The organism is Acinetobacter sp. ANC 4204, from assembly GCF_002135205.1.
Taxonomy (GTDB): Bacteria; Pseudomonadota; Gammaproteobacteria; order Pseudomonadales; family Moraxellaceae; genus Acinetobacter.
On sequence record NZ_NEFZ01000005.1, the window covers coordinates 57,672 to 115,342 of the forward strand.

Below are 57,671 nucleotides of genomic sequence, written 5' to 3' on the forward strand. Positions count from 1 at the left end.
CACTCTATCTTTATATTTTTTACAGTATAGAGAGCGAACACTAGGATCATATACGACGAAACAGACAAGTGATCCTATCTTTCTGCCATTCTTCATGACGCAATAAAAAACCGAGCGTATATGCTCGGCTTTTTATCACAATGATGCATGTCAGTATTAAATTTGACTGACCAAATAGGACACCATCCCAGCTAAAAAGAGCATCGGGGTATAACGATAAACCATAACCACTTTTTGTTCTAATGCTGTAATCTGTACTTGATCGAGTGTGAGTACGGTTGCTTTTAACGCAGACCAAAAGCTCAAAACTGCCCATGTACTGAACAGACTGATTGCAAAGAAGCCTACCATAATTTGACTGCTGCCTTCAGTCGATTGCCAAAGACTTAAAACACCTTGAGCAACAGGAAGCATACTCAAAATCAAAAGAACAGATTTGAGCATCGACCAATGGAATTGGCTAACGTCATCCAACAAGGTTAATGCTTTCATTCTATTCTCCTCAGGCAAATCAGTTGCCATTAAGAACATTATGCAAGGATTTAAATAAATAAAAAGCCTATTTTTATCCATAATTTACATTATTTGTAATCAATAAATATGGGAATAATTCTTATTATAAATCTCAACCATTATTATTATATTTAATATTTTAAAATCAAAATCTTAGATATTAATTTTAAATTAATATGTATTATCATTACAGTGTCTATTGGCATAAGCTATGCACTGTAATGATATATTCAATTAAAGCCAATATATAATAATTCTCAATTAAGGTTGATACTGAATATCAGCATTGGTTTCTTCACCACCTTGTTGTCCATCCGCACCAAAAGAATATAAATCAAATGGTCGTCCATCGCTCCCAGGTGCAACATATTGAATGTCATTGTCCCAACTGTCTTTGGGATATCCACCTTTCACATAACCGCCTGGCAACCAATTTTTTGCAGACTCAGGCTTATTCACCAAAGCGTCAAGTCCACCCTCTTGCATCGAAGGATATTTACCATTGTCCAATTTATATTGATCCAATGCCGCAGCAACCCCTTTAAGCGTAATAACGGTGGTATCCACTTTGGCTTTTTCACCGCGTCCCATCACATTGGGAACAATTAAGGCTGCCAACACACCTAAAATAACAATCACCACCATAACTTCAATTAAAGTAAAACCTGAAGCTTGGCGTCTATAGATTTTTGATTGCATGTGAATTTTCTCTTCCATCTTATATTTTTAAAATTAAATCATATTGTTCATGTTGACGATCGGTAGCATCACGGCAATCACAATCACCAAGACAATGCTTGCCATCAAAACCAACATCAGTGGCTCAAGTAAAGCCAGCAAGGTCGATATCAGCGTTGTCACTTCCCGGTCTTGCATGGTCGATGCGCGCTCTAACATCCGATCCAATTCACCCGACGTTTCACCACTTTTAATCATTTGTACCATCATCGGTGGGAAATAACCACTACGCTCCAACTGGGTCGCCAGGTTTCCACCTTCGGTCACTTTTTCTGCGGCATGATTGACTGCATCGCGAATCACCCAGTTATTACTCACTGCCGCGCCAATTTTTAACGCATCCACCAAGGGCACACCTGACTGGGTCAAAATCGACAAGGTGCTGGCAAAGCGTGCGGCATTTATACCACGCGAAAGTTTACCGAATAATGGCAATTTGAGCGTTAAGCGATCAAAGGCATAATGCCCTGCTGTGGTTCTTAAAAATCGCAATAATAAGCCGATGCCCAGTACACTGCCCACCAATAGAAACGGCCATGCCACTCGAATAAAATCACTGGCTTTCATCAAAGCCACAGTAATCCATGGTAAGGCATCTTTGCTTTGGTCAAAGGTTTTGACAATGTCTGGCACCACATAAGTCATGAGTCCCATCACAATGGCAAAAGACATCAGCATTAAAATAATCGGGTAAATCATCGCGCCTTGGATTTTCTTTTGCATCGCAAAGCGGTTTTCAGTGTAGTCTGCCAGCTGATCTAAAATTAAGTCCAAATGTCCTGAACGCTCGCCAGCGGCAATCGTGGCAATGTACAACTCTGGAAAACGCCCCGACTGCTGTAAACCTTGTGCTAATGAATGACCTTCCAATACTTTAGAACGGACTGACATCAACAGGTTTTGTACGTGTGCTTTTTCTGACTGCTTTCCGACCGCACGAATGGCTTCTTCCAAAGGAATGGCCGCAGCGACAAGGACAGAAAGTTGACGTGTCAATAAAGCCAAATCATAAGCGGTAATTTGTTTTTGAAACCATGTTTTGCTGCTGTGCTTATCTTTTTGTTCAACAGGATCAACCGAGACTGGAATCAGCGCTTTATCACGAAGTTGTTGCCGAATTTGACGCGCTGAATCCCCTTCGAGCACGCCTTTTTGCTGCTTTCCTGCGGCATCGAGTGCGGTAAATTGATATGCTGGCATGATTACGCTTTCTAATTGTCCATTTAGTTATTTGGTGCTGTTGCATGTCAGCATCAAAATCATTCATATTCTAAGTTATAAATTATGTCATCACTCTAACACAACTCATTCATCACACAATCACAATTTCATCAGGACATTTTGAGCTTTTTATGCCAGAGAATACACTTTCCACCACACCGAGCTACCGTATTCGTGTGGCTGTTCCTGTTTATCTATATGACTGTTTTGACTATAGTTTAACGGCTGAACAATACCAACAAGCTGAAGTCGGTGCACGTGTGGCTGTCTCATTTGGTCGCCAAAATGTGGTCGGTGTCATTGTTGAAAAACTCACTGATGAAAAACCACTCGATTTAGGCTTTAAACTCAAAGCCATAACTGAGTTGCTCGATGACAGCGCTATTTTAGATGCTAAAGTTTTAAGTTTATTGACATGGGCAGCACAATATTATCAATTTCCGATTGGTGAAGTGATGCATGCCGCGTTACCTAGCTTTTTACGCCAAGGTAAGCCTTATAACCTATTGGCACGGATGTGGAAGCTGATTGATGACCATGCCGAAGACAAATTAAAGCGTTCTGAAAAACAACAAGATGCCTATAAAATTTTAAAACTACATCCCACAGGAACTTCTGAAAACATTTTAAATTTGGCTGGTGTAGAAACAGCAACCTTAAAAGCCTTAGAAAAAAAGCAAATCACCCAGTGCATCCTTGAAGCTCAAGACTTTAAACCGCAAGCCATGACACTGGCACAAATGCCTCTCACCCCCAATGAGGACCAAAAGCATGCCATTCAGCGTATTTTAAAAGTACGAAACAGCTATCAAGCGTTCTTACTCGATGGCTTAACGGGTAGTGGTAAAACTGAAGTCTATTTGCAAGTCATGCAAGAGGTTTTAAAACAAGGCAAACAAGTCTTGGTTTTAGTGCCTGAAATTGGTCTCACCCCACAAACAGTGAGTCGTTTTCAATCTCGTTTTCACTGTCATATTGCGCTACTACATTCAGGTTTGAATGATTCTAAGCGCCTGCAAGCTTGGCAAAGCGCACAAACAGGTAAAGCCTCAATTGTGATTGGCACACGTTCTGCTATCTATACGCCCCTTCCACATCTGGGTTTGATTGTCTTAGATGAAGAGCACGACTTATCATTCAAGCAGCAAGAGGGCTTCCGCTACCACGCTCGTGATGTGGCCTTATACCGTGCACACTTAGAAAACTGTCCAATTATCCTTGGTTCTGCAACGCCAAGTATCGACAGTTATGCACTGGTCGAACAAAGTAAAATGATCCGCTTGGAACTGAACCAGCGGGCTGGTGCAGCAGTCATGCCAAAAATGCATGTGATTGATCTGAAAGTGGCACAAAAGCAAAATGGTATCAGCCAACAACTGATTCATGAAATACAGAAGCGTTTAGACAAAAAAGAACAGGTCTTGGTTTTTTTAAACCGTCGAGGCTATGCGCCCGTGTTAATCTGCGAGAGTTGTGGCTGGCAATCAAAATGCCCACATTGTGATGCCAATTTCACCGTACATCGACAGCCTTATCAGCATCTCCACTGTCACCACTGTGGCACCATCCACCGTATGCCTGAGCACTGCCCACAGTGTCAACATAATGAACTGAAACCGATTGGTTTAGGTACCGCAAAAGTTGAAGAAAACCTACAAGCGTTATTTCCCAATTTTGACGTGATTCGGGTTGATCGCGACTCCACCAGTCGAGTCGGTAGTTGGCAAAAGATTTATAATAAAATTCAAAAAAGCGAACCGATTATTTTACTCGGCACACAGATGTTAGCCAAAGGACATCACTTTCCTTATGTGACTTTGGTGGCGATTTTAGACATCGACTCAGGCTTACTCAGTGTTGACTTTCGTGCCACAGAACGTACCGCACAGCTCATCATCCAAGTTGCGGGACGCGCTGGACGTGGTGAGAAAAAAGGCGAAGTCTATTTACAAACTTTACGTCCAGATCACCCTTTGCTGAATACCCTTTTGGAATCGGGCTATCGTAGCTTTGCCAAGCAAACACTGAAAGAGCGTAAAGCTGCATGGATGCCACCTTATCGCTATGCAGCTTTATTGCGCTGTGAGTCTAAACAACAAGAACTGAACCAAAGTTTTTTACAAGAACATGCACAAGCCCTGCGCCAAGCCTCAGAAAACACTATTGATATTTGGGGACCTATTCCTGCACCAATGGAACGTAAAGCTGGGCGCTATCAGGCGCATATGGTACTGCTCTCAAAAGACCGTGCACGTATGCACTTCTATATTCGTCAGTGGTGGCAAAATGTCTGGCACAACAAGCCGCATGGCATGAAATTAAGTCTCGATATTGACCCACAAGAGTTAAGTTAAGACCGTAGGTGAATAAGGCTTAGACCTGAGTCGCATTCTCCCTTAAACTTTAAACATAAAGAAAAAAATTTAGGACAGGGCAATGTCTCTACTGCTTCAAATCACCCTCTTTTTGGCTGCGGCACTGATGATCGTTCCGCTGGCCAAACGGCTCGGGATTGCCACCGTACTCGGCTATTTATTTACAGGTATTTTACTTGGCCCCAGTGTTTTAAATGTCGTCCATGACCCTGAGGATATTCATAAACTCGCTGAATACGGTGTGATTTTCTTGATGTTCATTATTGGACTGGAACTCCGACCACAACGTTTATGGGAAATGCGTAAATCCATATTCGTGATGGGGAGCTTACAAGTCGCTGTCTGCGGAATTCTACTCGCTTGTATCGTCTTTTTTGCCTTGCAACAACAGATTGCAGCCAGTGTTGTGATTGGTTTTGCCCTCGCTCTTTCCTCGACAGCCTTCGTTCTGCAACTTCTGAGCGAAAAACAACAACTCAACACCACGTTTGGTCAACAGTCCTTTTCCATTTTACTCTTTCAAGATATTGCTGCAATTCCGCTGATTGCAGTTATTCCCCTTCTTGCGGGAACAAGCTCAACCCATCATGGCATTGCCTACTTTGCCGCTATTGTTGCTACCTTTACAGGCTTATTCTTATTTAGTCGTTATCTCATGCGTCCATTTTTTCGCTTTGTGGCCAAAAGTGGCGCGCATGAACTGATTACCGCAGTCGGCTTATTTATTGTCTTAGGCGTGGTCGCGCTGATGGATGTCTTAGGTATCAGTACCACCTTGGGCGCATTTTTAACGGGAGTGTTACTTGCTGACTCTGAATTCCGCCATGAACTGGAAGCCAGTATTGCACCATTTAAAGGTCTACTTCTCGGTCTGTTTTTCATGACCGTCGGGATGAGTACCCAAGTTTCGCTCCTGTGGGAAACCCCAAGTCTGATTATTGGCGGTGCGTTATTGCTGATGTTGGTCAAACTGCTGGCATTAACGGCCATAGCTCGCTACTTCGAGTTTTCATGGCGCAACAGTTTGATGCTGGCAACCTGTTTGGCACAAGGCGGTGAATTTGCTTTTGTAGTGCTCAATGTGGCCATGAGTGAACATGTGATTACACAGGCCATTTTAGAGCCGATCAACCTGATCGTGACCTTGTCGATGATTCTGACGCCTATTCTATACTGGCTAATGAGTTCTTGGGTGGTACCGCTATTTGAAAAAGAAACTACTCCCGTCTATGACGACATTCCCGATCAACACAACCCAATGATTATTGCGGGTTTCGGGCGTGTTGGACAAATTGTAGCGCGACTGGTGCACTTACAACACCAGACTTTTACAGCCATTGATAGCAATATCGACAAGGTTGATTTTGTCAGAAACTACGGTGGTAAACTCTACTATGGAGATGCCACTCAACCCGATATCCTGCGTGCCGCAGGGATCGAACATGCCAAAGTTTTTGTGTTAGCCATTGATGATATTGAGGACTCAATGAATGTGGCACGCCATATTCGACTCAACTACCCTGACCTAAACTTACTGGTGCGGGCACGAGACCGACATCATGTGCACTTGCTGCGTGATCTAGGGGTCGAACATATTTGGCGTGAAACCTATTTATCATCCTTGGGGATGGCTTATTTTGCGCTGCGCAATCTCGGAATTGCTGAAGCTGATGCTTATAAGAGCATCGAATTATTCCGCGATTATGATGAAAAACTGCTCGCACAGCAGCAAAGCATTTATAACGATGAGCAGAAAGTGTATGAAACACATCGTAACGCTTTAGCCGAATTAGAACATCTGTTTGAAAGTGATACCCAATTGCGCCAAAGCCCTGTGGGGGTTGACCTACAACGTGAGTTACAACATGACCGAATAGATGTGACACGGGATGAAGTAAAATGACTTGTGTTTTACAATATCGTCACCATTAAGACAGGATATTGGAGAAATTTATGTCTGATTTGCGTCAACGCTTTTATATTGAAGATAGTCCTGTTCGTGGTGAAGTGGTTCATCTTGAAGAAACCCTACAAACCATCTTGGCACAGCGTGATTATGCCCCAGCAATCCAAATACTGTTAGGCGAAATGCTCAGTGCCACGGCATTGCTTGCCAGCACCCTAAAAATTAAAGGCCGTATTAGTTTACAAATTCAGGCGTCAGGTAGCTTTAAATGGGCTATGGCGGAATGCAATCACCTCGGTGAAGTACGTGCTTTGGCGGATTATGAAGCTGACCCACGTTTTAACAGCGCTGAAAGTAGCAGTACCGTGTTGAGCACACTCGTCAGCCCAGTGCTGTTTATTAATATTGAACCTGAGTTTGGTGAGCGCTATCAAGGAATTGTGGCTTTAGATAAGCCAAATCTCGCAGGTTGCTTAATGCAGTATTATGACCTATCTGCACAAATTCCAACACGTATCGTCTTAGCCAGCTCAGCTCAGCGTTCAGGCGGATTACTCATTCAACTGTTACCGCGAAATAGTGAAGAAGAACAAGAACGTGTTGACCAAGACCTTTGGCCACGTCTGACCATGTTGACGGAGACACTTAAAGCAGAAGAGTTGACTGAGTTAGACACCAGCGAAATTCTTTACCGTCTTTATAACGAAGAAGACGTTCGTTTACCCGAAGTTGAAGCATTGAAATTCGGTTGTACCTGCTCAAAAGAACGTTGTGCTCATGCGCTTGAGCAAATTGGTGTAGAAGCTGTACGTGAAACACTAGAACATCAGAACCCCATTACCATGGACTGTCAGTTCTGTAACACACAATACAGCTTTAGTGCAGAAGAAGCGCTCGGCTTGTTTGGTGAGCACTTAAGCTAAGTCTTTCTCCTAGACATAAGAAAAGAGTAGCATCGCTGCTCTTTTTTTATGTCTTAAGTTTCATAAAAGTCATATTTTTCACATAAACCATCACTCTTATTCATAGATATTTTACTGGTCATTCCATTTAAATTTCGTTATAAATAAAACCATAATTTTTTTATGCCTTTTTTATATTTATTTTTCCTCGGGGCTTGGTTGTTATGAAACGATCTGTTTATCTTTTGGCACTCACCAGTAGCTTGGCTTTCTCCTGTTTTGCAGCGTCCGACCCATTACTTGGAAAATGGAAAACTATTGATGATAAGACGGGCTACTCGCTTGCAGATGTTGAAATTCAAAAAGATAAAAATAATCTCTATAGAGCTATCATCCTGAGTACACGTGAAATTCCAGGAGCAACCAAAATAGAAAATTGCACAAAATGTGATGGTGTGAATAAAAACCAGCCGATCATCGGGATGACGACTTTAAGCCATCTCAAAGCAGATGAGACGCAAGGCAACACGTATATTCAAGGTCAACTGCTCGACCCGCTCTCAGGTTTACGCTATGACGCTCAGGCACGACTCAGTAATAATGGTAAGCACTTACGGATTCGAGGAACTTCGACCGAAAATGGCGGTAGACGCAACATCATCTGGGTCAAATATTAAGTATCCCTCATCAATCAAAGCCCCTTTCATTGAGGGCTTTTTTCTTGTCATGTTTTGAAACAATAAGGAACATATCTTTACTGTAGAAATCGACTAAAAGGCTGAATAATGATTAAAACTTAATCAATTTATAAATTCTTACTTATGCCGAAGAACCATTATGAAATACTCGGTTTAACGCGAGATGCGACAGCCGATCAAATTAAAAAAGCCTACCGTAAATTGGCGCGTAAGTACCATCCTGATGTCAGCAAAGAAGCCGATGCTGAAACACGTATGCAAGAACTCAACGTAGCTTATGACACCTTGAGTGATGAAACAAAAAAAGCGGAATACGACTTTGAGCTTGACCATCCGCAAGGTGCTCACCAATTTAATCAAAATACAGGCTTTGGTGGCTTTGAGGGTGCCTTTCGGAATGCACAGGGTGGTCAACAGGCACATGATTTTTCGGGCTTTGAAGACTTATTTGGTCGTTTTGGATCAGGCTTTGGTGGATCAAATTATCAATATCAACGCCAAAATCGCACACCCCATAAAGGTGAAGACCAACATGCACGTTTAGATGTAGATTTGGATGTAGGCTTCCACGGCACCACCCAAACCATTACCTTACAGATCCCTACTTTAAATGCTTATGGCGAGGCCGAAATTCAGCGTAAAACGCTGGAAGTTAAAATTCCTAAAGGCATGAAAGAAGGACAACAGATTCGTTTAAGTGGTCAAGGACAGTCGGGTATTCAGGGGGGTGAAAATGGCGACCTCTATATCGAAATTTACTACAAAGACACAGACACCACACGTGTTGAAGGGGTCGACGTCTATCACCAATTCAACATTAGCCCGTGGGAAGCCGCTTTAGGACTGAGCACAACTGCCACCCTGCCAAATGGCCGCACACTACAAATCCAAATTCCTAAAAACGCGAAAAATGGGCAACAACTACGTTTAAAAGATCAGGGGATTCCAGCCAAAACCGCTGGGCATTTATATTTAATTTTAAATATTGTTCAACCTCCTGCGCAAAGTGAGCAAGAGCAACAGGCTTACCAAGCCTTTGCTGAAGCCTTTCCTCACTTCAAGCCGCGTCAGTCTTAAGGAGAAAATTATGACGACTATTCATTATCGTGAAATTATTTTAGACGGATGTCGACACGCTGAAATTGTTGATGAACAACATAGCTTTGATTTAAAGCATTTTGCTGAAGCTTGCGGACAAAGTCCGGAGTGGGTTTTACAGCTGTTGGAATATGACATTCTGCCTAACCGACCCGATAACCGTATTCACCAGTTTTTTGGTGATGATGTCTCACGTGCACGGCGAGCCTATCGCTTACAACGTGACTTTGATGCCAGCTTTACTGCTGTTGCAATGATGCTGGATTTAATTGATGAGGTTCAAAAACTCCGTCGTGAAGTGAAACACTTACACCTCACCGACCCAGTTAAACCAACTCAGCACTAGTTCTATAAAGAAAGATTGGCGCATGCCTTTCTTTCTTTTTTTTATGCTAAAAGAGGATTTGACGGCAACCATGAAACTTAAAGTTTGTAATAAAAAGACCAAGCACATGTTTCCTGAATACCGAGACATGATTCAACAGCTTAGAGAAGACAATCCACATTTTTCTAAAATGTTTGATGACCATGAAGCGCTGGACAAGGAAATTTGTTTACTCGAACAAGATCCTGTTCGGATTCATCGTGGAGAGATTGAGCCCCTCAAACGCAAAAAGTTGTTCATTAAAGATCAACTTTATCGCATTTTAAAAGGAGCTCAACTCAAAACCTCTTAAATTTAAATGCTCTGCAACGCCCACATATCCGACTAATAAATTGAACAAGGATAGCGTTTGCCTCAAGAGCGTCAGGTTACAGCGCATTCGCTTTAACTGTCGATACAGAAAATCACCCAATTATTTTAATTTGGTGATTTTCTCTAAATCTTTAATCGTGCCTTTCACGGTTTGTTTAATCGGCTCATAATCCATAAACCAAAACAGGTTCATATGTTGATCCGCATGTTGTTGAGCCAGCATATCAATAACACTCTTTTCCCCGCGACCGACCAAATGCCGTCGATAGAAATAATAAAGCAACGTCATGGTGGTCATAAGCATAATGCCGAGCATAATCCAAAACCCTGTAGGTGACTTCAGCCCAGGAATAAACTCAAAATTCATTCCATATACCCCAGTCAATAAGGTCAGTGGTGCAAAAATAGCAGTGATAATCGCCAAAATACGCATGTTTTCATTGGTTTGATTAGCAATCGCTGAGAAATGCAGATCAATAGCGGCCTGTACCGCACTTCTCAAACGAATCGTGTGCTTTTGAATACGTTCAATATGACTGGTCAAATCGTCCACACGCACCAACATGATGTCTTGTTTTTCACTGCGCTTTTTCCCTTTCAAGTGCGAATAATTATCCACAATTTCATCGCGCAATTCCTGTAAAGTTTCGATCTGTTCTTCACACAAATTTTCCACCTGCTGAAAAGCCATATTCTCCTGCAATAATTGATGCCATCTGGTAAAACGACGATGCCCTTGCAAAAGCTCCTGCTGCCAAAACTCGACCCGTCGCGTGAGCGGAACTCGCAAGTCCAAATAACCATCGACCATATGGTTTAATAAACGCAGTGCTAAATCTAATGGAGTCGATGGGAGTTTTCGTGGCTTATTATGTTCTTCAATCGGACGCCCCAAAACAGTTTCAATCCGTTGAATATAACTTTCAACTTCTTTATTGCCCTGCTCTCTAACTGTAATCAGAACTTGTGGCGTGAGCATAAAACTAATGGGTGTCGTCGCCAAACCAAATACGCGCTCATGCTTTTCAACAGCCTGTGCATCAATCTTGATTTGGTCATCAGGTGTAATCAGCTTTCGGAAGATCAATAAATCATAGTCTTCCAACGTGTCGAATGCACAAGGATGTTCTAAATTTAAAATATCACGTAGGTGGTATTCATTTACCCATATCCCTGTTGCCGCGTAAATGTCTTGTTGCCAATGTTCAGCGCGATTTATTACGTCTTCACGGCTACACTCCACCCAGATAAATTCGGCTTCCTGCTCTGCAATCGGTTGTTTCTGCACATAGGTATGCTGTGCAGTAGGATGTTGATAGAAATAATAGCTTTGCATATCTCATTTATTATTGTCTGTCTTAGCCAGCATGATGCCATAAAAAAAGCCCTGAGCAAGCCAAAGTTTAATTTGGCAAAGCTCAGGGCTTTTCAATATCACTCAACTCACATAGAACATACTCTGTGAATTGTCAGAACTTAAACTTGTTCGATGTCTTTCATCGTCAATTTGATACGACCACGGTTGTCTACGTCCGCAACTTGTACCTTAATTTCTTGACCTTCTTTCAACACGTCTGCCACGTTCGCAATGCGCTCGTTTGAGATTTGTGAAATATGAAGTAGACCATCAGTACCTGGAAGAATGTTAACAAAGGCACCGAATTCAACGATACGAATAACTTTACCAGTGTAAATTGTACCTGGTTCAATCTCAGCAGTCAGTGCTTGGATTTTTGCAACAGCAGCAGAAGCGGCTGCTTTAGTTTCACCAAATACACGTACTGTACCATTGTCTTCGATATCAATCGCTGCCTTGGTTTCTTCTGTAATGGCACGGATGGTTGCACCACCTTTACCAATCACGTCACGAATCTTGTCAGGGTTGATGTTGATGACTTGGAATGTCGGCGCATGCATTGAAATTTCAGGACGCGCACGTGAAATCACTTGGTTCATTTCATTGAGGATGTGCATACGACCCGCATACGCTTGGTTCAATGCAACTTCCATGATCTCTTCAGTGATACCTTCGATCTTGATGTCCATTTGAAGTGCAGTAATACCGTTCGCAGAACCAGCTACTTTAAAGTCCATGTCACCTAAGTGATCTTCATCACCTAAAATGTCAGAAAGAACTGCGAAGCGCTCGCCTTCTTTGACTAAGCCCATTGCAATACCTGCAACTGGTGCTTTTAATGGAACACCCGCATCCATAAGTGATAATGAAGCACCACATACAGAAGCCATAGAAGATGAACCATTCGATTCAGTGATGTCAGATACGATACGAATCACGTACGGGAAGCGATCAGCCGCAGGAAGAACCGCTTGTACACCACGACGTGCTAAACGACCATGACCAATTTCACGGCGTTTAGGACCAGATTCACGACCTGTTTCACCTACAGAGTATGCAGGGAAGTTGTAGTGCAACATGAAGTTGTCAGTTTTAGTCCCTGCAAGTGTATCTACCATTAAGGCATCACGTGTGTTACCTAAAGTCGTGGTTACCAATGCCTGAGTTTCACCACGTGTGAACAATGCAGAACCGTGAGCACGATCTAACACGCCAACTTGAACGTCAATTGCACGTACAGTTTTCGTGTCACGACCATCAATACGTGGCTTACCAGACAAGATGTTGTCACGTACTGTACGGTATTTTAAGTCTTCAAATAATTCGTCAACTTCAGTAGCAATACCAGTTTCATCTTCTTCAGGAACAAACTGAGCAACAGCTTCAGCGTGAAGCGCATCTAATGCTGCATAACGGTCTTGCTTAACAGCAATTGTGTATGCTTCAGAGATTTTCGCTTCGAATGCTTCTTTCAATTTACCAAGAAGTTCTTCGTTTTTAACTGGCGCAACCCAAGTAGATTCAACTGCGCCCGCAGCTGCAGCAAACTCTTTAATTGCTTGAATTGCAATTTGCATTTCGTCATGACCGAAAAGTACAGCGCCTAACATTTGGTCTTCAGAAAGCTCTTTCGCTTCAGATTCAACCATCAATACAGCAGCTTCAGTACCTGCAACCACAAGGTCAAGATCAGATTCTTTAAGCTGTTCTAAGGTTGGGTTAAGGATGTATTCACCATTGATTAAACCAACACGTGCGCCTGCGATTGGGCCTGCAAATGGAACACCAGCAATAGACATCGCAGCTGAAGCACCCAACATTGCAGCGATATCGCCTTCCATGGTTTTGTCCGAAGAAATAACAGTCGCTGTTACTTGGATTTCGTTGTAGAAACCTTCTGGGAACAATGGACGGATTGGACGGTCAATAAGACGTGAAATTAAAGTTTCAGCTTCAGACTGACGACCTTCACGCTTGCCATAACCACCTGGGATACGACCTGCAGCATATTGTTTTTCTTGGTAGTTAACAGTCAATGGGAAGAAGTCTTGACCTGCTTTTGCTTTTGGTTGAGCAACGATTGCAACAAGAACCTGTACACCACCCATCGTGATCACTACAGTGTTTGCTTGACGAGCAACACGACCAGTTTCTAAAACAACCGTGTGTTGACCATATTGGAATTCTTTACGAATAATATTAAACATAGACATGTATTGTTTTTTCCTAGTTCTTTTGAACAGTTATTTATCTAGTGGAGACCCCTAAGGTTTGGCATTCACATTACTTTTTTCAAGTAACGGTGGAAATGACAAAGCTTAGAAGCCGACCTCACCAGAAATTAAAAACATGATTTTAAGACACAAAGAAGGAGCGAAACATTCGCCCCTTCCCCATTACCTCGCGAAAGCGAGGTAGACTTTCTTTTTCAGCGATAAAGCATTCAAGATGCGATAGCCCGAAAATAAAAGTTTAATCGAATTAACGACGTAAACCTAAAGCAGCAATCAAGTCGCTGTAACGAGTAGCGTCTTTACCTTTAAGGTAGTCAAGAAGCTTACGACGTTGGTTAACCATACGGATTAAACCGCGACGGCTATGGTGGTCGTGTTTGTGCTCTTTGAAGTGACCTTGTAAGTCATTGATTTGAGCAGTTAAAAGAGCTACTTGAACCTCTGGTGAACCAGTGTCGTTTTCAGCGCGAGCAAATTTAGCAATGATCTCTGCGCGATCTGCGTTTGTTAAAGCCATTCGATTTCTCCGAGATGCTTATAAGTTACATTTGATACAAATCAAATTGATTCTTCAAAACCAATTTGACTGCCGTGCATCACTACAGCAAGTTCGATATTTTAAGGGATATGGCGCTATATTGCAAAAATGTTTTAAGTTCACAGTCAATTCAGCAACTGACTGCTTTGTACAAATCATGCACACTAGTGACAATGAGGATTTTCAATTGCAGACTCAAGTCAAATAAAAAACAAAGAATAGTGAGAAATTTGTGAAATTTTTATCCGCCAATACCTGTTATGTTCCCCAAGACCTCAACCACGTGATTCGTTCTAAGGATGAGGTCTCTGCTACTTTGGGTGGCATGAATGACGTACAAATTCAAAGCATTTGGGCCAGTGTAGAGTCCCTATATAAAACAGGAAACTACCCTTTTATCAGCCTCTGCTTACGTCGTCAGGGACAAATATTGTTAAATCGTAGCATCGGTTATGCCCAAGGCAACTCACCCGATGGTTTAGCGGCAGATGCAAAAATTGGCACACCCGATACACCAGTTTGCTTATTTTCTGCCTCTAAAATCGTCACAGCCATGTTGATTCATCTGTTGAATGAACAGGGCCAACTTAATTTACTGGATCCAATTAGCCACTATATCCCTGAATATGCGGTAAATGGCAAACAGCGTGCTACCATTTTTCATTTGCTGGCACATCGTGGTGGCATTCCTCGTATAGACAGTCAAGTCACACCCGAACTGCTATTTGATAAACATCAAATTTTAGAACAGCTTTATGCGGCACGACCTGTTTCAGCTTCGGGCACACACTTGGCTTATCATGCAGTTACCGCTGGCTATATTTTAGGAGAAATTATCGAGCGGGTCACAGGTCAGACGGCTCGTGAATTTCTAGCCCAAAATATCGAAAAGCCTATGGGACTAGATTATTTCAACTATGGTTTAAAACCTGAGTATCGAGCAGATGTCGCTTTAAACTATGCCACAGGTCTACATCCACGTTTAGGCACAGACCATTATCTTAATCGAGTACTGGGCGGTGGTTTACAGTTGGCGGTCGATGTGACCAATGATGCGCGCTTTATGGACACGATTTGCCCAGCGGGCAACATTTATACCAGTGCCGAACAAGCTGGTCGTTTCTTTGAAATGCTCTTGAGTGGTGGTGAATACCAAGGCAAACAAATCATGAGTAGCCAAACTGTATTACGCTCGACATTGGCTACATCAGGAGTCAGTTTAGATCGGACATTATTAGTCCCGATGCGTTATGCCTTAGGCCCAATGTTAGGCAGTAATCCTATTGGGTTATTTGGACCAATGACGGGGCAAGCCTTTGGACATTTAGGCTTTTCCAATATTCTTTGCTGGGCCGACCCAGAGCGTGATATTAGCGTGTCACTGTTAACGACAGGCAAATCAGTCGTCGGGACTCACTTACCCGCTTTAGCAAAAATGCTTTATCAGATCTCAAAGCATTGTCCAAAAATTTTAAAGAGTCAGCGTCGCTTATTGTTTGCTACAGATCAGACCGAAAAAGATTTCATTTAAATATAAAAAAAAGCCCAAGTAGAACTTGGGCTTTTTTGCGCTGTAGTTTCTTCTATTTTTGTTCTTGTTGTTTTGTTTATCATTATAATTATGCGCTTTTCCGCGTTTTTTATTAAACATTCCATGTTTAATCAATCACGTCCTTATGTGACATATTTTGCCACATACCACATGAGAAAGAAGTCGTATTTTTCGCATCTCTATGTAAGCGATTGCTTACAAAAAATCCTCAATTCATCCATATTTATTCAAAACATGTAGAGGAAAAATCCACTTATAAATTTAAATAAATATTAAAAACAAAATATTAGATCAAAAAACTATCTTTTCAAGCTCTTCCCCTATCTCCTTTAAAAAACATATACTCACACAAGTACGCACAATATTTTTCTCAGTTGCAATGATGGGTCAAATCTCTCTGGATAAATGAATAAACAATTTTTGTCACAATCTGCCAATCCAGCAGACATAAAAAAGCCTTGTAGTCTCTCCCAAAACTACAAGGCTTAGCGGCTGTAAGTTTCCTCTTTCACTTACTTCACTGTAAGTTCGCTGTCTACTGACGTTATTATTATCTTTTTGCGATTATACTCAACATTCCGTGTTGAGCTCTTTATGTGAAGCCATCTTCTCAAAAACCTCAGTAAAGCTCTATGCGCAAATCTCCTGAATCAATGTAAGCCATTTCGTACAAAGCCCTTGTTTGTTTATTAAAACTTCACAATTGAATTTGTTGGTTAATTTTTCTTGATAGACCACTCTGCCGTGTCGTTCGTGTCACGATTGAGTGCACAAATGCATCACTATTCGCTAGTACGCTCACTACTTTTTTCGCACGTGTAATTGCAGTATAAATCAACTCTTTACTGAGTAATTTTTCAGCCTGCTGATCTAAAACCACCGCAGTATGAGTAAACTCAGAGCCTTGCGATTTGTGAATGGTCAGCGCAAAAGCTGTTTCTATATTTTGGGGTAATCGTGTCGCCATAACCCATTTATCCAGACTGGGGAAATAGACCTCAAACTGTAACTTACCTTGTTGAATACGCTCTAAGCACAGGCCAATGTCTCCGTTCGACAAGCCCAGTTGATAGTCGTTATAGGTCATCATTACTGGACGACCCAAGTACCATTCGCCTTGTTTGATTTGTTTTGATTGTTCCAATAAACGTTGCTCGATTTGCAAATTCAGCTGTTTTAAGCCGAAATGCCCATGACGTATCGCAGCAAGAATTCGATAATCATCAAAACATTGAACTACTTTGGATACGAGAGACTCATTAGGATTTTGCTGATATTGCTTTAAAGCTTCGATATAGCCCTGAAAGCCGAGCATCAACAGATCATAATAATGTTGTAACTGCTCTGCAGATAAAGCCTGCTCAGGCAAAAATTCGAGTTGTAGACAATCAACCTTGACCTGATCCAACTCAACAGCCTTCAACGTCGTGGCATATACCACTTGCTGTTGAAAGTTGTGCAATACGGTCTGTTTTTCGGCAGGATGCATCATTAAGTCAAAACACGATTGCTGTTGAATAAATTGTGCCAACTTTCCAATCCGTGCATCTGATTTGAAACGGCGACTATTGACCAAATTGACTCTATTCTCAGCCAAAGCTGGAACGTGTTGTAAATCGGCAAGTACAGAACCGACATCGACCGAAGCCAACTGATCGGCATCTCCCAATAAAATCAAACGGGCTTGGTTCGGCATGGCTGCAAATAGCATCTGCGCCAAATTTAAATCCAACATGGAGGCTTCATCAACGACAATCACATCATAAGGCAAGGGTTGTCTGCTATGAAAACGCGGCTGTTGCGTGTTTCCTAAGCCCAAGAGTCGATGCAATGTCACAGGATTTAAAAGCCTCAAATCTGGGGTAACTAGGTTTTGTAACTTTTCATCCTGAAAAGAGTTTTGCAGCGCTTCTTTCATCCGCTGCGCTGCCTTACCTGTAGGTGCAGCCATCGCAATACGAATATCAGGCAGACTTTGCTTAAGCACCGCAATAATCCGCGCCAAGGTATAGGTTTTCCCTGTGCCTGGGCCACCTGTAATGATCGCGAGCGCCTGCTCGGCCACCATCGCCAAAGCCTGTTTTTGATAGGGATCTTCAAGTAAATCGGCATAAGCTGAAAGATCAACTTGCGTTAAATTTTGCAGTTTTAACCGTGCTACTTGCTCGGCCAAGGACTGCTCTAAAGCCCAATAACGATACAAATATAATTGCCCATGATCATAGACAAACGGCGCTTTTTGTTGCTGTGCCTGCTGTTCATCTATCATCAGATCATCTAAGACAGTGATGGCTTCACTTGCAACCGAGATACAACTCTCACCGCGTAGCATGGCTTCAAGGACCTGTTGAATCACTGCACTTCGGGCTTCGGTGGGGCCTGTTTTACTTAGCGGTGACTGCTGAATAAACTGACTCCAACGCGTTAACCATGTATCTATCTCGACAGCCTGATCAATAGTGGCTTTACACACATTTTCCACACGGTTATCCTCAAAGTTATCCACAGCTTAATTGTTTGTTTATGGGTGACTAATTTCACTTAATTCAGAAGTTTTGCCTACATGATTTTCAGTAGAAGTATCCTCAGCAAAATAACCCAAGATGGCATCTAGTCTTAAAATAAACTCTGGGCTAGCATGCCAACTTAATACGCCTTGATTGGGCTGCCCATTCATTCCTCTCAAATAGAGATAACTCGCCTGACCCAGATGTTCTTCAATGTCATAGTCCAGCAAATTCACTGTTAAATAACGATGCAAAGCCACCAAATATAAGCCCGCCTGCAACCAATAACTGGCATGTGACATATTCAATTGGATTGCGTCATAACTATAGCTCTGCTGATCTGCCCCTAAAAAATTACTTTTATAATCGGCAATGTGATAACGCTGACCATCAAAATAAACCAAATCAATCGAACCCGTCAGGTAACGAGCAGAGTTGGCTTCATTTAAGTCGAGCAGATCAATGCCGTATTCTTGAAACAATGCCTGTATGCGTTTAATCGCCAACACATGATCGGACAAGGACAAATAAAAAGGAAATTCAGCCAAGTGCTCATCGGCTTTGAGTTGCTTCAACTGAAAACCTGCATGCAAAGGCGTTTCGAGCACATCTGCTAACCACTCTTGCATCCACAGCACCAATTGAGTTTCATCATCCTGCCCAAATTCGTGTTGATATTTGCCCAATAACTCTTGCCACAGTAAGGGGCTATCATTTTTAAAACGACGATGAATTTCCAGTCCCCAGTCACGTGAGTCCTGAAAGTCAATATGCTCGAAAATTTCGTGCAGGAAAGTTCCCGCAGTCGTCCCCATTGGAAACTGCCGTTTAATCCACGCCAAAGGCTGACTCAGTTCCACATCCTCAAGTACAGGATGATTGATCTCATCATCCGCACTGCCAACTTTCTCGCTCAAAACCGCCAAGGCATCCATTGCCTCTTTACGACTCAAATGCTGTGCCAACGCGCTAAAACTGGTTTTGGAACGTGGATAAAAACGCTGTTCAGGAAAGGCCAAAGCTTGCAACTGAATCACCTCTTGCTGCTCCGCTGGCTGTATACGGATCGGCTTTTCAGTCAGCAACACCTCATCACCACTGGCAGGATGCTCAAACAGATTACCTGCTTGGCCCCGCCAAAATGCCAATGCCGTATTTGATTTATATTCCTGATCTTGCATTAAGGCATATACGCGATGGCTGGCACGGGTCAGTGCAACGTACCATAAGCGATGCTGTTCTGCTTCGGCTCGTTCATTGTGTTGAGCAATCGCGGCGGGATCTAACAGATTGGCATCATTTACCGCAACGATGCGCTGTAACTCGCTCTGACCTGTATTCGGATTGATCTGTTCTAGCATTGAAAAATTTAAGGTTTTATTCATTTCCTTAAAGTCTTTGTCGGCACCCAGCAAGAACACAATTTTAAACTCTAGACCTTTGGACTGATGAATGGTCATCAACTCTACACCTGTGGCATTGGAGAGTTTACGTTCCAACTCCCACTCACGTTCCGCAGGTAAATGTAACTGTTTGAGATACCAATGATACAGTTTCTGCGCGCCTTGAAACTGCTCACTATGCTGACTCAATAACTCAGTCAAATGCCGTAGATTGACCACAGTCCGTTCGTTGTCTCGGCTTTGGTAGGCCACCAAGTTTTTCCACACCTTAAACAGGTTTAAAGCGTACTGCCATGCACTTAAAAAGCCTTTATTGATCCACATGTCACGGATATCATCAAAATCCGCCATAAACTGGCTCAGACCGTTGGCTTGCTTTTCCAGTTCCAGTAACTGTTTTAAATCAATTGCCAATAACCTGCTCAAAAGCGCACGGCGAACTTTGGCTTCATCAAAAGGATGCATCATTGCGGTCAATAGCGCACCGACATCTTTTGCGACCTGACTTTCAAACACACTGCGTTTAGACGGACGGTTGACCAAAATTCCCAAACGCTCTAGTTCAAACTGAACTTTGTCCAAGCCATCATGGTTTTTCGACAACACCGCGATATCATTTGCACCCATAAACTGTGGCGGATCATCTGCCACATACAATTGCTGTTGAATGCCTTGGTTGATTAAATCACGGATTTTCCATGCCACTTGTTGAGCTTCATATTTTTTATCTTCAAGTAACAGCCAACGCAGCGGTACATGGTTTTCACCCTGTGCATCGACCAAAGCGGGATGGGGACGAGTCCCTGCTTCTACAGGCTGATAATAGACCTGCTCACCAAAGTCCTGTTGGCGTTGGAATAAAGCATCCACCACCTGTACTAGTTCTTGCACAGAGCGATGATTATATTTCAAACTATACTGCCGACCTTGCTTTGCCAAAACATCTAAACGCGCTTTGTTATAGGTCAGCATGTCCCCTCCACGAAAGCCATAAATGGCTTGTTTCGGGTCACCAACCATAATCATACAGCCTTGATGATAACGCTCGGCATCACGCCAAATCCGCGCTAGCATATCATCTTGGTCTTGGTTGGTGTCTTGAAACTCATCCACTAAAATAAGTGGATAGCGTGCCTGTACAAACTGGGCAAAGCGCCTGCCCTGCTCGCCCTGTAAAGCTTCTGACAAGGTCCGAATTTGTTGGGCAAAGGTCGTTTCACTCTTTTGCTGCAACACTTGCGGTAAACGCTTTTTCACCTCAGAGCTTAAGTGATATTTCAAATACGCATCCAGCACATCCAAATTAAGCTCTAGCTCTGTCAACGCCTCTAAGAAACTGCGCACCTGTCGCCACACTGGATGCTGTTCAAACTGTTCCAACACATCTACGGCACATTTGTTTAAGACTTTTTTCGTCGCGAGGTCGGTCAAGTGTTTTAAGGTTTTTTCAAAATGTGGCGCAAATAAAGCATAAGCACGTTGCTCTTTCAGTGCGGTCAAAAAAGCAGGTAAATCCTGACATAAAATACGTTGCATCAAAGCATCGGTGCGCCACTTTTTCCCAAGCACTGCATGGTACTGCCCCTCAGGGGCATAATAGTCTTTCAATCCTTCAATCTGCACCACATCCAGCGCAGTAAATTGATCAATGGCCTGCTCAAATTGCGTCAAATCAAGTACAGGTTTTTCCACCTGTTGAAACTGTGCTGATGCAAAGTTCAAACTATTTTCAACAATCGGCACATAAGCCTGTTCGGTTTTTAATTTTTGTTTTAACAGTAAATAATTCACCACAGGCTGTGGCTGCGCCTGAATCCACTCACGTAATACATCATGAATGAGCTGTTGAGTATAACTCTGCGCATCATCGGTGATATCCGCACGCTCAATCTTGCCACTTTCAAAAGAAAACTCACGCAGTAGCTTTTGACTAAAACTGTCCAATGTCCCGACAAATAACTCATCTAACTGGTCAATCACTAACTTCAAACGCTCTTGAGCGAAACCAACCCGTTGGGCATAGTCTGTCAGTACTTTGATAAAAAGCGGATCTTGCTCTGCGTAAATTTTGGCCTGTATTTCTCGCTCGGTTAGACTTTGACAACCTTCAAAATAACGTAAGGTTTCAATCAAGCGTGCCCGAACACGACTTTTCAGCTCCGCAGCGGCAGCACGGGTGAAAGTGGTTGCAATCACCTGATTCGGCAAATAGGCCCCGAGAAAAATGCGTACCATTAAACTGGATAAAGTAAAAGTCTTGCCTGTGCCTGCTGAAGCTTCAATCCAATGCAAGCCCTGAAAGCTCATATCGGCAATGGGTTGATAAGACATGTTCGATGGAGTGACCTGAGACTGGGCTGTCATGACTTAGTCCTCAAGGCTTTGCTGATGCAAAAAAATCGGATGATATAGCTCATAAGAAAACTGCTCACAGGCATGGGCAAGTAATGCTTTGGCATCCTGCTCTTGTAAAATAAACTGCCAGTCGCGATGTGCTTTATTGGCTTCATTTTCAGTCATTGAAAAACCACTAAAGCGACCATCTTCTTCCCAAACTTTATAAATGGCATCCATATCAGCAATCACCATCTGCTCCTGATCATTCGGTTGCCATTCATGCATTTTATCTTTTTCTGCAATTTTCAACAGCAAGGCCGCAGGTAAAACCAAAGGCTGAGTTTGTGCATAATCCCATGCTTTCAACCAAGGCTTGAGCCATTCACGCGCCTGATTTGAACTCACACCAGTACATAAAATGGTTCGGTCACTAAACACCACGATGCGTTGATATTGCTGTCCGCCCTCACCTAAGTTCACATAAGCCAACCACAATAAATACTCCAACCAAACTTTGGCACGGCGCTTTGCTCTGGCACTAGACGCTTCTAGACTGACCCATTTTTCAGCACTGTATTTGGCTAAGGTAATATTGATCTGTAAATGTTCATTCACCTTCCAGACTTGTTGGGTCGTGGCTGTGGTCTCAGGTGCATAGCGTTGTAAACGTGTCAGCAAGCGCTGCTGCTCAAGCACGCTCATTTGCCAGACCCCATCTTGCACTTTACCAATCGGCAGCTGATCCATCAGAAGATTGGCATCTGCTTCTGCTTCATGTTGTTGTAAAAAATGGCGAATGGCATAACGTCCTAAACCATCGAGCAGTAACGGTTCTTGCGTTGCAGGAATCTCTTCTGGTTTTAAGTTTTCCACGCCTAAAGTCTTGAGATACAGCCGTGCAGGAAAAGTGATGTCCTGAATCCACTGCTGACTGTCAAGAACTTGAATGTCTTGCTCTAATTTTGGATACGGCGTGTTGACCCAACTGCTGCGTTGCCCTGATGCATGTTGTAGTTGTCTCGCGACCTGAAACCATTGATCTTGAAAACGGATACTGTGCTCAGACTCAAAACCACGTGGATCAAAAGGCAATAAAGGATGAACATGATACAGCGATGCCAACGGTGCAGGCACAGTCACACCATGCTGATCAACCGTTGCATTGACACTCTTGGTCTGTGTGTCAGGCTGCACAATAAAGGCCATATGCTGAATCAGTTCTTGCAATACTGTAGACGGATCACGGACTTCACCATCGTTGATATCAAAGCCATTATAAAATAACCATACGTTCTCTTGTGCCAACAACAACGCATCTAGAAAAGCCCCTTGATCATCTTCCAAACGGGAACGATCCCCCAGTTGTGGCTTCAGTAAATCCATCAGGTCAAAAGGCAAATGCGCACTGCGGTTGGGAAACTTGCCACTGTCTAAGCCCAACATCACAATCAGCTTATACGGCACAGGTCGAATCTGACCAATTTGACTAAATGTGATCTGCCCCGTGGGTTCGGCATAGTCCAATTGCGCTTCTAAGGTCTTTTGGATTTCTTCTAATACATAAGGCAAAGGTAAACTTAAACTGCGCAGTGCATGATGATCGTGTTCGTCATAGAAACTCGCCAAGGTCAGCATACGTTCTTGTTTTTTGACCATCTTATACACTGCAGCCAAAGACTCGACACCCGCAGCTTCAAACTCGCGAATATCCTCCATCAAACGATTCAGCCAAGTTTCTGCAGTCGTCCGCTGTCCTGTTTCATGCGCAATCATCCACTCGGAACGGTGTTTAAAATCCTGATAAATTTCAATCAAAACACCAATCAGCTCAAAATCACTCGACTGTACTTGGGCATAGCTCAAGGTCTCATGAAACAGCACATGTTCTGGTACAGCGACGCCTAAAGCCAAACGATCTAAAGCAAACTTCAGACTATAACGATAGTCTTCATCCCCTTCGGCCAAACTGCGTTTTAAATGTTCAGCATCCAATCCACGCTTAAAGCCTGCGTTGATCAACAGCTCAGTCATCCGCTCAATCATATTCATGTCTAAGCCATAACGTTGCTGCGTTGCATTTAAACTGAGCCAATCGGCAAAGTCCTCAATACTGAAACGCCCCCGCACCAAGACCATCCGTCCCAGCACAGCACGCCATGCATTTAAAGCATCAAGTTGAGTCACACCTGCCAGCTTAATTGGTAAATAAATACTGTCTTTACTCAGTTGATGGCCCTTTTGCAAAGCCTCACGCTCATGCGGTGGCGGCGCAAAAACACTGCGAATAAACGGCTCTAGCTCAGTCAAACTCGGCGTCAACACCAAAATATCGCTTGGACGTCGCGGTGCTTCAGCCGTACCCTGAGCCAACCAATGCGTCAGTTGATCTTTGAGGACTTCAAGCTGTCTGAGGCTGGAATGACAAACATGAATCTGTATCGAATCATCCTGTTCAGCCAAGACATACTCATGCTGCGTAGGCTCTACCAAATACAGGACATCAGACTGAATTTTACCAAGTAAAGTTTCTGGGTATTCATCCACAAAGACATCGGCCCATACCCCATCTTCACCTGAAGAAAGACTTGAAAGTAAAGAGAAATGGTCCCGTGCCTGTTTACCAAATCGGGTCAGTAAAGGATGACGAGACTCTCGAGTTTCTGCATTAAAATTGAGGGTAAACTCATCAAAAAACTGCTGAATCTCTGCATCATTGGCATTTGGATTTTTTTCAATAAAACGCTGCTTCACCCGCGCGTCATAACGCGCTTTCCAGTTAGGATCGACACTGTCCGCCCAGTATTCTTGCGATGGGTTATAGTGAAAAATAAAGATATCAAGGTATTGCCCCAAGCGGTGCAAAAACTCCAATTGCTTTGGCGGTAAATCTAGAACAGTAAACACCACCAACTGCGCAGGTAACTTTTTCAGCGCAGCTTCTCGGGTCTCTACTTGATCGAGTAAGTCCCAAAATGCCGTATCAATACGCTGAATTTGTTCAAAGTCGGCATGGAACACCACCTGCCAGAGCCAACGTTGCCAAGCCTCTAGCTCATGCGCTTGATTGAGTTGAAAAGCACTGAGTTCTTGCTGAGTTTTAAAGAACATCTGCTCCAAATCAAGCGGTTGATTCTTACCCCACGCTTGTAACCAATTGGTCTGACAACGGCAGCTTTGCGCTGGACAACCTTTGGTGCAATGCCCTCGATAATCCATATAAAAACTAAACAGCCGTGAAACCTGCTCCGCCACCCAATACAGCATGCTTTGTTTTTTGAGCTGTTTATCAATGCCTTGTTGCAAACGGTCAGCACTGGCATAAATCCGCTGAATAATAGGATACAACGGATGGGCAACCTCTAAAGGATTCAGCTCAGCCTGTATAAATTCTTTTAAGGCTTGGAAGGCGCGCCATTTAATAATCAATCGCGGAATATTGGCTTTACGGACCTCATCTTTTTGATCGAGCAAAACCCACTGATAAGCCGACCACTGAAAACCACGGATACGATGATGAAACTGTGTGTTGGCACTGATGCCCTGCTGTTCCGCCAACTTTTGCGTTAGCCACGCCTCAACCGCAGGTGAAGGGACAATAAAGTGCTGTGCTTGCAGTACTTGAAAGGCATTTTTGGCCGGTTTAAAGACGGTTTTTTGCATGGCTTGCAACAGAACATCAATACGCTGGCTTTGTATTACGTGTATTGCCATGTTTCCCCTCAAATGACCATCTTATGAAAAATCTACAAAAGCACACAGATTATTGACTATACTTCTGGTTCTGTCTATGTCACTTTGATGACATATTTCTATTTAAAATTTGCTTTAAAATAGACACTTTAAGCAAAACTAGAATCAATGTGAATCAGGATATTTTAGGGTTTAAAAGATGAAATTAGAGCACATTCCAGAAAAAATTGATCCCGCTTTAAATTTAGAACAAATTCGCGAAGAATGTTTAGAACTGGTTAAAAAACGGGCTTATGTTTCCGCAGGTGCAGCGGTCATTCCTGTTCCTTTTCTCGATGTGGTGATTGATGTCGGGATTTTGTCACAACTAATCCCAGAAATTAATGCCCGCTTTGGCCTAACCCCTGAGCAAGTCAGTGTTTACGACCCAGAAACCAAGCAAATACATTGGTCAGAACTGCGTAAACGTGGCGTGGAATTTTCTGGACTGGTGGTCGCACGTACAGCCGTGAAAAAATCCATCAATAACATGGCAGCCAAATTCATTACCAAACAAGTCACCAAATTTATTCCCCTTGGTGGACAGATGATTGCAGCAAGTTTGGGCTACTTTGTGATGAAAAAAATTGCAGAAACCCATGTCGAGGAATCGTATAAGTTGGCTAAAGGTATTCAACTAAAACAGGCCGTTGAACAAGGTGTTCCTGTTGCAGCGCCAGTGACCCAAATTCCTTTGGGTTAATAATTAGAGCTGAATTATTCTCTATATAAAGATGGTCAAATCACCGTCATGCCAGTCCATTAGAAACCTGACTGGCATTTCTTTTTAAACCCTAAATTCTTTCCATACGCGACAATATCATTCACAACCTGCTCAGCCTTGAATAAGCCAAATAACCTTCCTCTGGGTCTCTTACTTAATCTGTGGTTTCTCGATCTGCTTTGAGCTGTTTTAAAATTGCCCTTAAAACCTCAATTCGTGCCTGCTGCTTATCATTGGTAGAAATGATATACCAAGGGGCACAGCGCGTATCGGTATGTGCGAACATATCTGCAGCCGCTTTTAAATAGTCATCCCACTTGTCGCGATTGCGCCAATCTTCTTCCGTAATTTTAAAGCGTTTATGCGGAGTACTTTCACGGGCTTTAAAACGCGCCACTTGCTCATCTTTATCAATCGCCAACCAAAACTTTATCAGCACCGTTTGACTATTCACCAAATTTTTTTCAAAACGATTAATTTCCGCATAGGCCCGTTGCCACTCCACCTCGGTTGCGAAACCCTCGACTCGTTCAACTAGAACACGCCCATACCACGTCCGATCAAAAATGGTAATGTCATCCGACTGCAACTTACTCCAAAAACGCCACAAATATGGACGACGTAACTCATATTTTTCAGGTGCGCCAATGGTATGAATTTCATATTCCCGTGGGTCGAGCTTTTTCACAATGCGCTTAATCGCTCCCCCTTTACCCGCAGCATCCATCCCTTCAAAAGCAATCACCACTTTACGGTCATCACAGCGGATGGCATCAGCCACTTGTTTGGTCAATTTCTTTAACTCTGCTTTATAGCTGTCCGCCTCCGCGGTCACAGGGGCAAACTGCGTCAAACTTTCTGGTACAGCGGCTTGCTGCCACTTTAATGCCGCCTTTTTCTCGTGTTCTGGACAGTGACATAACGCCGTTAAAATGGCTTGTGCAAAATTGTGATTACGCACATCTTCATCTTCACCATCAATGATTTGCCAGTCGTCAGTGAAGCGCATACGTAGTTTTTGCAAAGTGTCGTATTGTTTTTTATTACGCCAGTCTAACCCATGCAACTTATGCCAATGCACTTCACTCGGGTCCATGTCATCTAGACGTTTTTGCAGAGACTTCCACGACAAATCGAACCAGACTTTTAACACATCTACATTGTTGTTTTTTAAGTCCTGCTCAAAAGCCCGCATATTGCTGATGTATTCGTCAAACAAAGTGTCGTCTAAAGGCTTGGAAGCATGCATGGCCGTAGCCAACAAGTCTCCATACCAGTTACCAAACCACACCATAATTTGTCCCTCAGCAGGTACAAATCGGGTATAAGGCTGCCAAAACGGTTGTTTTAGATTAAACAAATGTGGAGTATCTGCTTTGACATATAAAAACCGTGGATCGACCCATTCACGCAGTTGCTTCACCGCTTCGCCCTTGCCCGCAAGCTCGATTCCACTAACCAAAATCACTAAACTTTTTGCATTACTCTGATCACGGGTATTCATCAACGCATATTGCGCTTCAATTAAATCCAATGAAAGTTGTTCTTCATTCAGCTCTGTATTGACTGTTATTTCTGTGTTCATAACCCCGCCTTTCTTGTATTTAATCAGATCACTAGACCCCAAAAGATCATGCTATACATGGTTTTCAAAGCTACCTTTTGACTACTTCTACAGCAAACTGACTGCAAATAGATAGTTTTTTTGTCACTTTGTCATAGCGAGTTCGATCATCACACACTAAGATTTAACTATCTTAAAATAGAACTGAGACAGCAAATGTCCAAACTCGCCGCCCTCGATGAACTTTTAGAACAGTATTACCAGTTACATTATCATCAAGATTCGGTGCTCTTCCAACGTTTGCAGGATGTACAAAGTTGGCAAAAAAAGCGAATGCAGCGCACTCACAACAAAGCTTTCGCAGAAAAGCAAAATCTGTTGATGGCCGAGTATTTTATCAACCGTTTATATGGTGGCCCAGATTTTGATGCTTTGGCGGGACAAATTGCACGTTTAAATCGCTATGCACACAAAGCTGAAAAATTGATTCCTGAAAATGCTATTAAAACAGGTACATCGGGCGTTGAATTGGCGATTTTGGCCGTACGACTAGACGAACAAGTGGCGATACAGCTTCTCAAGGAACATCATCCTAACGAGCCTTTAAGCGACGACTTAATGCGCCAAGCCTATTTAAAACTGGAACAAGGCGAAGATCGTCTCAAACAATTGTATTTACTCGACCAACTCGGTAAAAACCTCGATAAATACATGCGCTCTTTTATGGTCTATACCGCTTTTAAGATGTGTAAAGGCACCGCCAATAAATACAACTTCAATATCATGTATGATTTTATGCAAGATGGCTTTTTGGCCATGAAACCGCTAAAGTCGGCGGAGAAATTTGTGAAAGACTTTACTGCGGTGGAACGTCAAATTATTGACAAAGTACATTCGGGTCATCTATACCCATTTCAGTAAATTTCAGATTATTCCTTGATAAAAATAAGGCAGTGGCTGCATAGCTCTGCTGTTTTTCTGTATATTATTCAGCACAATTGCATGATGGTTACTGTACAACGTCTTAGAATCTGTCATCATGCATGCACTGCAACATTTACCCTATTGCTATGTTAGGAGTGACTCCCATGTCGAATGAAAATCAAACGCCTACCGCTAATCCAGAGTCGGCACAAAACACAGACAAAGTGAGTCCATTTTTAACTGAACCATTACCCCAAGGCACAGCACAAGGTCAGCAAAAATCATTACAACAACAGTTGACTGATACCCCAGTGACGGGTTCTGTACCCAAATACAATCTTCCTCGCGGTGCTAACACAGGCAACGTCGGTAGTACCACACACTTTGGTTACCAAACGGTCAGCAGTGAAGACAAAGCTCAAAAAGTGGCTGAAGTTTTCCACTCAGTTGCGAGCAAATACGACATTATGAATGACTTGATGTCATTTGGTATTCACCGTCTGTGGAAACGCTTTGCGATCAATATGTCTGGGGTACGTCGTGGTCAACGCGTGCTAGATATTGCTGGCGGGACAGGTGACTTGGCTAAAGTATTTAGTCGTGAAGTCGGTCCTACTGGTCATGTGGTACTTTCAGACATTAACGAATCTATGCTTAATGTTGGCCGTGACCGCCTGATTGATGCTGGCTGTACCAATGTTGATTTCGTATTAGCCAATGCTGAAACCCTAGAGCCATTTGAAGACAACAGCTTCGACCTACTCACCATCTCATTTGGTCTACGTAATGTGACCGATAAAGATGCGGCACTTGCTGCGATGTATCGCGTGCTTAAGCCCGGTGGTCGTTTATTGGTCTTAGAGTTTTCTAAACCTGTATTTGAGCCATTTTCAAAACTGTACGACCTATACTCGTTCACCGCACTGCCGATCATGGGCAAAATCATCGCCAATGACTCAGAAAGCTATAAATATTTAGCCGAGTCGATTCGTATGCACCCAGACCAACGCACGCTCAAAGGCATGATGGAAAATGCAGGCTTCCAAAACTGTGACTATCACAACCTGACAGGTGGTATTGTTGCTGTACACCGTGGTTTTAAACTTTAAAATTAAACGCTTAAGGGCAAATTATGTGGTCGATTCTGGCACTCGGTGCAGTTGAACGATTAATTCATCATGTGATTAATTTGGATGCGATCACTCGCATCCAGCTCAATGAACTACAAGGCAAGATGTTACGTGTGGTGATCGCATCCCCGCAACTGTCTGTAGATGTGTTCTTTGACCACACTAAAGTGCGCTTAGAACCTACCGTTACGGGGCATAGTGAAACAGCATCCATTTTTGAGCAACGCCCTTTTGATCAAGCTCAGTCTCACACCCCAGCAACCGCGACTTTAACGGTGGCCAATGTGGTTGAGCTATTCAAGCTTTTACTGGCGGATGATGTTGGCAATATCCCGCTCCAAGGCGATTATCACCTTCTGCAAGATATTCAACGGATTATGCAACAAGCTGAGCCAGACTTGGCTGCGCATCTAAGCCCGTGGCTTGGCCCAAGTTTGGCGCATGAACTGGCCAAAATCCAACTGGCACCGAAGCACATCAAACAAACCTTACAAAGTCATTTGTTTTTTGCTGAAGATGCCTTAAAAGAAGACAGTGGTCTATTTGCCCCGCGTTGGCAAATGGATGATCTACACCAAGACACCCGTATTCTGAATCAAAACTTAGATCGTGCCGAAGCCAAAATTCAACAGCTTCAAGCACAGATTGACACTCAAGACTCAACTCAAAACTAGGTATTTGCATATATGATTCCGCACGTTTCACGTTTACTCGAACTTTGGCGCATTGCCGCGCACTATAGACTCGACACGTTGTTTCCTGCGGAAGAATTGCCTGAAAAAGCACGTCATGCACTAGGGCTAATTCGTATGCATCCAGCGGCATGGTCCAGCCGTGAACGCAAAAACCCCTTGAAACTGAAACTCGCTTTAGAGGAAATGGGACCACTGGCGATTAAAATGGGACAACTCCTGTCTACTCGTCGTGACCTGATTCCACCTGAAGTGCTACAACAACTGGTTCTACTCCAAGACCGTGTCAAACCGTTTGGTTCTGATGTGGCGAAAATGCGTATTCAAGAATCACTGAAAGCCGATGTAAATACGCTGTTTGCACGCTTCGACGAACAACCATTGGCAGCCGCCTCGATTGCTCAAGTCCATACGGCGGCTTTACATGATGGTCGCGAAGTGGTGGTGAAAGTCACCCGTCCCGATATTCGTAGTCAAATTTTACATGACTTTGAAATTTTAGAATGGCTGGGCAATTTCCTGGAAAAACGCCTAGAAGCCGCGCGTGCACTGCACTTATCTGAAATTATTCAGGACTATCGTCAAGTCATTTTAAATGAACTGGATTTGACCTTAGAAGCCGACAACACCCGTCGTATGCGCCATTACTTTACAGGCTCAAGCATGATGTATGTGCCTGAAGTCTATATGGACAGCAAAGACGTGATGGTGGCTGAACGCATTACGGGCGTTCCCATTTCAGACATTGAAACCTTTGAAAAGCTGGGCATGGATCGTAAAGATCTGGCGGAAAAAGGCTTAACCATTTTCTTTACCCAAGTCTTCCGTGACAACTTTTTCCATGCCGACATGCATCCGGGCAATGTCTTCGTTGAAACCCTCAACCCAAGCCAACCACGTTATATTGCGTTGGACTGTGCCATTATGGGAGAGTTGTCGAAGCACGACCAAATGACTGTGGCACGTATGCTGCTTGCAGTCATGAACAGCGACTTTATGCAACTGATTCAAATCGTGCATCAAGCTGGTTGGATTCCACCGGGCACAGACCAAGATGCTCTAGCACGTGAAATGCGTCGCACGGTCGGGCCAATGGTGTCCAAACCCATGCATGAATTGGACTTCGCAGGCATTTTGATTCAAGTGATGGATATCGCACGTCGTTTCCATTTGGAAATTCCACCACAGTTGATGCTATTGCTTAAAACCCTCGTGCATGTTGAGGGTTTAGGCACAGACCTTTACCCTGAGCTGGACATTTGGAGTTTAGCAAAGCCAATCCTGACCGATTGGATCAAAGCACAAATGAATCCACAGAAGAACCTAAAAGAGCTGGGACAAAAAATTCCGGACTTACTTTTAGGGGCGCAAGACTTCCCAACGCTGTTGGTCGATAGCTTAAATGGTCTTAAAAACCAATCGGCTTGGCATGCTAAACAGCTCAATGAATTACAAAGTATGCGCTTGCAAATGGAGCATCAGCAAAAACGGAGCTGGATTTTTGGTAGTCTCATGGCCATTTTGCTGTCGATTGCGATTATCTCGCCATGGTTTATTTCAGTGATCTTAATTGTACTCACTGGCTTACTGGCGGTGTGGCGTGTGTTTAAATAAACGCGTTCTGCTGTATTAAAAGCCTGAGTCTCTCAGGCTTTTTTATGTTTAACGTTTTAGTAGGAAGTGACCTCCAAGTCATTATTGGATCACTTTTGCCAATGCGCTCGTCCTCTCGTCAGTTAAAATGACAATATATATTGTCTCTTTGAATAATCACGATGACTCAAATCCTGCATAAACACCCTCCCGCTTTAAGCATTCGTGCAGGCAAATTAGCACGTCAACTCATTCAAAGCGAAGGCTTACAAGCTGAACAGGTCGATATTGTACCCGGTGCCGCAGGCGGGCCCAAAGGCATCGGAATTCAAGGTTTAGACCAAGCCATTTTTGGTGAGTTCTTTGCCCGTGCACCACAAAGACGGACACTGATTGGTTCGTCTATTGGTAGTTGGCGCTTTGCCAGCATCTTAGCGCACGGTGCAAAAGCAGGTACCGAACGCTTAGGCGAACTCTATACCAACCTGTATTTTGAAAAAAAAATGCAACGCCAAGAAGTCAGTGATATTTGCCGTGGCATGCTGCTCGACTTGGTGCAAGGTAAAGAAGAGGAACTAGTAGATCATCCAGACTACCACCTTGCAGTCCTCTCGATTAAAGCACAGCACATCTTCCAAAGTGACCAAGTTCTACCGCTCTTGGCCTCTGTCGCAGGGATCATCGGTGCAACCGCTGTTGCACGGAAACATAGCCGCCACTTTATGCAACGGGTGATTAGCCAGCCCAACATTGGCAAACAATTTAAAGTAGAAGATGATTTCCTCACTCATTATCACAGTCTCACCGCTGCAAATGTTCTGCCTTGGCTGATTGCCTCAGCCTCTATTCCAGGCGTGATGGCCGCGATTCGCGATATTCCAGATGCACCCCAAGGCAGTTATCGCGATGGTGGTCTGATTGACTATCACATTGATCTGCCTTTTGAGAGTCAAGGCATTGTGCTTTATCCACACTTTACGGACAGCATTACGCCGGGCTGGTTTGATAAACTGTTTAAACGTCGCGCCAATCCTGAAAATCAAGCCCGTACCCTGCTCCTATCTCCATCCCAAGACTATTTACAAAGCTTACCTTTAGGGCGCCTGCCCGATCGTAAAGATTTCACCCTCAAAGGGCTCGACCAAAAACAGCGCATTCAAATGTGGAACCAATGTATTTCTGAAAGTCAGCGCTTAGGCGATGAGTTCTTGGAAATGGTGGAAAAACAGCATTTTGCACAGGTCATACAAGATTTATAAACAAAATTTGCGCATTAATGTAATCTTGTTTAATCTGACCAAATAAAGAAAAATCGAGATTACATTTTTTTTATGCTAACAATAATTTTAAGTGAACAAGAAAAGTATGATCAAGCCATTGAATTAAAAAACGAATCGTGCAGAAGAAATGTTATTGCAAGCTCGTTAGAGGATTGCATTCAAATCAATATCGACCAATTAAAAAAAATCTGATGATATTCGTTATGAACTCATTTTTAGACAATGGTTAAATTATTCGATCTATGATCTCTAATCACTCCCCCCACTTCGCCATCATCGGTGCAGGAACCGCAGGATTAGCCACTGCGATTCTACTGGCTCGGCAAAATATTCAAGTCAGTATTTTAGAAAAAGCCTCAGAACTTGAACCTGTCGGCGCAGGACTGTTACTCCAGCCCTCTGGTTTAGCTGTTTTTGAGCATTTAGGTCTCTTAGATGAAGTTTTAAGACTGGGTGCAAAAGTCACAGGACTCAAAGGTCAGTTACCGAGTGGAACTTTACTGGTCAATAGTCATTATCAACAAGCGCATTCTGATTTTTATGGCGTCGGTATCCACCGAGCAACGTTATGCCATGTTTTAGAAAATAAATGCTGTGAATATTCTGAATTCATTACTTGGCAGATGAATACCGACATTCAAACATTAGAAGAAAAAACAAATCATATCCAAGTTTTGGGTACAAAAGATGGCGAAGCATTTGATCAAGCTTTTGATGCTGTGATCATTGCCAATGGTGCACGTAGCCTTTTAAGACCAAAAAAATGGGTAAAGGTTGATCAAGCTTATCCTTGGGGAGCCAAATGGACGATTGTTCCTGAATGCCTTGAATTAGATACAGAAATTTTACATCAGTTTCATGACCGCTCTAAAATGATGCTGGGAATCTTACCAACAGGCACAGTGCCACATGAACCCAAGCAAAGACTGTCGAGTGTGTTTTGGAGTCTTCCAAGCCATCAGTTGAATAATTTTCTACACAACTCACAAGCGCACTCAGACTGGTTAAACCAAGTGTCTAAGCGTTGGAAACCTGCTGCGGATTGGTTAGAACAAGTCATTGCCCAGCCTGAACAAAAATCGCAATGGTTGACGGCAAATTATCGTGATGTGGTACTGTCTAAGTTTGGTGAGGGTCGTATTGGTGTCATGGGTGATGCCGCACATGCAATGAGTCCACAACTGGGACAAGGTGCAAATATGGCCCTTTTAGATGCATGGGCTTTGGGGCAAGCGGTTCAAAGCGCAAGAAAAAATGAGAACATTGATTATGTTCAACTCTGGCAAACGTATCATCAACACCGTCAAAATTCGACGACGTTCTATCAATTTTTAAGTCGTTTACTCACACCACTTTACCAATCTGAGCTATGGTGGGCAGGGGGTTTACGAGATTTAAGCTTTGCTTGGATGTATCGAATCCCCTATTTCCGTAAAGAAATGGCGGTGACGATTTCAGGTTTAAAATTAGGCATGTTCAGTCAAATGAACTATCAGGATATTGCAAAACAAAACAATCATTCTGTGTAAAATGCGATGACAATCATCGTCATCCGCTTTGGATGGGTGACGATAGATGAATTTCTAAAATATATCAATTAAGCCACGGTGAGATAACTGTAGAAAGTTTCTCCTCTATTCTGTTTAAATCACGTAGACTATAGCGCGCTACGTTGACATCGTAACACTCTCAATATTTATTCGCTTGGTGAAATCTTATGAACAATTTGCAATGGCTCGATGAAGTAAAATTTAACGAACAAGGTTTAGTCCCTGCCATTGCACAGCATCATCAAACGGGTCGTGTGCTGATGGTGGCATGGATGAACCGTGAAGCTTTGGCTTTGACGGCCGAGAAAAACCAAGCTGTGTATTTCTCTCGTTCACGCAACAAGTTATGGCACAAAGGCGAAGAATCTGGACATTTTCAGACCGTACATGAAATTCGTCTCGACTGCGATGCCGATGTGATCATGCTACAAATTGAACAGCACGGCGGGATTTCCTGTCACACAGGTCGCGAATCATGCTTCTACCGCAAACTCACACCAAATGGCTGGGAAATTGTGGATGTACAGCTCAAAGACCCGAACGCGATTTATGGTGAAAAATCGACCAATCCACATACATTGGCAATGAATGCCTCAACGGCGCAGTCTGAACAAGTTGAAGTTTTGTCCTACCTCGGTCAAATGATGGCTGAGCGTAAAGCAGCAGATCCAGATTCGTCTTATGTGGCAAAGCTGTACCACAAAGGTCTCAACAAAATTTTAGAAAAAGTTGGTGAAGAAGCCATTGAGACAGTAATTGCCGCGAAAGATTTTAAGTCTGAAGCCAATGAAGATCATAAAAATGATTTGATCTATGAGGTGGCAGACCTTTGGTTCCATACGATTGTGGTTTTAGGTTATTTCGACTTAGACCCTCAAGTGGTTCTCAATGAATTGGCACGTCGTCAAGGGCTTTCTGGTTTGCTTGAAAAAGCCAACCGTAACCACTAAGTTTATTGCCTGTGTCGAATATCATCAAACCGAGCGCGACTTATGAGCAAGCCATTGCCATTGATAACGCACGTCTGGGCAAATCGTTTAAAGTGATTGCCTATGCAGGCACAGGTAAAACCACTACCCTGCAAATGATTAGCGATGCCATGCCACAAAGACGTGGCATGTATTTGGCATTCAACAAAGCCATTGCCAGCGAAGCGCAAACGAAGTTTCATGGCAATGTCGACTGCCGAACTTTCCACTCGCTTGCTTTTCGCAGTGTTCCACGTGGAGTGACCGACAAACTTCGTCTACCTCGCTTAAGTCCGAGTTTTATCGCAAAAGAATACCGTCTTGAACCGATTACCTTAAGACGGATGATGGGCGGACGTTATGAAAAATATGTGTTGATGCCATCCCGTTTGGCCAGCCTTGTGGCCAATGCCGTGAGTCACTTCTGTTCAACCAGTTCTCAGTACCCAGCACCGCGTCATTTACAAGCACCGAGCTGGTTGCATCCCGATGACATCGACTCACTACAAAAGCACCTCTACCCTGCCATTGAACGTCGTTGGTTAGAATCCATCGACCCTCATCATCAAGCGGGGATTGGTCACGACATTTATTTAAAACTGTGGGCACTGTCTGAACCGAATATCCCAAGTGACTATGTGTTATTTGATGAAGCCCAAGATGCCGATCCGCTAATGTTGGGCATCTTACTGAAACAGCGCAATACGCAAGTGATTTATGTCGGTGATGCCCACCAACAAATTTATGCATGGCGTGGCGCAGTCAATGCCATGCAACAACTGCCTTTGCCTGAATCGCGCCTCACCACCTCGTTCCGTTTTGGTGAAGAGATTGCATTACATGCCAATGCTATTTTAGGTGCCTTAAATGAAACTGTACCGCTCATGGGCAACCCTCAGCTCAACTCTAAAGTGGTCAACAAACCCCATACCAAAATGCGCGATGCGATTTTATGTCGCACCAATGCCCGCGCTATGGAACTGTTACTCTCAGGATTGGTTCATGGCGATAAAGTCAGCCTACAAGCCGACCATGTCAAACTGAACCGCTTTGTCGATGCCGCAGCGATGCTGAAACAAGGTAAACGCGTCACCGATGTGCCTGAACTGGCATGGTTTAATTCTTGGCACGATGTACATGAATACTGCGAAACCAATGACGGCAGTGACATCAAGCCTTTAGTGAAATTGGTAGATGATCATGGCACCGATCCACTCAAAAAAGCCCTTGCGAAGATTACACCGATTGAACAAGCGGATTATATTATTTCCACCGCCCACAAAGCCAAAGGCTTAGAGTGGAACCGCGTTCACATCGAAGATGATTACCAATTTAAGGTCAACGACAAAGACCATAAAATTAGTGATGAAGAGTTAAGACTGCTTTACGTGGCTTGTACACGTGCTAAAGTAAGTCTAAATATTCATCACATTTACGACCTGATGCAACAGCTGAAAAAACAGATGCCAAGCTCATTGCGTAAAGTAGCTGGATAATCGAATGTAAAAATAGCAACCAGGTCTGCGGGTGTTCTATGAAAATTCAATCCATTCACCTGAAACACATCCTACATTTTGCTGACCTCAAAGTCGATTTTTCTTATCACGACAAAGCTGTCACTTTAATTTTAGGTGATCAAGCCTCAGGCAAAACCTCTATTCTGCGTTTTAGTTATCAGGCTCTGACTTGGTTTGCAGCCCGCTATAAAGATTTACGCTCTGCGGGGGTGGTGATGTTAGATCACGACATTATGCTGAACCGCCTACAGTCCAAAATTGATATTCAAGTTGCTATACCCGCTGAATTGTATGCTCTCAAACCTACAATAGCCGATGCTGCACCCGAACCTTATACATGGCAACTCTACAAAACCTTAAACCAACAAGGGATTGGCATCAGTCGAGTGGAAACCTTGGAACTCGAACAACTGGTCAATCTATATCAGCAGGCAACCCTACAAGATCCACTGCAAGGTTTACCGTTGATTGCGTATTATCCTGCGGAACGTTTTGTCAATGAGATGAATATTCTCAGCAAGAACAATCCCCTGATTTTCCAACATGCACATGCCTATGAAATTTCAGCTATTCCCTATACCACCTTTGCTCGTTTCTTTGAATGGTTTCGTGAAATCAGCGATATCGAAAATGCGCAAACTGCGCAGTTTTTACAAACGATACTGCATCAGCCCAAAAGTATGCCACCCGATATTCCTCTAAGCTATCAACTCACTCAGGCTCAAGCGCACATTCAGTCACCCAGCCTACAGGCGCTCAAGCAGGCTTTAGCAACCGTGCTGCCTGAGATTGAAGATATGTATCTGCAATATCATCCCAAATTACAACTGATGGTGCGCTATCAGGGCAACAGCATGCTCTATCAACAGCTTTCCAATAGTATCCGCAACTGGGTGGCACTCATTGGCGATATTGTGCGACGTTTATGCTTACTCAACCCTGAAAGCCTGTTCCCATGCTTAGAAGGTGACGGTGTGCTATTGATTGACGCGATTGATCATCAACTGGATCAAAATATGACACAAGTCATTTTAAAACGTTTAAATCAGGCTTTTCCTCGACTGCAAATTATCGCTTCAGGTAACCGAAGTGAGCTGCTGGAACAAGCCAACGAGTTTCAGTGCCTCAAATTGGAAAATAAACAATTAAGTCCGATCCAGCTCGATGCACTGCAACATCAGTTCGATGCCATTTACCAAAACCTTGCCAATCATGAAGCGACCAATGGAACCATCGAACCGATTGCGGCTGAACCTCAAGATTTAAATGTGGCTGAATTATTCACACAAATACAGCAGCAACTCTCTCTCGAACAGCAACAGCATTTGATTGCTTTACTCAGTGCTGAAGATGATGCCTCATCTACTAATCCATTATCTTAGCCGGCTTCATCAGTATCACCATTTCAACTCTAAAAACAGGCAACCAATGGTCGCTTTTTTACATTTCTTGCACTGAGAAAGTACCTCCTAGCCACCAAGAAACGACCATCATGCGTATAATGTTTTGCGTCAGCGCAAAAAAGATTGATGTTGTTTTAGTCATGTTATATGATCGGTTTTACTTGCAAATTTCTAACTGAAATCGGATTTTGCTATAACGCTTCATGAGTTGCGCAACACAACTTCATTATTTTTAAATTTCACATTGGCTTTCAAGATTGAAACTCTTGGGCTGCTCTTTGCAGTCCTGTAATCCTTGAAAGATGAGATTCACCAATAGGTTTTGACCTATTCACGACAATGGAAACGAGTGTGCTACCGATTATTATATTGTTACCGTTAATACTTGGCACAACCCTTGTCTCATTACTGAAGCAGAGCTCACGTAGGCTAACCGCCTTCGCAGCTGTTGGGGTCAGTATGACAAGTTTAGGCTTATTACTGACCCAAGCACGAGACGTGTTTAATGGCGCTGTCATTACGCAGTCGTGGTCGTGGTTGCCGCAGCTTGGCATTAACTTCAGTTTCCGTCTAGACGCTTTAGGCCTCCTCTTTGCCTTACTCATCAGCGGCATCGGAACCCTCATTTATATTTATGCCTATTTTTATTTAGGCCCCAAAAATTCTCTCAATAAACTCTATCTACTGCTCATGTTGTTCATGGCAGCCATGCTTGGAATTTCACTCTCCAATAATTTAATTTTACTCCTCGTTTTTTGGGAACTGACCAGTATCTCCTCTTTTCTGTTGGTCGGTTATTGGAGCAATTACGATGCGGCGCAACGTGGCTCACGAATGGCCTTGACCATTACGGGTATGGGCGGACTGGCCATGCTGGGTGGTTTCATCTTGCTCGGCCAAATCACTGGCACCTATGAGATTGATCAAATCTTGACAATGACCACACAGATTCAAGGTCATGCTTTATTTGTACCGACGCTGCTGCTGATTTTACTTGGTGCTTTTACCAAAAGTGCGCAATTTCCATTCCATTTTTGGTTACCCAACGCGATGGCAGCCCCGACCCCCGTGTCTGCTTATTTACACTCAGCAACTATGGTCAAAGCGGGGCTTTTCTTGGTGGCACGACTGTTACCGATTTTTGCAGGTGCGGCACTGTTCCATAATTTGGTCACGTTTATTGGCCTGTTTACCCTGTGTATGGCTGCATTTTTTGCCATCTTTAAAGAAGACCTGAAAGGTTTATTGGCCTATTCAACCATCAGCCACCTCGGCCTGATCATGTGTCTGTTGGGGATTGGATCACCATTGGCTGTCGCTGCGGCGATTTTTCATATTATTAACCATGCCACCTTTAAAGCAGCGCTGTTCATGATTGCGGGCATTATTGATCATGAGTCAGGCACACGTGACTTGCGTAAGCTTAGTGGGTTATGGCAACTGTTGCCTTATACCGCTACGCTAACCATGGTCACTGCCGCGTCGATGGCTGGCGTGCCCTTGACCAATGGTTTCTTATCTAAGGAAATGTTCTTTACTGAGCTGCTCAGCAACCTGTCTGGCCCTGTGCTCATCTGCTCTGCGATTGTCGCGACACTGGCGGGGATTTTTGCGGTAGCTTACTCTGTACGTTTAGTTCACGGCGTTTTTTTCGATGGTCCTGTAGGCCAACAAGTCCCAAACAAAGATGCACATGAGCCACCGTTTGGCATGCGTGCACCAGCCACTTTACTGGCGATTCTATGTATTTTAGTCGGCTTATTCCCTGCCCTAATGGTTGAAAACATCGTTAACAGTACAGCACGCGCCAGTACCCAAATGATGAATTTTGAAGGCACACATCTTGCCCTATGGCATGGTTTTAACCTGCCATTGTTGATGAGTGCTATTGCCTTGGTCGGCGGTCTAATTTTCTATTTCAGTCTGGCGAAAGGCGGCAAAATTCGAGAAATTGATCTTGATCCATATTTAGGTCGTCTGCAAGGTCGAGTGGCTTTTGACTTATTCCTAAAGTCACTCCTGCTCAACTCACGCAAATTTAAACGATTGACTGAAAACGGTAAATTACAGAGCTATCTGCTCTGGATTGTACTATTTAGCATTGTTTTAGTAGCCATTCCATTCTTGGGCCAAGGCATTAGCACAGGTACACGTGAACTCGCCCATGCTCCAGCCTTAGCGATCGTACTTTGGCTACTGTTATTCTCTTCATGCTGGATGATGCTTTGGTTTCACCATGAACGCATTAAAGCGGTATTGATCAGTGGCGCGATTGGTTTAGTCGTGACCATGATTTTTGTCTGCTTCTCTGCACCAGATTTAGCTCTGACACAAATCACCGTCGATGTGGTCACTACCGTATTGCTATTGATGAGTTTATCGCTTTTACCGCAACTCACACCGTATGAATCAAGTGTCTCACGTCGTTGGCGCGATGCTCTCATTGCGATTGGTGGCGGACTTGGCATTGCATGGATTACATGGCTCATTTTAACCCGTGATCACAACTCCATTTCATGGTTCTTCATGCAACAGTCGATTCCACTAGGCGGTGGAACCAACGTCGTCAATGTCATTTTAGTTGACTTCCGTGGTTTCGATACCTTTGGTGAAATTACAGTCCTCGGTATTGCAGGCATCGGTGCACTGTGTTTAATGGATGGTATGCGTGCTCACGGTACCACCATGACCCAAGGTCTCAGCTACCGTTTCAATCCATCGCCACTCATGCTTCGCATTAGCGCATCGTGGATTTTACCGATTGCCTTGGTGGTCAGTCTGTATATCTTCTTACGCGGGCATAACCTGCCGGGCGGTGGGTTTATCGCGGGTTTAATTACCGCTTTGGCCTTGATTATTCAGTACATGGCACTCGGTCAAGACCATGCGGAACAGCTGCTCAAAGCCAAATCAGGTCGTTTGTATGAAATCTGGATTGGTACAGGTTTAGTTATCGCAGGCTTAACAGGCTTAGGTGCATGGTTTTGGGGACGCCCATTCCTCACCAGCGCACACTTTTATGTGTCGCCACCAATTTTAGGCGAAATGCATCTTGCAACCGCAGCACTATTCGATGTCGGTGTTTATATTACGGTTGTAGGCGCGACCATGTTGCTCATTTCTGTTTTAGGTGACTCTCGTCACTCCAGCATGTCTGGTCCAGTCGTACCAAAGGGGGATTAATATGATTAGTTTAGAATTGTTACTTGCCTCCGCTATTGGTCTATTGACTGCAACAGGTATTTATCTGATTTTACGTGCTCGTACCTTTCCTGTGGTGCTTGGGCTTGCCATGATTGGCTATGCCGTCAATTTATTTTTATTTGCTATGGGCCGACTCCAAATCAATGCGCCTGCGGTACTCACCGAAGCCAGCAAAGCAACCGATCCCCTTCCACAAGCTTTGGTGTTAACCGCAATTGTGATTGGCTTTGCCACCACTGCTTTTATTGTACAACTGGCCTTACGCAGTCGCTATGAAACAGGAACCGACCACGTTGACTCTAAAGAAGAAATACCACAAATTGACCCACGTGAGGATGAGCCATAATGAATGACTTCATCCACTTTTGGACCGAACACACCCCAATTTTTAGTATTCTAATCCCTGCCCTTACCGCTTTTGTGTTGGTGTTATTGGGTAATCCGGGATCAGGTTCTTTAGCACAAGACTGGCGACAACCTTGGCGTCGGGGTATCAGTTATACTTCAGGTTTGCTCGGTTTATTCACCGCAGTCAACTATCTGATCTTTGCAAGCTCAGGGCAAATCAGCGTTTACAACCTGAGTGAATGGGCAGCGCCATTTGGTATTGTTTTGGTCCTCGATCAATTGTCTGCACTCATGTTGGTCTTAACCTATGCTTTGGCAGTTCCTGTAATGTGGTTTGCCAGTAAAGAATGGGATGAGCGTGGACGTTACTTTCATGCCATGTGTCATTTCCTGCTGATGGGTCTCACAGGCGCTTTCCTGACAGGCGACTTATTTAACCTGTTCGTGTTCTTTGAAATTTTGTTGATGGCCTCTTATGTCTTGTTACTGCATGGTCAAGGCAAAGCGCGTTTTCAACTGGGCATTCACTACGTCACCATTAACCTGTTGGCATCAGCCCTATTTCTGATTGGCCTTGGCATGATTTACGGCAGTGTCGGCAGCCTCAATATGGCGGATGTTGCACGTTTGATGCCATTATTAGAAGGCGATCAACACCGTATCGCGGTTGCAGGTGGGCTGTTGTTGTTTACAGTCTTTGGCATTAAAGCAGCCATGCTACCTGTCGGATTTTGGTTACCCAAAACCTATGCGGTGGCAACGACGCCTGTGGCGGCTCTGTTCACCATCATGACTAAAGTCGGTATTTATGCCATTTTACGTGTCAACGGCACCGTATTTGACGATGCAATTAGTCGTGAAATTCTGCAATACATTTTATTACCAATTGGTTTGATTACATCTGTCTATGGTGTGATTGGTGCGATGGGTGCGGAACGCTTACGTCGTTTCATTGGTTTTATGATTTTGTCTTCTGTAGGCACGATTTTAATCGCCATTTCCCTATTCAATACTTTGGCATGGGCAGCGGCACTATATTATTTGGTACACAGTACTATTATTGCAGCCGCGTTTTACATTTTAAGTGGTTGGATTACTTCACAACGCGGTGAATTTAAAGACCACTTTAAAATCGCACCTCAAATGAAACAGCAGAAGATACTCTCTATTACCTACTTTACAATTGCTTTGATGATGGCTGGTTTGCCTCCATTTAGTGGCTTCCTAGGTAAGGTTTTTATATTACAAGCAACCTCTAATTCACCTTATCAGTTGTTGATCATTTTGACGGTTTTGGTCGTCAGCTTACTCAGCATTATCGCCTTTACTCGTGTGGGTTTTATTCTGTTCTGGCGTGCAACAAAGCCTGAAGATAACCCTATCGAGCCTGCTTATACCACCTATCAAGCCTTGCCTGAGCAAGCACCAAAACGCAATGACAAAACCATTTATCTTTTATTGGTCGGTTTAATTGGCTATATGGTCTTTGCAAGTCCAATTCAGAAGTACACTTACCAAACCGCTATGCAAATCCAAAATAATGCGCTCTATGAACAAACTTTGCTTAAAACCGATGAGCATGGGCAAACCATTAGCGTACAACCGTTCGATAGTGAAAATTTACCTGAAACCAAATATGGTGGCGAACGCGTGGATCCAAATGCACATTTGATTCCATATTTAATTTCGGAAGAAACACTGGAAGGTGAACATATTTCTGAATACAAACAGCGTCAAATGCAACAGCAGCATCAGGCTGAAGAGCAACCAAACACAGAACGACTAGAACCTACGGTGGAGCCTTAAACATGAAAAAGACTTCTTTTCTAGTACGCTGGCTTCCTCACCCTTTTGTTTCGGTTGTGGTTGCACTTAGTTGGCTAATGCTGGCGCATAGTGTTGAAGTAGCGAGTTTAGTCATGGCAGTTTTACTCGGTATCTTTATTCCACGTTTCATTAAACCTTTCATTGCATATACGCCAAATATTGAATGGAAATCAGCAGTTAAACTACTTTTTGTCGTACTTTACGATATTGTGATGTCCAATATTACCGTGGCAAAACAAGTTCTAGGGCCGATTGATCGTCTACAACCCAAATGGTTTCGTGTTCCGCTTGAAACGCAGCATGAGGAAGTCAATACACTATTGGCAATGATTATTACCACAACGCCTGGAACCGTTTCAGCAGGGATTGACCAAGATCGTGGGGATATTTTGGTCCACGCACTCAGCACGGATGATGCTGATGCCGAAATCCAAAATATTAAAGCGCGCTATGAAAAACCTTTGATGCAAATTTTTGGTGTTCAAGCAGGAGATAATGCATGACTATTTTACCGTATGCTCTCGGCATCTGTTTAATTGCCGTCACGATCTCAATGCTGCTGTGCTTGATTCGTTTAATCATTGGCCCATCCATCGTGGACCGACTATTAGCACTCGATACCTTATTTTTAAATGCCACCTGTTTGATTATCATTTTAGGCATTTACTGGGCCAGCACCTCATTGTTTGAAGGTGCGCTATTGGTTGCGATGTTAGGCTTTGTATCTACAGCCGCTTTAGCACGCTACTTCACCTCAGGTCATGTGATTGACTAGGAGCGATATAGATGCAACTCACAATGGAAATTCTGGTTTCAATTTTTCTCATGATCGGCACTTTCTTCATGCTGGTTGGAGGGATTGGAATGGTACGCCTACCCGACTTATTCATGCGTCTTCACGCACCCACAAAATCAAGTACGCTTGGCTTGGGCAGTTTTTTGATTGCTGCCATGATTTATTCTGCATTTCAAGGTCGCTTTGGTTTTCCTGAACTATTGCTCACCTTATTTGCATTTTTGACTGCACCAGTATCTGCTAACTTAATGGCACAAGCAGCATTGCATTTACGTTTACGCTCACTCAGTGGTGATGTACCAGAAGCTTTAAATCGCCCCTTACCTTGGCAACGCACGCGCCGTAGGGCTTTCCAAAAGCAGCATAATGATGATCTTTCTCAGTAACATAGAAATCACGGCCACACTCGGTATTTCTGACTCATTCAATTTGTAAATGTAAATGAAGCAAATAAAAAAGCCACCCTCGGGTGGCTTTTTTATGCTCAGTTAAACTGAATTACTCATCATCTTTTTTTGCTTCGTCAGCAGGTAAATCCTTCACTGCTTCTGCAATCAGACCAAACATATAGTTACCATATGCATTGGTTTTGTCGTAATGGAAACGCAAACGCGGTGTAATACGTGTCTTAATACGACGGCTGAGTTCATGACGCAAGAAACCAGATGCTTTGTTTAACACATCAAGTGTTTCTTTATTTGCTGCCTCACTTTGCTCATCGCCAAGCTCACGACCCATTACAGTCACATACACTTCAGCATAACCTAAGTCTGGACTTACTTTCACCGCAGAGATGGTCACAAGACCACCTAAGCGTGGATCTTTCAGCTCTTGACGGATCAATTCAGACAACTCTCGTTGTACTGTATCCGCCATACGCTTAAGACGTTGACTACCCGCCATTAAAGACTCCGTTTGATCAATTGAACATCGTACACTTCAATCTTATCTAGTGCTTTGATGTCTTTATAACCTTTCACCGCAAGACCACATTCCATACCAGCACGAACCTCTTCAACCACTTCTTTATAACGACGAAGTGATTCAAGCTCACCTTGGAACACAACCACGTCATCACGAAGGACACGAATTGGTTTGTTACGGTGTAATACACCTTCAAGTACCATACAGCCTGCTGCAGCACCAAACTTACTTGAGTGGAACACTTCACGTACTTCAGCCACACCTAGAATTGTTTCACGGTGTTCTGGTGCAAGTTTACCGCTCATCGCTGCTTTCACATCATCAATCAATTGATAGATAATTGAGTAGTAACGAATGTCGATGCCGTCAGCATCTGCTTTTTGACGTGCTGCGTTATCCGCACGTACGTTAAAGCCAAGAAGAACTGCCTCAGAAGATTCAGCTAGTGTCACGTCAGATTCAGTGATCGCACCAACACCTGAACCAATGACACGGACTTTAACTTCGTCTGTTGCAAGGTCAGCAAGAGCAACGTGTAATGCTTCCAATGTACCACGTACATCAGTTTTCAATACGACATTGACGATAGGTACATCTTTCTTGCCCATAGACGCCATGATATTTTCAAGACGCATTGCGCTTTGACGCTCAAGACGTTTTTGGCGTTCACGATCCATACGCGCATCCGCAACTTCACGTGCTTTCTTCTCGTCATTCACAACAAGAACTTCATCACCCGCCATTGGCGCTTCAGGTAAACCTAAAATTTCCACTGGAATTGAAGGACCTGCAGATTGAATACGTTTACCGTTTTCATCTGTCATCGCACGTACGCGACCATAAGATGCACCCGCAAGAACCAGGTCACCTACTTTCAATGTACCGTTTTGAACAAGGATAGACGTGACCGCACCACGGCTGTTGTCTACACGTGCTTCAATCACGACACCTTGAGCAGCACCTTCTTCAGATGCTTTCAACTCAAGTAATTCAGCTTGGATTGAAATAATATCTAGAAGCTCATCAATACCTTGACCTGTATGTGCTGAAACCATTGCAACAGGAACGTCACCGCCCCATTGTTCAGGAACGATTTCTTTCACAGTCAATTCATTCAATACGCGGTCTGGATCAGCAGACTCTTTATCCATTTTGTTGATTGCAACAATAATTGGCGTGCCAGCAGCACGTGCGTGATCAATCGCTTCAGCTGTTTGTGGCATTACACCATCATCCGCCGCAACAACCAATACCACGATGTCTGTCGATTTCGCACCACGTGAACGCATTGCAGTAAATGCTGCGTGTCCCGGAGTATCTAAGAATGTGATAATGCCTTTATCAGTCGTTACATGATATGCACCGATGTGCTGAGTGATACCACCCGCTTCACCAGCTGCCACTTTTGAACGACGAATACGGTCAAGCAATGATGTCTTACCATGGTCAACGTGACCCATGATAGTTACAACAGGAGGACGAGTCGTTTGAGCGCCACGTGCTTCTTCTGCTGCTTCAAGTAAGTTATCTTCAGCTTGGGTATCCGATACAAGAACTGGGTTATGGCCCATTTCTTCCACGATCAACGCTGCAATTTCTTGATCAATCGCTTGGTTTTGAGTTACAAGTTCACCCATTTTCATGAGCGACTTAATCACTTCGCGTACTTTAACTGCCATTTTCGCAGCCAAGTCAGCAACCACAATTGTTTCACCAATTTCAACATCATAAACTTGTTTTTTAACTGGTTTTTCAAAGCCATGCTTGTTTGCTTGGCTGGTTTTTAAACCACGTTTATGCGTGTTGTCACGGAAAGACTGTTCTTCACCACGACGACCACCTTTCTTCGGTGCACGCGCACCTGGTGTATTGGTACCACGTTTGATATCGCGGTCTTCTTTGGCAAATGAATCTTCATATGCTTGACCAACAAGACCCGCTGCAAGTGGAGAATCATCCACGACACGAATCGTTGCTGTTGCATCTTCATTTGAGTATTTAGACGCCATTTGACGCATTTGCTCAAGTGTACGTTGCTGTGCTTCTTCAGCTGCTTTACGACGAGCTGCTTCTTCAGTTGCTTTAAGTTGAGCTGCCTGAGCTTCGCGCGCTTTTTTCTGTTCTGGTGTTTCAATCACTTTAACTTGTGCTTTAACCACAGGTTTATTGGTTGATTTACGCTTCACCACAACTGCTGCTTTTGCGACTTCTTGCTTCGTCGTTTCTTGCTTAGCAGCAGCACGCATTGCTTCAAAGTTTGCAGCTGCTTTATTTACAACTGGCGTTTCAGCTTTTGGTTCAACCATAGCTTGCACGTTTGCACGCGCTTGTTGCTCAGCTTGTGCTTTCGCCAAAGCTTCTGCTTTAATTTGTTCTGGATCTGGCTTAGTAAATGTATGCTTCTTGCGAACTTCTACATTAATTGTTTTCGCCTTACCTGATGTACTGGCTACTTTAGCCGTACTGGTCGTTTTACGTTTCAACGTGATTTTTCCTGCCTGACCATCGTCTTGACCATGAATTTTCTTCAAATGGTGCACGAGGGCATCTTGTTGTTCAGTAGAGATAATATCGTCCGATTTACGCTGTGGTAAACCTGCATCACGAACCTGCTCTAGGAGCTTCTCAACAGGGCGGTTCACGCTGAGAGCTAACTCTTGTATCGTCTTGTCCGTCATGTATGATCTCCTAGTTAAACCATGATTCGCGCGCTTTCATAATAAGTTGACCCGCTTTCTCTGCACCTAAACCTTCAATATCTGAAATATCGTCAGTCGCTTGGTCAGCCAAGTCATCAATCGTGATTACACCACGTGCTGCGAGTGCATATGCAATCTCTTGTGTCATCCCTTCCATTGCAACGAGTTCTGCACTTGGATCTTGGATGTTTTCTTGCTGTTTCAATGCATCAGCCAATGCAACTTCTTTTGCGCGGCCTTGAAGTAATTCAACCACTTCAGCATCTAATTCAATTTCGTCAAATGTTTCAGCCGGAACGTAAGCAATCTCTTCCAAAGAAGTGAAGCCCATTTCAACCAAAGCCATTGCCAAATCTTCTTCAATATCTAAACGTGATACAAATAAGTCTAGGTATTGTTGAGCTTCGTTTTGCTGACGAGCATGATACTCTTCTTCAAGCATCATGTTCAGTTTGTAACCGGTCAATTCAGATGCAAGTCGAACATTTTGACCTTGAGAACCGATCGCACGCGCTAATTGATCGCTGGTTGCGAAAATAATGTCAGCTGTACGTTCTTCTTCATCAATCACGATACCCGATACATCTGCTGGCTCTAAAGCACTCGCAATATACTGAGCAGGATCATCAGACCATACCACTACATCAATACGCTCACCGTTCAACTCTTGCTGAACTGCTTGGATACGTGTACCACGCATACCAATACATGCACCCACCGGATCAATACGATGATCGTTGGTTTTCACAGCGATTTTAGCACGAACGCCCGGTTGACGCGCCGCTGCTTTAATCTCGATGATTTCTTCAGAAATTTCAGGAATTTCCTTTTTCATCAACGCAATGAGCATTTCTGGCTTGGCACGAGATAACTGAAGCTGTGCGCCACGACCTTCACGGTTCACATTAAACAAAATCGCATTTACACGTTGTTTTGGACGCAAAATTTCTTTTGCAATCATTTCTTCACGTGCAAGGTACGCTTCTGCATTGTCACCAAGATCAATGATAAAGCCATCTTTGGTCTGCTTTTTCACTTCACCGTAGATCAACTCGCCCACTTTCGACTCATACGCATCCGCAATCAACGCACGCTCTGCTTCACGAATTTTCTGAACAATCACTTGTTTCGCAATTTGTGCTGCAATACGACCGAAGTCAATTGACTCAACTTCAAGCTCTCGTACATCACCGATCGACCATTTTGCTGGATCAACATCTGAAATGGCGTCTTGGCACGCAGGCATTTCATGATCTTCATCCGCAACTACGGTCCATTGACGGAAAGTACTATATTCACCCGTTTTACGATCAATCTCTACACGAAGCTGCGCTTCTTCAGAGTTTGTTCCTTCGTAGAACTTCTTTTTAGTCGCAGCAACAAGCGCTTGTTCCAAGGCTTCGAAAATCGCTTCACGACTTACACCTTTTTCATTACTAACCGTTTCAACGACGGTAAGAATTTCACGTGCCATAAGCCACCTATTTCGTTCAGATTCTTATTTATTAAATGAATTAATCTTGATAGACCAAATTGGCTTTATCAATATTATTACTATCAATTTCAAGTACTTGTTGCTTTTCCACTTCAACTTGAATCATTTCTGCTTCAAGATCTACAGCAACCAATTTTGCTTGGAATTTACGACGATTATCAACTGCACTGATCAAACGGAACGCAATTTGTTGACCAACATATGCTGGTAATTGTTCAAGTTGGAAAAATGGACGATCCCAACCTGGTGAAGATACTTCAAGCGCATACTCACCTGAAATTGGATCATGCACATCGAGCATTGCACCGACCTGTTGAGTCACGCGTACGCAGTCCTGAACACCAATACCGCGCCCTTGTTCAAGCTCACCATCTTCATTGATAACAGGTTCTGCATGTTCATCGACCGCTTTGTCGATATAAATACGCAATAAAGAACGTTTGCCTTGAGGAAGGAATTCAATTCCCCAAAGATCCACACCACAGGCTTGCACTGCAGGAGCAATTAAGTCTTGGAGTGCTTGGGTTTTATTTGATAGCTTCATTTACTCTCGTCAATTTTGTGCGATTCAATGGCCGAAACTGACCACTACAAACCAATACAAACTATAGTAGTAGTGGAACATGACACTTTGACTTTCACCGTATCCGGCGCACATCGACACTACACGATAGCCAATAAAAAAGGGCGTAATCGCCCCAATTATTGCACAGAAAATCAATATCCACTGTGCAAAAAGGCCCACCTTGTTGTGAGCCTCTTTTAGAAACTTGGTAGCGGGAGCTGGATTTGAACCAACGACCTTCGGGTTATGAGCCCGACGAGCTACCAGACTGCTCCATCCCGCATCAACGTGCAAAAATTATATACAAATATGAACTATTTTTCAATCTAAATACTTCATACTTGCTTTGATTTAGTTGCACCTAAATCAAATTGGTAGCGGGAGCTGGATTTGAACCAACGACCTTCGGGTTATGAGCCCGACGAGCTACCAGACTGCTCCATCCCGCATCAACATGCAAAAATATTCTTGGTTTAATCACTTAAACCACTTACTTTAGTTTGCCTCTAAAATAAGATTGGTAGCGGGAGCTGGATTTGAACCAACGACCTTCGGGTTATGAGCCCGACGAGCTACCAGACTGCTCCATCCCGCATCAACAGATTTGCTGCATACACCAACTTAATCTTCTGGATTCATAAGTTGGTGCGGAAGGGGGGACTTGAACCCCCACGCCCGAAAGCACTACCACCTCAAGGTAGCGTGTCTACCAATTCCACCACCACCGCAGCTGTGACGCATTCTAGTAGCATCGCCACAAAAAAGAAAGGACTAATTCCAATTATTCGCTTGTTTTCGGTGCAGTTGGTGAAGTTTCAGTCGATTGCACAGGTACAGAAGTTGTCGTTTGTACCGACTTTAGGCTGTATGCATCTGTAGTTTGCTTTTTAGCAAACACGGCCAATGTCAAACTGGTGACAAAAAACAATGCCGTTAAAATCGCTGTTAATCGTGTCAAGAAGTTCCCTGAACCCGATGCACCAAATACAGTTGCCGCACCGCCACCACCAAACGAAGCGCCAGCATCTGCACCTTTACCATGCTGGACTAAAATCAGCACGATCATCAACACAGCTAAGATAATATGTACTACCAGCACAAAAGTTTGCATGCTGAACTCCTAATTATTTTGTATTTGCAAATGCTTCGGCAATTTTATAAAAAGACGTTGCATTTAAAGATGCCCCACCGACGAGCGCACCATTGATATCTGGACAAGCCGCTAACTCTACTGCATTTTCAGCTTTAACACTACCACCATATAAAATGGCCATGCTTGCGCCATACGAGGTAATTTGGGTTAAACCTTCACGGATTTTTGCATGCATGGCCTGTGCATCTTCTGGCGATGCAGTTTTGCCTGTGCCAATCGCCCAAATCGGCTCATAAGCAATCACAATATTTTGCCACTGTTCCGCCACCACCACACTAGCCAAGTCACAAATTTGTTGTAAAACAACAACTTCAGCCCGACCCGATTCACGTTGTTCTAGACTTTCACCTACACAGTAAATGACAGTCAAACCAGCATTTAGTGCATTTTGTGCTTTGGCATTTAAAACAGCAGAAGTTTCCGCAAAATATTCACGGCGCTCCGAATGCCCCACCAAAACATATTCGATTTGGCTATCTTTCAGTAGCTCTGCACTCACCTCACCTGTATATGCACCAGTATGGGCAAAACGTGAAACATCTTGAGCTACGGTAAAAACTGGGCGTACAGCTTTCGCAAGCTCAACTTGTGTTGCACCCAGTGCGATTGCAACAGGTGCAACGCCAATATTACATTTTTCTTGTGCTATTTCTTTCTCTTGCAAGAGCTGTTTAAATTCTTGAAGCAATTGCTTGGCATCTGCCTGCATTGGGTTCATCTTCCAATTGCCGACAACCCATGGCTTAATCGTCGAACCCGACATACAGCACCCTATTCAAAACAGTTCATTAAAACGGCCTCATTCTACACGGTATTTATTTTTCAAAGATAGTTTTCTTCCAGAATTTATTCTTTGATGGAAACTACACCGATCAAAACAAAGAGCATTTTGTAAAAAAAACCGCCTGCTATTACGACCAGTTCATGCTTTTAATCGATATTAAGGTGGTGACAACACTTTCAGATATGGTATTTTTGTGCAACAAAAGTATAATTTTACGATACCAATTATAAACAATTGAGAAGTTAAGGACTTGGGGAATGTCAGTATCAAATGGTTTGCCTAAATTCACAGGCTTTATTCGACGCTTAGTCGAAGACGGACGCATGACTGCTGAAAATATGCAGCAGGCGATGCTTGCTGCCAAAAAGGCTCAACAAGATATTGTTCCTTATCTGATCGAAAATTATAAACTCTCCCCAAATGTAATTGCTGAAACGATTTCTTTGGAGTTTGGTGAACCTGTTTTTGACTTAAGTGTTTATGACTCGGCTCAAATTCTGCGAGATATAGTTGAAGATAAACTCATCACTAAACACCGTATCCTACCCATCTTCCGCCGCGGTAATATTCTTTATCTCGCAACCAGTAATCCAACCAATATGGATGCCATGGATGCAATTCGCTTCAACTCTAAAATGAACATTGAGGCGATTATTGTTGAATACCCACAACTGGAAAAACTCATCGAACAAAATTTTGCCCAAGCAGATAGTTTCGAATTTTCCGATGAAGACATTGATTTAGACTTAGAGCAGGATCATCAGAATTCAAATGACGATGATGATGATTCGCCTCAAGAAGATGAAGCACCGATTGTTAAATACATCAATAAATTATTAATTGATGCGATTCGTATGGGCGCCTCAGACTTACATTTTGAACCTTATGAAAAATCGTATCGCGTTCGTTATCGTGTCGATGGTGTACTTCGTCATATTGCCAGCCCACCACTACAGCTCGCAACACGTCTTGCCTCTCGCTTGAAGGTCATGTCTCAAATGGACATTTCCGAAAAACGTGTTCCTCAAGATGGGCGTATTAAATTAAAGCTATCAAAAAGCAAAGCAATTGATTTCCGTGTCAACTCTCTGCCAACTTTATTTGGTGAGAAGCTGGTACTGCGTATTCTTGATCCATCTAGCGCTATGTTGGGGATTGATGCATTAGGTTATGAACCTGATCAAAAAGAACTCTTTATGCAAGCCTTGGACAAACCACAAGGCATGCTACTGATTACAGGTCCAACAGGTTCAGGTAAAACGGTATCTTTATATACGGGTTTGAATATTTTAAATAAAGAAGATACGAATATTTCAACTGCCGAAGACCCGGTTGAGATTAACTTAGAAGGCATTAATCAGGTCAACGTGAATAATAAAGTCGGCCTCACTTTCTCAGCCGCACTCAAGTCTTTTCTGCGTCAGGATCCAGACATTGTAATGGTCGGTGAGATCCGTGATCTTGAAACAGCAGAAATTGCCATTAAAGCTGCGCAGACAGGTCATATGGTGATGTCGACACTGCATACTAACAGTGCCCCTGAAACCCTGACACGATTACGCAACATGGGGGTGCCATCATTTAATATTGCCACTTCTGTCAACCTCGTAATCGCTCAACGTTTGGCACGTCGTTTATGCAATCAATGTAAAACACCTACTGACATTCCTGAACAAAGTTTACTCGAAATGGGCTTTACCGCAGAAGATATCAAAGACCCAGACTTCAAAGTTTATCAGCCTGTAGGATGTGCTGAATGTCGTGAAGGTTATAAAGGTCGTGTCGGCATTTATGAAGTTATGAAGGTTACATCAGAAATTTCAAAAATTATTATGGAAGACGGCAATGCCTTACAGATTGCAGAAGCTTCAGCAAAATTAGGATTTAACAATTTACGTCGTTCAGGTTTACTCAAGGTTATGCAGGGGGTTACTTCCTTACAAGAAGTGAATCGTGTAACCAGCGAATAATTGAAATATTGAAAGAATAAGGATAAATGCATGGCTGTCAAAAAAGCACAGATGATGCCAACCTTCAATTATGAAGGGATTGATCGTAAAGGGGCAAAAATCAAAGGGGAATTGCCTGCACGTAATCTAGCTCTAGCCAAAGTCACTTTGCGCAAACAAGGGATTACCATCAAGAGTATTAGAGAAAAGAAAAAGAATATTCTTGAAGGTGTATTTAAGAAAAAAGTGACGACGCTGGACATCACGATTTTCACCCGACAACTCGCAACGATGATGAAAGCCGGTGTACCATTGGTTCAAGGTTTTGAAATTGTGGCTGAAGGCTTAGAAAATCCCTCTATGCGTGAAGTCGTCCTCGGCATTAAGGGTGAAGTTGAAGGTGGTAATACCTTTGCTGGGGCTCTCAGAAAATATCCTCAATATTTCGACAATTTATTCTGTTCGTTGGTCGAATCAGGTGAACAATCTGGTGCACTTGAAACGATGCTAGATCGTGTGGCTATCTATAAAGAAAAAAGTGAGCTACTCAAACAAAAAATTAAGAAAGCCATGAAATATCCAGCAACAGTGGTTGTAGTTGCTTTAATCGTGACCATTATTTTAATGGTCAAAGTCGTACCAGTCTTCCAAGATTTATTTAGTTCCTTTGGCGCAGAATTACCAGCATTCACTAAAATGGTCGTCAACATGTCTGAATGGATGCAAAAATATTGGTTTATCTTGATTATTATAATTGGTATCGTAATTACAGCTTTACTCGAGACCAAAAAACGCAGTAAAAAATTTCGTAATTTGTTAGATAAGGCCGCGCTGAAAGCCCCAATTTTTGGTGATTTGGTTTATAAAGCAATTATTGCTCGCTATAGCCGTACTCTTTCCACAACCTTTGCTGCTGGCGTTCCTTTAATTGATGCACTTGAGTCTACAGCTGGGGCAACCAACAATGTGGTGTATGAAGAAGCTGTGATGAGAATCCGCGAGGATGTAGCAACCGGTCAACAACTTCAATTTGCCATGCGTGCCACCAATAAATTCCCTTCCATGGCAGTACAAATGGTTGCCATTGGTGAAGAATCTGGTGCGCTTGATGCCATGCTAGATAAAGTTGCCACTCACTATGAAAATGAAGTTGATAATGCCGTGGATGGCTTAACTGCAATGATGGAACCTTTGATCATGGCGGTCTTGGGTGTACTTGTGGGCGGTCTCGTGATTGCCATGTATCTACCAATCTTCCAAATGGGTTCTGTGGTTTAATGCAAGAAATAATTTCCTCTCTGATCAACACTCCAACTGCACTTTATTTCGTGGTTGGAGTTTTTAGTTTGTGTATCGGCAGTTTCCTCAATGTGGTGATCTACCGCACCCCAAAAATGATGGAGCAAGAATGGCGTACTGATTGTCAACTGTTACTTCATCCTGAGCAACCCATCATTGATGAAACGAAACTCACCTTAAGCAAACCAGCATCCACCTGCCCCAAATGCAACAGCGTCATACACTGGTATCAAAATATCCCTGTGGTTAGTTGGTTAGTACTGCGTGGAAAGTGTGGCACCTGCCATAACCCAATTAGCATTCGTTACCCTGCTATTGAACTGCTCACAGCCATGTGTGCATTGATCGTGGTCGCGGTCTTTGGTCCAACCATCCAAATGCTTTTTGGCCTAGTCTTAACCTACATTCTCATCGCTTTAACCTTTATTGATTTTGATACGCAGCTCCTGCCAGATCGCTATACTCTCACACTTGCAGCACTTGGTTTAGCAATAAATAGTTATGCTATTTATACCTCTCCCACCGCTGCCATTTGGGGTTATATCATTGGCTTCTTGTGCTTATGGGTCGTCTATTATCTATTTAAGCTTATCACTGGCAAGGAAGGCATGGGCTATGGCGACTTTAAGTTACTTGCTGCCTTAGGTGCCTGGATGGGGCCGTTGTTACTGCCACTGATTGTGCTACTTTCATCTTTTGTTGGTGCAATAATCGGCATCATCTTGCTCAAAATTCGAAAAGAAAATCAACCTTTTGCTTTTGGTCCATATATTGCTATTGCAGGTTGGATTGCTTTTCTTTGGGGCGAGCAAATTATGAAAATTTATTTAGGCAATTAATAAAACCTATGGCATTTATTTTAGGTCTGACAGGCGGAATCGGTAGCGGGAAATCTGCCGCAAGTCACTGGTTTGAACAACAAGGCATTCACGTGGTTGATGCAGATGTGGTTGCTCGAGAAATTGTGGCTGTAGGTCAGCCCGCACTGCAACACATTCAAGCCCAGTTTGGAGATTGGGTGCTCCTAGACAACGGCGAACTGAATCGCCGCGCTTTGCGCGAACACATTTTCCAAGACCCCGCTGCCCGCACGCAATTGGAAAATATCACCCACCCTGCTATTCGCCAGTCCATCAGACAACAATTGCAAGATGCGACTAGCCCTTATGTGATTTTGGTTTCACCGCTACTGTTTGAGACCAATCAACATGAACTAACCCAACACACCCTGTTGATTGATGCTTCTATAGATCTACAAATTTTGCGTGCTTCTCAACGTGACCATCAAAATATTGAGCAGATTCAGGCCATCATTCAAGCTCAAATGCCACGCGAGCAAAAACAGGCTTTAGCCAATGATATTGTGATAAATGATGGACATTTGGAGCACTTATACGCACAGCTCAGACCTTTGCATTTAAAGTATTTAGCTCGTTCAGAAGCCTAAAAAAAGCAGTCGATTATGACTGCTTTTTTTG

45 protein-coding genes and 4 tRNA genes (1 of these 49 only partly in view) are annotated in these 57,671 nt (G+C 43.4%); 28 read left to right on the forward strand and 21 right to left on the reverse strand.

Annotation, left to right across the window (positions count from 1 at the left end; all coding sequences use genetic code 11):
- Positions 1–156: 156 nt before the first annotated feature.
- The 3 genes from B9T36_RS11685 to gspF all read right to left on the reverse strand — a co-directional run bounded on the left by B9T36_RS11685 (position 157) and on the right by gspF (position 2,451).
- A complete protein-coding gene (locus B9T36_RS11685) occupies positions 157–492 on the reverse strand; it encodes a hypothetical protein (protein WP_086209661.1) in 336 nt (111 codons plus the stop codon).
- Between the two features lie 282 nt (positions 493–774).
- Positions 775–1,212 carry a type II secretion system major pseudopilin GspG gene (gene gspG / locus B9T36_RS11690; protein WP_086209809.1) on the reverse strand — a complete coding sequence of 146 codons (438 nt, stop codon included), beginning with the start codon at positions 1,210–1,212 and terminating at the stop codon, positions 775–777.
- Between the two features lie 33 nt (positions 1,213–1,245).
- Positions 1,246–2,451, reverse strand: a complete 1,206-nt coding sequence (gene gspF / locus B9T36_RS11695; RefSeq protein ID WP_004692652.1) for a type II secretion system inner membrane protein GspF — start codon at positions 2,449–2,451, stop codon at positions 1,246–1,248.
- A gap of 152 nt (positions 2,452–2,603) precedes the next feature.
- Here gspF and B9T36_RS11700 point away from each other — a divergent pair, with 152 nt between their 5' ends.
- From B9T36_RS11700 to B9T36_RS11730, 7 genes are all read left to right on the forward strand, one after another.
- Positions 2,604–4,826 (forward strand): primosomal protein N', encoded by a 2,223-nt coding sequence (locus B9T36_RS11700; RefSeq protein ID WP_086209662.1) that lies wholly within the window; start codon positions 2,604–2,606, stop codon positions 4,824–4,826.
- Between the two features lie 82 nt (positions 4,827–4,908).
- Entirely contained in the window at positions 4,909–6,750 is a 1,842-nt protein-coding gene (locus B9T36_RS11705; RefSeq protein WP_086209663.1) for a monovalent cation:proton antiporter-2 (CPA2) family protein, read from the forward strand.
- A gap of 50 nt (positions 6,751–6,800) precedes the next feature.
- Entirely contained in the window at positions 6,801–7,676 is an 876-nt protein-coding gene (locus B9T36_RS11710; protein ID WP_086209664.1) for an Hsp33 family molecular chaperone HslO, read from the forward strand.
- A 203-nt stretch (positions 7,677–7,879) separates the two neighbouring features.
- Entirely contained in the window at positions 7,880–8,332 is a 453-nt protein-coding gene (locus tag B9T36_RS11715; protein WP_086209665.1) for a DUF2147 domain-containing protein, read from the forward strand.
- A 144-nt stretch (positions 8,333–8,476) separates the two neighbouring features.
- Positions 8,477–9,430, forward strand: coding sequence for a DnaJ C-terminal domain-containing protein (locus B9T36_RS11720; RefSeq protein ID WP_086209666.1), 954 nt, complete (start codon positions 8,477–8,479; stop codon positions 9,428–9,430).
- A 10-nt stretch (positions 9,431–9,440) separates the two neighbouring features.
- A complete protein-coding gene (locus B9T36_RS11725; protein ID WP_086209667.1) occupies positions 9,441–9,797 on the forward strand; it encodes a chaperone modulator CbpM in 357 nt (118 codons plus the stop codon).
- A gap of 70 nt (positions 9,798–9,867) precedes the next feature.
- Positions 9,868–10,128 carry a YdcH family protein gene (locus B9T36_RS11730; RefSeq protein ID WP_086209810.1) on the forward strand — a complete coding sequence of 87 codons (261 nt, stop codon included), beginning with the start codon at positions 9,868–9,870 and terminating at the stop codon, positions 10,126–10,128.
- Between the two features lie 120 nt (positions 10,129–10,248).
- Here the strand turns inward: B9T36_RS11730 and B9T36_RS11735 are convergent, their stop codons facing one another.
- The 3 genes from B9T36_RS11735 to rpsO all read right to left on the reverse strand — a co-directional run bounded on the left by B9T36_RS11735 (position 10,249) and on the right by rpsO (position 14,256).
- The gene (locus B9T36_RS11735; RefSeq protein ID WP_086209668.1) at positions 10,249–11,484 is read right to left on the reverse strand and encodes a magnesium transporter CorA family protein; all 1,236 of its coding nucleotides are present in this window, start codon (positions 11,482–11,484) and stop codon (positions 10,249–10,251) included.
- A gap of 140 nt (positions 11,485–11,624) precedes the next feature.
- The gene (gene pnp / locus B9T36_RS11740) at positions 11,625–13,712 is read right to left on the reverse strand and encodes a polyribonucleotide nucleotidyltransferase (RefSeq protein WP_171264465.1); all 2,088 of its coding nucleotides are present in this window, start codon (positions 13,710–13,712) and stop codon (positions 11,625–11,627) included.
- Positions 13,713–13,986: 274 nt separating this feature from the next.
- A complete protein-coding gene (gene rpsO / locus B9T36_RS11745) occupies positions 13,987–14,256 on the reverse strand; it encodes a 30S ribosomal protein S15 (RefSeq protein ID WP_004692669.1) in 270 nt (89 codons plus the stop codon).
- 253 nt (positions 14,257–14,509) lie between these two features.
- Here rpsO and B9T36_RS11750 point away from each other — a divergent pair, with 253 nt between their 5' ends.
- Entirely contained in the window at positions 14,510–15,808 is a 1,299-nt protein-coding gene (locus B9T36_RS11750) for a serine hydrolase domain-containing protein (RefSeq protein WP_086209670.1), read from the forward strand.
- 718 nt (positions 15,809–16,526) lie between these two features.
- Here the strand turns inward: B9T36_RS11750 and recD are convergent.
- From recD to B9T36_RS11765, 3 genes are read right to left on the reverse strand one after another with little or no spacing between them, the layout of a single operon-like run.
- Positions 16,527–18,311, reverse strand: coding sequence for an exodeoxyribonuclease V subunit alpha (gene recD / locus B9T36_RS11755; RefSeq protein WP_086209671.1), 1,785 nt, complete (start codon positions 18,309–18,311; stop codon positions 16,527–16,529).
- A 39-nt stretch (positions 18,312–18,350) separates the two neighbouring features.
- Positions 18,351–22,103, reverse strand: a complete 3,753-nt coding sequence (locus tag B9T36_RS11760) for a UvrD-helicase domain-containing protein (RefSeq protein WP_086209672.1) — start codon at positions 22,101–22,103, stop codon at positions 18,351–18,353.
- Between the two features lie 3 nt (positions 22,104–22,106).
- Positions 22,107–25,787, reverse strand: coding sequence for an exodeoxyribonuclease V subunit gamma (locus B9T36_RS11765; protein WP_086209673.1), 3,681 nt, complete (start codon positions 25,785–25,787; stop codon positions 22,107–22,109).
- Between the two features lie 178 nt (positions 25,788–25,965).
- On the opposite strand from B9T36_RS11765, the gene B9T36_RS11770 reads away from it, so the two are divergent.
- Positions 25,966–26,508 (forward strand): hypothetical protein, encoded by a 543-nt coding sequence (locus tag B9T36_RS11770; protein WP_086209674.1) that lies wholly within the window; start codon positions 25,966–25,968, stop codon positions 26,506–26,508.
- 175 nt (positions 26,509–26,683) lie between these two features.
- Here the strand turns inward: B9T36_RS11770 and B9T36_RS11775 are convergent, their stop codons facing one another.
- Entirely contained in the window at positions 26,684–28,114 is a 1,431-nt protein-coding gene (locus B9T36_RS11775) for a phosphate--AMP phosphotransferase (RefSeq protein WP_086209675.1), read from the reverse strand.
- A 195-nt stretch (positions 28,115–28,309) separates the two neighbouring features.
- Between B9T36_RS11775 and B9T36_RS11780 the strand changes: the two genes are divergently transcribed.
- The 15 genes from B9T36_RS11780 to B9T36_RS11855 all read left to right on the forward strand — a co-directional run bounded on the left by B9T36_RS11780 (position 28,310) and on the right by B9T36_RS11855 (position 45,711).
- Positions 28,310–29,014: an FFLEELY motif protein gene (locus tag B9T36_RS11780; RefSeq protein WP_086209676.1), complete on the forward strand. Its 705-nt coding sequence runs from the start codon at positions 28,310–28,312 to the stop codon at positions 29,012–29,014.
- A 167-nt stretch (positions 29,015–29,181) separates the two neighbouring features.
- Positions 29,182–30,126: a bifunctional demethylmenaquinone methyltransferase/2-methoxy-6-polyprenyl-1,4-benzoquinol methylase UbiE gene (gene ubiE, locus B9T36_RS11785; RefSeq protein WP_086209677.1), complete on the forward strand. Its 945-nt coding sequence runs from the start codon at positions 29,182–29,184 to the stop codon at positions 30,124–30,126.
- A 23-nt stretch (positions 30,127–30,149) separates the two neighbouring features.
- Positions 30,150–30,821, forward strand: coding sequence for a ubiquinone biosynthesis accessory factor UbiJ (locus B9T36_RS11790; RefSeq protein ID WP_086209678.1), 672 nt, complete (start codon positions 30,150–30,152; stop codon positions 30,819–30,821).
- Between the two features lie 12 nt (positions 30,822–30,833).
- On the forward strand, positions 30,834–32,453 hold the full coding sequence (locus B9T36_RS11795) for an ABC1 kinase family protein (RefSeq protein ID WP_086209679.1): 1,620 nt from the start codon (positions 30,834–30,836) through the stop codon (positions 32,451–32,453).
- A gap of 161 nt (positions 32,454–32,614) precedes the next feature.
- Positions 32,615–33,691, forward strand: coding sequence for a patatin-like phospholipase family protein (locus B9T36_RS11800; RefSeq protein ID WP_086209680.1), 1,077 nt, complete (start codon positions 32,615–32,617; stop codon positions 33,689–33,691).
- A gap of 263 nt (positions 33,692–33,954) precedes the next feature.
- Positions 33,955–35,241, forward strand: a complete 1,287-nt coding sequence (locus tag B9T36_RS11810; protein ID WP_086209681.1) for an FAD-dependent oxidoreductase — start codon at positions 33,955–33,957, stop codon at positions 35,239–35,241.
- A 188-nt stretch (positions 35,242–35,429) separates the two neighbouring features.
- A complete protein-coding gene (gene hisIE, locus B9T36_RS11815) occupies positions 35,430–36,212 on the forward strand; it encodes a bifunctional phosphoribosyl-AMP cyclohydrolase/phosphoribosyl-ATP diphosphatase HisIE (RefSeq protein WP_086209682.1) in 783 nt (260 codons plus the stop codon).
- 11 nt (positions 36,213–36,223) lie between these two features.
- Positions 36,224–37,726 carry an AAA family ATPase gene (locus tag B9T36_RS11820; protein ID WP_086209811.1) on the forward strand — a complete coding sequence of 501 codons (1,503 nt, stop codon included), beginning with the start codon at positions 36,224–36,226 and terminating at the stop codon, positions 37,724–37,726.
- 38 nt (positions 37,727–37,764) lie between these two features.
- Entirely contained in the window at positions 37,765–39,129 is a 1,365-nt protein-coding gene (locus tag B9T36_RS11825) for an ATP-binding protein (RefSeq protein ID WP_086209683.1), read from the forward strand.
- Between the two features lie 360 nt (positions 39,130–39,489).
- The gene (locus tag B9T36_RS11830) at positions 39,490–42,333 is read left to right on the forward strand and encodes a monovalent cation/H+ antiporter subunit A (protein WP_086209684.1); all 2,844 of its coding nucleotides are present in this window, start codon (positions 39,490–39,492) and stop codon (positions 42,331–42,333) included.
- 1 nt (position 42,334) lies between these two features.
- Positions 42,335–42,700: a Na+/H+ antiporter subunit C gene (locus tag B9T36_RS11835; protein ID WP_086209685.1), complete on the forward strand. Its 366-nt coding sequence runs from the start codon at positions 42,335–42,337 to the stop codon at positions 42,698–42,700.
- The gene (locus B9T36_RS11840; RefSeq protein ID WP_086209686.1) at positions 42,700–44,508 is read left to right on the forward strand and encodes a monovalent cation/H+ antiporter subunit D; all 1,809 of its coding nucleotides are present in this window, start codon (positions 42,700–42,702) and stop codon (positions 44,506–44,508) included. The genes B9T36_RS11835 and B9T36_RS11840 overlap by 1 nt, the downstream gene beginning before the upstream one ends.
- A gap of 2 nt (positions 44,509–44,510) precedes the next feature.
- Positions 44,511–45,032 carry a Na+/H+ antiporter subunit E gene (locus B9T36_RS11845; RefSeq protein ID WP_086209687.1) on the forward strand — a complete coding sequence of 174 codons (522 nt, stop codon included), beginning with the start codon at positions 44,511–44,513 and terminating at the stop codon, positions 45,030–45,032.
- Positions 45,029–45,304, forward strand: coding sequence for a monovalent cation/H+ antiporter subunit F (locus B9T36_RS11850; RefSeq protein WP_086209688.1), 276 nt, complete (start codon positions 45,029–45,031; stop codon positions 45,302–45,304). The genes B9T36_RS11845 and B9T36_RS11850 overlap by 4 nt, the downstream gene beginning before the upstream one ends.
- Before the next feature lie 11 nt (positions 45,305–45,315).
- Positions 45,316–45,711: a Na+/H+ antiporter subunit G gene (locus B9T36_RS11855; RefSeq protein ID WP_086209689.1), complete on the forward strand. Its 396-nt coding sequence runs from the start codon at positions 45,316–45,318 to the stop codon at positions 45,709–45,711.
- 112 nt (positions 45,712–45,823) lie between these two features.
- On the opposite strand, the gene B9T36_RS11860 is transcribed toward B9T36_RS11855, so the two are convergent.
- From B9T36_RS11860 to tpiA, 10 genes are all read right to left on the reverse strand, one after another.
- The gene (locus tag B9T36_RS11860) at positions 45,824–46,228 is read right to left on the reverse strand and encodes a ribosome-binding factor A (protein WP_086209690.1); all 405 of its coding nucleotides are present in this window, start codon (positions 46,226–46,228) and stop codon (positions 45,824–45,826) included.
- The gene (gene infB / locus B9T36_RS11865) at positions 46,228–48,927 is read right to left on the reverse strand and encodes a translation initiation factor IF-2 (RefSeq protein WP_086209691.1); all 2,700 of its coding nucleotides are present in this window, start codon (positions 48,925–48,927) and stop codon (positions 46,228–46,230) included. The genes B9T36_RS11860 and infB overlap by 1 nt, the downstream gene beginning before the upstream one ends.
- Before the next feature lie 10 nt (positions 48,928–48,937).
- Positions 48,938–50,422 (reverse strand): transcription termination factor NusA, encoded by a 1,485-nt coding sequence (gene nusA, locus B9T36_RS11870; RefSeq protein ID WP_086209692.1) that lies wholly within the window; start codon positions 50,420–50,422, stop codon positions 48,938–48,940.
- 40 nt (positions 50,423–50,462) lie between these two features.
- Positions 50,463–50,987: a ribosome maturation factor RimP gene (gene rimP, locus B9T36_RS11875; RefSeq protein WP_086209693.1), complete on the reverse strand. Its 525-nt coding sequence runs from the start codon at positions 50,985–50,987 to the stop codon at positions 50,463–50,465.
- Between the two features lie 227 nt (positions 50,988–51,214).
- A tRNA-Met gene (locus B9T36_RS11880) sits at positions 51,215–51,291 on the reverse strand.
- Positions 51,292–51,380: 89 nt separating this feature from the next.
- A tRNA-Met gene (locus B9T36_RS11885) sits at positions 51,381–51,457 on the reverse strand.
- A gap of 69 nt (positions 51,458–51,526) precedes the next feature.
- Positions 51,527–51,603, reverse strand: a tRNA-Met gene (locus B9T36_RS11890).
- A 48-nt stretch (positions 51,604–51,651) separates the two neighbouring features.
- A tRNA-Leu gene (locus tag B9T36_RS11895) sits at positions 51,652–51,736 on the reverse strand.
- A 53-nt stretch (positions 51,737–51,789) separates the two neighbouring features.
- Positions 51,790–52,119 carry a preprotein translocase subunit SecG gene (gene secG / locus B9T36_RS11900; protein WP_086209694.1) on the reverse strand — a complete coding sequence of 110 codons (330 nt, stop codon included), beginning with the start codon at positions 52,117–52,119 and terminating at the stop codon, positions 51,790–51,792.
- Between the two features lie 13 nt (positions 52,120–52,132).
- Positions 52,133–52,924, reverse strand: coding sequence for a triose-phosphate isomerase (gene tpiA, locus B9T36_RS11905; protein WP_086209695.1), 792 nt, complete (start codon positions 52,922–52,924; stop codon positions 52,133–52,135).
- Between the two features lie 278 nt (positions 52,925–53,202).
- Between tpiA and pilB the strand changes: the two genes are divergently transcribed.
- From pilB to coaE, 4 genes are read left to right on the forward strand one after another with little or no spacing between them, the layout of a single operon-like run.
- A complete protein-coding gene (gene pilB / locus B9T36_RS11910) occupies positions 53,203–54,915 on the forward strand; it encodes a type IV-A pilus assembly ATPase PilB (RefSeq protein WP_086209696.1) in 1,713 nt (570 codons plus the stop codon).
- A gap of 30 nt (positions 54,916–54,945) precedes the next feature.
- A complete protein-coding gene (locus tag B9T36_RS11915; RefSeq protein WP_086209697.1) occupies positions 54,946–56,172 on the forward strand; it encodes a type II secretion system F family protein in 1,227 nt (408 codons plus the stop codon).
- Entirely contained in the window at positions 56,172–57,032 is an 861-nt protein-coding gene (locus tag B9T36_RS11920) for a prepilin peptidase (protein ID WP_086209698.1), read from the forward strand. Before B9T36_RS11915 ends, B9T36_RS11920 begins: the two co-directional genes overlap by 1 nt.
- Positions 57,033–57,040: 8 nt before the next feature.
- Positions 57,041–57,640, forward strand: coding sequence for a dephospho-CoA kinase (coaE, locus tag B9T36_RS11925; protein ID WP_086209699.1), 600 nt, complete (start codon positions 57,041–57,043; stop codon positions 57,638–57,640).
- Between the two features lie 13 nt (positions 57,641–57,653).
- Here coaE and B9T36_RS11930 read toward each other — a convergent pair whose 3' ends face one another.
- Positions 57,654–57,671, reverse strand: partial view of a DMT family transporter gene (locus B9T36_RS11930; RefSeq protein ID WP_171264462.1) — the end only. 900 nt of this gene lie beyond the right edge of the window; the window shows 18 of its 918 coding nt (coding positions 901–918); the start codon falls outside the window, past its right edge; its stop codon occupies positions 57,654–57,656.

Bases quoted from the DNA above. Each gene is read 5' to 3' on its own strand.
- B9T36_RS11685 (WP_086209661.1), bottom strand. From the start codon at position 492: ATGAAAGCATTAACCTTGTTGGATGACGTTAGCCAATTCCATTGGTCG.
- gspG (WP_086209809.1), bottom strand. From the start codon at position 1,212: ATGCAATCAAAAATCTATAGACGCCAAGCTTCAGGTTTTACTTTAATT.
- gspF (WP_004692652.1), bottom strand. From the start codon at position 2,451: ATGCCAGCATATCAATTTACCGCACTCGATGCCGCAGGAAAGCAGCAA.
- B9T36_RS11700 (WP_086209662.1), top strand. From the start codon at position 2,604: ATGCCAGAGAATACACTTTCCACCACACCGAGCTACCGTATTCGTGTG.
- B9T36_RS11705 (WP_086209663.1), top strand. From the start codon at position 4,909: ATGTCTCTACTGCTTCAAATCACCCTCTTTTTGGCTGCGGCACTGATG.
- B9T36_RS11710 (WP_086209664.1), top strand. From the start codon at position 6,801: ATGTCTGATTTGCGTCAACGCTTTTATATTGAAGATAGTCCTGTTCGT.
- B9T36_RS11715 (WP_086209665.1), top strand. From the start codon at position 7,880: ATGAAACGATCTGTTTATCTTTTGGCACTCACCAGTAGCTTGGCTTTC.
- B9T36_RS11720 (WP_086209666.1), top strand. From the start codon at position 8,477: ATGCCGAAGAACCATTATGAAATACTCGGTTTAACGCGAGATGCGACA.
- B9T36_RS11725 (WP_086209667.1), top strand. From the start codon at position 9,441: ATGACGACTATTCATTATCGTGAAATTATTTTAGACGGATGTCGACAC.
- B9T36_RS11730 (WP_086209810.1), top strand. From the start codon at position 9,868: ATGAAACTTAAAGTTTGTAATAAAAAGACCAAGCACATGTTTCCTGAA.
- B9T36_RS11735 (WP_086209668.1), bottom strand. From the start codon at position 11,484: ATGCAAAGCTATTATTTCTATCAACATCCTACTGCACAGCATACCTAT.
- pnp (WP_171264465.1), bottom strand. From the start codon at position 13,712: ATGTTTAATATTATTCGTAAAGAATTCCAATATGGTCAACACACGGTT.
- rpsO (WP_004692669.1), bottom strand. From the start codon at position 14,256: ATGGCTTTAACAAACGCAGATCGCGCAGAGATCATTGCTAAATTTGCT.
- B9T36_RS11760 (WP_086209672.1), bottom strand. From the start codon at position 22,103: ATGACAGCCCAGTCTCAGGTCACTCCATCGAACATGTCTTATCAACCC.
- B9T36_RS11765 (WP_086209673.1), bottom strand. From the start codon at position 25,787: ATGGCAATACACGTAATACAAAGCCAGCGTATTGATGTTCTGTTGCAA.
- B9T36_RS11770 (WP_086209674.1), top strand. From the start codon at position 25,966: ATGAAATTAGAGCACATTCCAGAAAAAATTGATCCCGCTTTAAATTTA.
- B9T36_RS11775 (WP_086209675.1), bottom strand. From the start codon at position 28,114: ATGAACACAGAAATAACAGTCAATACAGAGCTGAATGAAGAACAACTT.
- B9T36_RS11780 (WP_086209676.1), top strand. From the start codon at position 28,310: ATGTCCAAACTCGCCGCCCTCGATGAACTTTTAGAACAGTATTACCAG.
- ubiE (WP_086209677.1), top strand. From the start codon at position 29,182: ATGTCGAATGAAAATCAAACGCCTACCGCTAATCCAGAGTCGGCACAA.
- B9T36_RS11790 (WP_086209678.1), top strand. From the start codon at position 30,150: ATGTGGTCGATTCTGGCACTCGGTGCAGTTGAACGATTAATTCATCAT.
- B9T36_RS11795 (WP_086209679.1), top strand. From the start codon at position 30,834: ATGATTCCGCACGTTTCACGTTTACTCGAACTTTGGCGCATTGCCGCG.
- B9T36_RS11800 (WP_086209680.1), top strand. From the start codon at position 32,615: ATGACTCAAATCCTGCATAAACACCCTCCCGCTTTAAGCATTCGTGCA.
- B9T36_RS11810 (WP_086209681.1), top strand. From the start codon at position 33,955: ATGATCTCTAATCACTCCCCCCACTTCGCCATCATCGGTGCAGGAACC.
- hisIE (WP_086209682.1), top strand. From the start codon at position 35,430: ATGAACAATTTGCAATGGCTCGATGAAGTAAAATTTAACGAACAAGGT.
- B9T36_RS11825 (WP_086209683.1), top strand. From the start codon at position 37,765: ATGAAAATTCAATCCATTCACCTGAAACACATCCTACATTTTGCTGAC.
- B9T36_RS11830 (WP_086209684.1), top strand. From the start codon at position 39,490: ATGGAAACGAGTGTGCTACCGATTATTATATTGTTACCGTTAATACTT.
- B9T36_RS11835 (WP_086209685.1), top strand. From the start codon at position 42,335: ATGATTAGTTTAGAATTGTTACTTGCCTCCGCTATTGGTCTATTGACT.
- B9T36_RS11840 (WP_086209686.1), top strand. From the start codon at position 42,700: ATGAATGACTTCATCCACTTTTGGACCGAACACACCCCAATTTTTAGT.
- B9T36_RS11845 (WP_086209687.1), top strand. From the start codon at position 44,511: ATGAAAAAGACTTCTTTTCTAGTACGCTGGCTTCCTCACCCTTTTGTT.
- B9T36_RS11850 (WP_086209688.1), top strand. From the start codon at position 45,029: ATGACTATTTTACCGTATGCTCTCGGCATCTGTTTAATTGCCGTCACG.
- B9T36_RS11855 (WP_086209689.1), top strand. From the start codon at position 45,316: ATGCAACTCACAATGGAAATTCTGGTTTCAATTTTTCTCATGATCGGC.
- B9T36_RS11860 (WP_086209690.1), bottom strand. From the start codon at position 46,228: ATGGCGGGTAGTCAACGTCTTAAGCGTATGGCGGATACAGTACAACGA.
- infB (WP_086209691.1), bottom strand. From the start codon at position 48,927: ATGACGGACAAGACGATACAAGAGTTAGCTCTCAGCGTGAACCGCCCT.
- nusA (WP_086209692.1), bottom strand. From the start codon at position 50,422: ATGGCACGTGAAATTCTTACCGTCGTTGAAACGGTTAGTAATGAAAAA.
- rimP (WP_086209693.1), bottom strand. From the start codon at position 50,987: ATGAAGCTATCAAATAAAACCCAAGCACTCCAAGACTTAATTGCTCCT.
- secG (WP_086209694.1), bottom strand. From the start codon at position 52,119: ATGCAAACTTTTGTGCTGGTAGTACATATTATCTTAGCTGTGTTGATG.
- tpiA (WP_086209695.1), bottom strand. From the start codon at position 52,924: ATGTCGGGTTCGACGATTAAGCCATGGGTTGTCGGCAATTGGAAGATG.
- pilB (WP_086209696.1), top strand. From the start codon at position 53,203: ATGTCAGTATCAAATGGTTTGCCTAAATTCACAGGCTTTATTCGACGC.
- B9T36_RS11915 (WP_086209697.1), top strand. From the start codon at position 54,946: ATGGCTGTCAAAAAAGCACAGATGATGCCAACCTTCAATTATGAAGGG.
- B9T36_RS11920 (WP_086209698.1), top strand. From the start codon at position 56,172: ATGCAAGAAATAATTTCCTCTCTGATCAACACTCCAACTGCACTTTAT.
- coaE (WP_086209699.1), top strand. From the start codon at position 57,041: ATGGCATTTATTTTAGGTCTGACAGGCGGAATCGGTAGCGGGAAATCT.